Annotated in this window: 46 protein-coding genes; 24 read left to right on the forward strand and 22 right to left on the reverse strand. The window is 46.4% G+C overall.

Annotation, left to right across the window (positions count from 1 at the left end; genetic code table 11):
* Positions 1-187: 187 nt before the first annotated feature.
* A complete protein-coding gene (locus tag QUB61_RS15625) occupies positions 188-589 on the reverse strand; it encodes a fasciclin domain-containing protein (RefSeq protein ID WP_333132080.1) in 402 nt (133 codons plus the stop codon).
* 445 nt (positions 590-1,034) lie between these two features.
* On the opposite strand from QUB61_RS15625, the gene QUB61_RS15630 reads away from it, so the two are divergent.
* The 7 genes from QUB61_RS15630 to QUB61_RS15660 all read left to right on the forward strand — a co-directional run bounded on the left by QUB61_RS15630 (position 1,035) and on the right by QUB61_RS15660 (position 9,949).
* Positions 1,035-2,069: an aldo/keto reductase gene (locus tag QUB61_RS15630; RefSeq protein ID WP_333132011.1), complete on the forward strand. Its 1,035-nt coding sequence runs from the start codon at positions 1,035-1,037 to the stop codon at positions 2,067-2,069.
* 846 nt (positions 2,070-2,915) lie between these two features.
* A complete protein-coding gene (locus QUB61_RS15635; RefSeq protein ID WP_333132013.1) occupies positions 2,916-4,220 on the forward strand; it encodes a glycosyltransferase family 1 protein in 1,305 nt (434 codons plus the stop codon).
* A gap of 120 nt (positions 4,221-4,340) precedes the next feature.
* Positions 4,341-5,591, forward strand: coding sequence for a UDP-galactopyranose mutase (gene glf, locus QUB61_RS15640; protein WP_333132015.1), 1,251 nt, complete (start codon positions 4,341-4,343; stop codon positions 5,589-5,591).
* Between the two features lie 148 nt (positions 5,592-5,739).
* Complete coding sequence (locus QUB61_RS15645) at positions 5,740-6,096, forward strand: STAS domain-containing protein (RefSeq protein WP_333132017.1); 357 nt, start codon at positions 5,740-5,742, stop codon at positions 6,094-6,096.
* Positions 6,097-6,439: 343 nt separating this feature from the next.
* A complete protein-coding gene (locus QUB61_RS15650) occupies positions 6,440-8,323 on the forward strand; it encodes a glycoside hydrolase family 2 TIM barrel-domain containing protein (RefSeq protein WP_333132019.1) in 1,884 nt (627 codons plus the stop codon).
* Between the two features lie 181 nt (positions 8,324-8,504).
* On the forward strand, positions 8,505-9,230 hold the full coding sequence (locus QUB61_RS15655; RefSeq protein ID WP_333132021.1) for a hypothetical protein: 726 nt from the start codon (positions 8,505-8,507) through the stop codon (positions 9,228-9,230).
* A gap of 227 nt (positions 9,231-9,457) precedes the next feature.
* Positions 9,458-9,949: a hypothetical protein gene (locus tag QUB61_RS15660; protein WP_333131427.1), complete on the forward strand. Its 492-nt coding sequence runs from the start codon at positions 9,458-9,460 to the stop codon at positions 9,947-9,949.
* Positions 9,950-10,103: 154 nt separating this feature from the next.
* Here the strand turns inward: QUB61_RS15660 and QUB61_RS15665 are convergent, their stop codons facing one another.
* A complete protein-coding gene (locus QUB61_RS15665) occupies positions 10,104-10,541 on the reverse strand; it encodes a hypothetical protein (RefSeq protein ID WP_333131429.1) in 438 nt (145 codons plus the stop codon).
* A 387-nt stretch (positions 10,542-10,928) separates the two neighbouring features.
* On the opposite strand from QUB61_RS15665, the gene galT reads away from it, so the two are divergent.
* The 4 genes from galT (at position 10,929) to QUB61_RS15685 (ending at position 16,449) form a co-directional block, all read left to right on the forward strand.
* Positions 10,929-12,014, forward strand: a complete 1,086-nt coding sequence (galT, locus tag QUB61_RS15670; protein WP_333131431.1) for a galactose-1-phosphate uridylyltransferase — start codon at positions 10,929-10,931, stop codon at positions 12,012-12,014.
* 126 nt (positions 12,015-12,140) lie between these two features.
* Positions 12,141-13,256: a M24 family metallopeptidase gene (locus QUB61_RS15675; protein ID WP_333131433.1), complete on the forward strand. Its 1,116-nt coding sequence runs from the start codon at positions 12,141-12,143 to the stop codon at positions 13,254-13,256.
* 535 nt (positions 13,257-13,791) lie between these two features.
* Positions 13,792-16,044 (forward strand): family 1 glycosylhydrolase, encoded by a 2,253-nt coding sequence (locus QUB61_RS15680; RefSeq protein WP_333131435.1) that lies wholly within the window; start codon positions 13,792-13,794, stop codon positions 16,042-16,044.
* Positions 16,045-16,290: 246 nt separating this feature from the next.
* Positions 16,291-16,449, forward strand: coding sequence for a hypothetical protein (locus QUB61_RS15685; protein WP_333131436.1), 159 nt, complete (start codon positions 16,291-16,293; stop codon positions 16,447-16,449).
* A gap of 386 nt (positions 16,450-16,835) precedes the next feature.
* Here the strand turns inward: QUB61_RS15685 and QUB61_RS15690 are convergent, their stop codons facing one another.
* Positions 16,836-17,000 (reverse strand): transposase family protein, encoded by a 165-nt coding sequence (locus tag QUB61_RS15690; protein ID WP_333131438.1) that lies wholly within the window; start codon positions 16,998-17,000, stop codon positions 16,836-16,838.
* Positions 17,001-17,223: 223 nt separating this feature from the next.
* Entirely contained in the window at positions 17,224-18,261 is a 1,038-nt protein-coding gene (gene pdhA / locus QUB61_RS15695; protein ID WP_333131441.1) for a pyruvate dehydrogenase (acetyl-transferring) E1 component subunit alpha, read from the reverse strand.
* Positions 18,262-18,840: 579 nt separating this feature from the next.
* On the opposite strand from pdhA, the gene QUB61_RS15700 reads away from it, so the two are divergent.
* Positions 18,841-21,150, forward strand: a complete 2,310-nt coding sequence (locus tag QUB61_RS15700; protein ID WP_333131443.1) for an IMS domain-containing protein — start codon at positions 18,841-18,843, stop codon at positions 21,148-21,150.
* An 11-nt stretch (positions 21,151-21,161) separates the two neighbouring features.
* Here the strand turns inward: QUB61_RS15700 and QUB61_RS15705 are convergent, their stop codons facing one another.
* Positions 21,162-21,380 carry a hypothetical protein gene (locus QUB61_RS15705; protein ID WP_333190018.1) on the reverse strand — a complete coding sequence of 73 codons (219 nt, stop codon included), beginning with the start codon at positions 21,378-21,380 and terminating at the stop codon, positions 21,162-21,164.
* 571 nt (positions 21,381-21,951) lie between these two features.
* On the opposite strand from QUB61_RS15705, the gene QUB61_RS15710 reads away from it, so the two are divergent.
* Positions 21,952-22,872, forward strand: a complete 921-nt coding sequence (locus QUB61_RS15710; RefSeq protein WP_333131447.1) for a glycosyltransferase — start codon at positions 21,952-21,954, stop codon at positions 22,870-22,872.
* Between the two features lie 551 nt (positions 22,873-23,423).
* A complete protein-coding gene (locus QUB61_RS15715; protein WP_333131449.1) occupies positions 23,424-23,606 on the forward strand; it encodes a hypothetical protein in 183 nt (60 codons plus the stop codon).
* Positions 23,607-24,053: 447 nt separating this feature from the next.
* Here QUB61_RS15715 and cas2 read toward each other — a convergent pair whose 3' ends face one another.
* The 9 genes from cas2 to cas3 form a co-directional block, all read right to left on the reverse strand.
* Positions 24,054-24,326, reverse strand: coding sequence for a CRISPR-associated endonuclease Cas2 (gene cas2 / locus QUB61_RS15720; protein WP_333131451.1), 273 nt, complete (start codon positions 24,324-24,326; stop codon positions 24,054-24,056).
* Positions 24,327-24,342: 16 nt separating this feature from the next.
* Positions 24,343-25,347, reverse strand: a complete 1,005-nt coding sequence (cas1d, locus tag QUB61_RS15725) for a type I-D CRISPR-associated endonuclease Cas1d (protein WP_333131453.1) — start codon at positions 25,345-25,347, stop codon at positions 24,343-24,345.
* Positions 25,348-25,369: 22 nt separating this feature from the next.
* Positions 25,370-25,963 carry a CRISPR-associated protein Cas4 gene (gene cas4, locus QUB61_RS15730; RefSeq protein WP_333131455.1) on the reverse strand — a complete coding sequence of 198 codons (594 nt, stop codon included), beginning with the start codon at positions 25,961-25,963 and terminating at the stop codon, positions 25,370-25,372.
* A gap of 170 nt (positions 25,964-26,133) precedes the next feature.
* Positions 26,134-26,970 carry a CRISPR-associated endoribonuclease Cas6 gene (gene cas6 / locus QUB61_RS15735; RefSeq protein WP_333131457.1) on the reverse strand — a complete coding sequence of 279 codons (837 nt, stop codon included), beginning with the start codon at positions 26,968-26,970 and terminating at the stop codon, positions 26,134-26,136.
* A 91-nt stretch (positions 26,971-27,061) separates the two neighbouring features.
* A complete protein-coding gene (cas5d, locus tag QUB61_RS15740; RefSeq protein ID WP_333131459.1) occupies positions 27,062-27,769 on the reverse strand; it encodes a type I-D CRISPR-associated protein Cas5/Csc1 in 708 nt (235 codons plus the stop codon).
* A gap of 5 nt (positions 27,770-27,774) precedes the next feature.
* Positions 27,775-28,788, reverse strand: a complete 1,014-nt coding sequence (gene cas7d / locus QUB61_RS15745; RefSeq protein WP_333131461.1) for a type I-D CRISPR-associated protein Cas7/Csc2 — start codon at positions 28,786-28,788, stop codon at positions 27,775-27,777.
* An 81-nt stretch (positions 28,789-28,869) separates the two neighbouring features.
* On the reverse strand, positions 28,870-32,232 hold the full coding sequence (gene cas10d / locus QUB61_RS15750; RefSeq protein WP_333131463.1) for a type I-D CRISPR-associated protein Cas10d/Csc3: 3,363 nt from the start codon (positions 32,230-32,232) through the stop codon (positions 28,870-28,872).
* A gap of 128 nt (positions 32,233-32,360) precedes the next feature.
* Positions 32,361-32,612: a hypothetical protein gene (locus tag QUB61_RS15755; protein WP_333121054.1), complete on the reverse strand. Its 252-nt coding sequence runs from the start codon at positions 32,610-32,612 to the stop codon at positions 32,361-32,363.
* Positions 32,613-33,016: 404 nt separating this feature from the next.
* The gene (gene cas3, locus QUB61_RS15760; protein WP_333131466.1) at positions 33,017-35,197 is read right to left on the reverse strand and encodes a type I-D CRISPR-associated helicase Cas3'; all 2,181 of its coding nucleotides are present in this window, start codon (positions 35,195-35,197) and stop codon (positions 33,017-33,019) included.
* A 97-nt stretch (positions 35,198-35,294) separates the two neighbouring features.
* On the opposite strand from cas3, the gene QUB61_RS15765 reads away from it, so the two are divergent.
* A complete protein-coding gene (locus QUB61_RS15765) occupies positions 35,295-36,161 on the forward strand; it encodes a WYL domain-containing protein (protein WP_333131468.1) in 867 nt (288 codons plus the stop codon).
* A gap of 58 nt (positions 36,162-36,219) precedes the next feature.
* Here the strand turns inward: QUB61_RS15765 and QUB61_RS15770 are convergent, their stop codons facing one another.
* The gene (locus QUB61_RS15770) at positions 36,220-36,408 is read right to left on the reverse strand and encodes a hypothetical protein (RefSeq protein WP_333131470.1); all 189 of its coding nucleotides are present in this window, start codon (positions 36,406-36,408) and stop codon (positions 36,220-36,222) included.
* Between the two features lie 39 nt (positions 36,409-36,447).
* Positions 36,448-36,663, reverse strand: a complete 216-nt coding sequence (locus tag QUB61_RS15775; protein ID WP_333131472.1) for a hypothetical protein — start codon at positions 36,661-36,663, stop codon at positions 36,448-36,450.
* A gap of 263 nt (positions 36,664-36,926) precedes the next feature.
* Between QUB61_RS15775 and grxC the strand changes: the two genes are divergently transcribed.
* Both grxC and QUB61_RS15785 read left to right on the forward strand, forming a co-directional pair.
* Positions 36,927-37,241 (forward strand): glutaredoxin 3, encoded by a 315-nt coding sequence (gene grxC, locus QUB61_RS15780; protein WP_333131474.1) that lies wholly within the window; start codon positions 36,927-36,929, stop codon positions 37,239-37,241.
* Between the two features lie 402 nt (positions 37,242-37,643).
* On the forward strand, positions 37,644-38,834 hold the full coding sequence (locus QUB61_RS15785; RefSeq protein WP_333131475.1) for a transposase: 1,191 nt from the start codon (positions 37,644-37,646) through the stop codon (positions 38,832-38,834).
* Between the two features lie 24 nt (positions 38,835-38,858).
* Here the strand turns inward: QUB61_RS15785 and menD are convergent, their stop codons facing one another.
* Positions 38,859-40,745 carry a 2-succinyl-5-enolpyruvyl-6-hydroxy-3-cyclohexene-1-carboxylic-acid synthase gene (gene menD / locus QUB61_RS15790; RefSeq protein ID WP_333190021.1) on the reverse strand — a complete coding sequence of 629 codons (1,887 nt, stop codon included), beginning with the start codon at positions 40,743-40,745 and terminating at the stop codon, positions 38,859-38,861.
* Between the two features lie 73 nt (positions 40,746-40,818).
* Here menD and QUB61_RS15795 point away from each other — a divergent pair, with 73 nt between their 5' ends.
* Positions 40,819-41,118 (forward strand): antibiotic biosynthesis monooxygenase, encoded by a 300-nt coding sequence (locus QUB61_RS15795; protein WP_333131480.1) that lies wholly within the window; start codon positions 40,819-40,821, stop codon positions 41,116-41,118.
* Between the two features lie 52 nt (positions 41,119-41,170).
* Here the strand turns inward: QUB61_RS15795 and QUB61_RS15800 are convergent, their stop codons facing one another.
* Positions 41,171-42,604, reverse strand: coding sequence for an isochorismate synthase (locus QUB61_RS15800; RefSeq protein ID WP_333131482.1), 1,434 nt, complete (start codon positions 42,602-42,604; stop codon positions 41,171-41,173).
* Positions 42,605-42,989: 385 nt separating this feature from the next.
* On the opposite strand from QUB61_RS15800, the gene menA reads away from it, so the two are divergent.
* The 5 genes from menA to QUB61_RS15825 all read left to right on the forward strand — a co-directional run bounded on the left by menA (position 42,990) and on the right by QUB61_RS15825 (position 48,018).
* Positions 42,990-43,886 carry a 2-carboxy-1,4-naphthoquinone phytyltransferase gene (gene menA / locus QUB61_RS15805; protein ID WP_333131484.1) on the forward strand — a complete coding sequence of 299 codons (897 nt, stop codon included), beginning with the start codon at positions 42,990-42,992 and terminating at the stop codon, positions 43,884-43,886.
* A 151-nt stretch (positions 43,887-44,037) separates the two neighbouring features.
* Entirely contained in the window at positions 44,038-44,202 is a 165-nt protein-coding gene (locus QUB61_RS15810; RefSeq protein ID WP_333131486.1) for a hypothetical protein, read from the forward strand.
* 83 nt (positions 44,203-44,285) lie between these two features.
* Positions 44,286-45,086 carry a 2-succinyl-6-hydroxy-2,4-cyclohexadiene-1-carboxylate synthase gene (gene menH / locus QUB61_RS15815; protein ID WP_333131488.1) on the forward strand — a complete coding sequence of 267 codons (801 nt, stop codon included), beginning with the start codon at positions 44,286-44,288 and terminating at the stop codon, positions 45,084-45,086.
* 11 nt (positions 45,087-45,097) lie between these two features.
* Positions 45,098-46,168: an o-succinylbenzoate synthase gene (locus QUB61_RS15820; protein WP_333131490.1), complete on the forward strand. Its 1,071-nt coding sequence runs from the start codon at positions 45,098-45,100 to the stop codon at positions 46,166-46,168.
* A 404-nt stretch (positions 46,169-46,572) separates the two neighbouring features.
* Positions 46,573-48,018, forward strand: a complete 1,446-nt coding sequence (locus tag QUB61_RS15825) for a 2-succinylbenzoate--CoA ligase (protein ID WP_333131492.1) — start codon at positions 46,573-46,575, stop codon at positions 48,016-48,018.
* Between the two features lie 195 nt (positions 48,019-48,213).
* On the opposite strand, the gene QUB61_RS15830 is transcribed toward QUB61_RS15825, so the two are convergent.
* The 4 genes from QUB61_RS15830 to QUB61_RS15845 form a co-directional block, all read right to left on the reverse strand.
* Entirely contained in the window at positions 48,214-49,185 is a 972-nt protein-coding gene (locus tag QUB61_RS15830; protein WP_333131494.1) for a putative 2-dehydropantoate 2-reductase, read from the reverse strand.
* 97 nt (positions 49,186-49,282) lie between these two features.
* Entirely contained in the window at positions 49,283-49,699 is a 417-nt protein-coding gene (locus tag QUB61_RS15835; RefSeq protein WP_333131496.1) for a thioesterase family protein, read from the reverse strand.
* Positions 49,700-49,865: 166 nt separating this feature from the next.
* Complete coding sequence (locus QUB61_RS15840) at positions 49,866-50,312, reverse strand: tellurite resistance TerB family protein (RefSeq protein WP_333131497.1); 447 nt, start codon at positions 50,310-50,312, stop codon at positions 49,866-49,868.
* 236 nt (positions 50,313-50,548) lie between these two features.
* Positions 50,549-51,853, reverse strand: coding sequence for an ATP-binding protein (locus QUB61_RS15845; RefSeq protein WP_333131499.1), 1,305 nt, complete (start codon positions 51,851-51,853; stop codon positions 50,549-50,551).
* 126 nt (positions 51,854-51,979) lie between these two features.
* On the opposite strand from QUB61_RS15845, the gene QUB61_RS15850 reads away from it, so the two are divergent.
* Positions 51,980-52,297 (forward strand): TMEM14 family protein, encoded by a 318-nt coding sequence (locus tag QUB61_RS15850; protein ID WP_333131501.1) that lies wholly within the window; start codon positions 51,980-51,982, stop codon positions 52,295-52,297.
* The last annotated feature ends 294 nt before the right edge of the window (positions 52,298-52,591 follow it).

Here is a 52,591-nt window from a genome sequence, read left to right on the forward strand (position 1 = left end):
CGCCCGTCCAAAAAGGACGGGCGGGACGCCCATCCCACAATAACAATTAAAATTGTAAGTTATTTAATTCGCGATCCATAGTTTTAATTATCGAGCCGCGTAAAATATTTAAACCTCAGCGAAAACAGGGCGGCGGCTAACTATAGCCACCGCCCTCAAGATAGTATTGCCCTATCTAAGTCTGTGCTTACGCAGGAAGCAAGACGGAATCAATAATGTGGATGACGCCATTATCAGCAACAACATCGGCTGTTGTAACGGTAGAATCATTGATTTTTACGCCATTGGAAGCATCAATTTTCACTTCTGAACCTTCAACTGTCTTGGCAGATGTCAGCTTTACTACATCAGCAGCCAAAACTTTGCCGGAAACGACATGATAAGTCAGGATTTTTGTCAGCTTAGGAATGTCATTAAGCAGTGATTCTACAGTACCTGCGGGAAGCTTAGCAAAAGCTTCGTCAGTAGGCGCGAAAACTGTGAAGGGGCCAGCGCCTTTGAGAGTATCTACTAAACCAGCCGCTTGCACGGCAGCAACTAGGGTAGTAAAAGATCCAGCCGAAACGGCGGTATCAACGATGTCAGCCAAGTGAGTCACCTAGTTTTTGTAATCTATAAATCACCATAACGCTAAAAAGCTAATTTAGCTACATTAATTTTTTCTCTGGTTCTGTCTGATTTTGTGATATTCAAGATAGCAATTTTTTTTATTTAACTCATTTCATAAAAATACCTATCTAAAGGTAGATAAAAGTCTTTTGACTTTACTGTATTTTACTTTAGCCATGTAATCCTAAATACATTGCTAAGAGGATCGCCCCTGCGCGGTGTTGAAAGCGCGGTGTTGAAAGTAAATGCAGGGGCGATGATCCCTCGCCCTCGCCCGTGCTGCGACATTTTGATTGACTTGGCAAAACATTCAATATCCAGCACAGTCCTAAGGCGGCGTAAAAGCCCGCCACCCCGACTGATGGCAACAGTTTCAAAAATGCCGATCTAAACTGTTAACAACCATTAACTAGCGCAACGGTGACATGAGATATAAACTACTAGGTCACAGCGGACTTCGCGTTTCCGAAATCTGCCTCGGAACCATGACTTTTGGGGAAGAGTGGGGTTGGGGGAGCTCCTACGAGGAAAGCCGTAAAATGTTCGACGCCTTTGCAGAAGCGGGCGGCAATTTCATTGATACCGCCAATCTCTACACCAACGGTACTAGCGAAAAATATGTCGGCGAGTTCATCGCAGCCGATCGCGAAAAATGGGTAGTTGCCACTAAGTATAGCCTCAACATGAAAAACGGCGAAATCAATGGTTTCGGCAACCACCGCAAAAATATGGTGCAAGCAGTAGAAGCAAGTTTGAAGCGGCTGCAAGTCGAATACATAGATTTGCTGTGGCTGCACGCTTGGGATTTTACGACACCCGTTGAAGAAGTGATGCGCGCTTTTGACGATTTGGTGCGCGCCGGCAAAATTCTTTATATCGGCATTTCCGATACGCCGGCTTGGATTATTTCTCAAGCAAATACGATCGCCCACCTGCGCGGTTGGACACCATTTATCGGCTTGCAAATCGAGTATTCTTTAAAAGAGCGAACTCCCGAACGAGACTTGATCCCTATGGCAAAAGCCTTTGATATTGGCGTCACAGCTTGGAGCCCCTTAGCATCGGGCTTGCTGACAGGAAAATACAACACTTCAGAAACCGCCAGCGAAGCTAAACGGCTTAATTCACCTGAATCGGGAAAAATTAACGAACGAGACCTCAAAATTGCTGACGAAGTTAGCAAAATAGCAGCCGAAATAGGGAAACCTGCTTCTCAAGTAGCCCTAAATTGGCTGCGACAACAGCCAGTCGAAGTTATTCCGATTGTGGGTTCGCGCAAACTCTCGCAACTTCAGGAAAATCTCGCTTGTTTGGAGTTTCAATTAACCCCGGAACAAATGCAGCAGTTAGACAAAGTAAGTGCAATTGAATTGGGTTTTCCCCACGATTTCTTAAAGAGTTCGACGGTGCAAGATTTTGCCTTTGGAGGAGGACTGGCAAAAATTGACCGCAGACTTTAAAATTGCTACTATCTTCTAGTCTGGGCGGGTTTACGTGGATATTTGGCGCTCGATCGCAGATATCGGCCCACCCGCCCTTAAAGAGATGATTGAGATTGGTGCTCTGGGCGTCAGTTTAACCTCACCCCCACATCGCCAATCTCATCACCTTGGTTTCTGGCCACCGACTCGCGTACAATTTTAGGTCGATCGTCGCCCTTCCCCGGTTTCTTGAGGATTTTTGAGCAAGGTGCAAGATGCAAGTTTAACCCCACTCCATAAACTCTCAATTGTTAATCTATCGGAAGTCAGAAATATCTTTCAATTTCTGTATAGTAGGATACAAATTTTTAAAACAAGCGATCGGAGGAGTGTAAAAAAGCAAGGTTTGTCCAATCAAAAAGCAACATAAACCCCCGCGAGCGAAGCTATCCCGAAGGGAATCGCAAATTTTCTTTCCTCTCCAAATAAAGCAATAAAACTCGCTCTTTTTTCAGCCCGTACCTGCCTGTTAAAAGTCATTTTACAAGGTCGATCGGCACTTTAACCGCCTTTGAACCAGCGTGTAAGCTAAAGGCCTCCTGAGAGAGAACTCATCCTTCAGATAGAAGTAAAGGCAGAAAAAATGGGTTACAGTTAACAGCAATAGCAAGTCAAACAATATTAACTTATCTCCAAGTTTCAATTTGGAAAACAGCAGATAAGCGTTTTTCTCCGCAACTAAACAGTTTCTTTGTTTGGTTCAATGAATGCGGCGCTTGCTCGTCAATAAAATTTCTCAGATTGAGGCTTTCAACTTTCAGTAAGAAACTGCTGAGAAAGAAATCCTATTGACAAATTTTCAGTGACAAATTCCAGAGGCTAATTATGTCCCCCCCAGAAAACTCAGTAAACAATAATTATAGCAATAAAGGTCGAGCATGGGAGATCCGATTTACCTCTATAGATTCAGCCAAATCGCCCTCTCAATTCGCTGCCTCGCCGGCATTGCGCGCCAACTTATCAAAAAAAGCTGATGCTTTAGATGCACCGGATTTAGTTTGCCTGTCTCATCTGCGGTGGAATTTTGTCTATCAGCGTCCGCAACATCTCTTGAGTCGCTGTGCCAAAAATCGTCGCGTATTCTTTGTAGAAGAACCTATTTTGAGCGCGGGTACAGATTGGTGGCTTGATGTCAGCATCCACGAAAGCGGAGTCTGGGTAATAGTACCGCACCTCAGCGAAGGAACCAGCGAAGCAACAGCACAAACTGCTCAGCAAGCCATGCTAGATGATTTGTTTCGAGCGGCAGACATCAGTCAGTACATACTCTGGTATTACACACCAATGGCTGTCAGTTTCACAAACCACTTAAAGCCGCTAGCTGTAGTCTACGACTGCATGGATGAACTGTCAGCATTCAAAGGCGCACACCCCGAGTTAAAAGCCAATGAAAACCAACTATTAAACCGCGCCAGCGTAGTATTTACAGGCGGACACAGCCTTTACGAAGCTAAACAGCACCAGCACGAAAACATTCACCCCTTCCCCAGCAGCATCGAAAAAGAACACTTTGCGACAGCCAGGAATCTTTCAGAAGAACCGGCAGATCAAAAAGACATTCCTCACCCGCGTTTGGGATTTTATGGCGTCATAGACGAACGCATGGATATCGAACTGCTGGCGGGCATGGCCCAAGCAAGACCGGACTGGCATTTAGTCATCATTGGCCCGGTGGTAAAAATCGATCCGGAAACTCTGCCAACTCACCCAAATATCCACTATCTCGGCGGCAAATCTTATCAAGAACTGCCAGCGTATCTTGCCGGGTGGGATATAGCCATGCTGCCTTTTGCGATTAACGAATCGACTAAGTTTATTAGTCCGACGAAAACTCCAGAATACCTCGCAGCAGGCAAACCTGTGATTTCTACTCCTATCCGCGACGTGGTGCGGCCCTACGGAGAAAACGGCTTGGTTCGGATTGCTAGCAATTCAGAAGAATTCGTTGCTTGTGCCGAAGAAATATTCAGCGAAAGTTCTGACGTTCGCACCAAGTGGCTCAGCGAAGTAGACGCCTTTTTAGCAGACAATTCTTGGGACAATACCTTGGGCGAAATGCTGGCGTTGATCGAACGTGCGATCGACGGCAAAAGGCAGAACGCTACAGACCGGATGAAAGTTTTAAGCTAAGAAGGTTGAGGTTTAAGTTAAAGATTTACCAATTTACACATTCAAAACTTAACACTCAACACTTCTCGCTTGTGGATTACAAATTACCACTTACCTTACTACAAATCAGAGGTTTTTTTAATGTTTGACTATTTAATTGTCGGTGCAGGATTTGCAGGTAGCGTCATTGCCGAAAGACTAGCAAATGAAGCCGGAAAAACAGTCCTGATAATTGATACCCGCAACCACATCGGTGGGAACGCATACGATCACTACGACAACCACGGTATCCTCGTACACAAATACGGCCCCCACATTTTTCACACGAATTCGCGCCCAGTTTTCGAGTATCTTTCGCGCTTCACCGAGTGGCGGCCCTACGAACACCGCGTCCTCGCCAGCGTTGACGGTCAACTGCTGCCAATTCCCATCAATCTCAACACCGTCAACCAACTTTACGGACTGAATCTCACCTCATTTGAAGTAGAAGATTTCTTCGCGAAAGTAGCAGAACCAAAGGATTACATTCGCACTTCCGAAGATGTCGTTGTCAGCAAAGTCGGCCGCGAACTTTACGAGAAATTCTTCCGCAACTACACCCGCAAACAGTGGGGAATGGATCCGTCGGAACTAGACAACTCAGTGATTGCGCGCGTACCCACTCGCATTAACCGGGACGATCGCTATTTCACCGATACCTATCAAGCAATGCCGCTGCACGGCTACACTCGGATGTTTGAAAAGATGCTTTCTCACCCAAACATCAAGGTGATGCTGAATACCGACTACCGCGAGATTGAGGGTTTTATCCCTTACGGGGAAATGATTTACACCGGGCCGGTCGATTCCTATTTCAATTATTGCTACGGCAAACTTCCTTACCGTTCCTTGGAATTCAAGCACGAAACGCTGAACGTACCCGTACACCAAGTAGCACCGGTGGTAAATTACCCCAACGAGCATTTATATACTCGCTGCACGGAGTTTAAATACCTCACCGGACAAGAGCATCAAAAAACTAGCATTGTCTACGAATATCCTCAAGCTGAGGGAGACCCTTACTACCCGGTTCCTCGTCCAGAAAATGCCGAAATTTACAAGAAATATAAGGCTTTGGCTGATGAAACTCCGGGAGTTTCTTTCGTGGGAAGGCTGGCGACTTACAGGTATTACAACATGGATCAAGTGGTCGCTCAAGCTCTGACAACTTACAATCAACTTACTACCAAGCCGGTGATTGAATTGGTGGCGAATGTTAACGGTTCTGCCTCTAATGTAAGCTCCTCAAATGCAGCGGTCGAGAGCCCAGCCGCAGCTTCTCTAGAAGTCGCTGCTGTCAACGGCAACGGTAACGGGAAGGGCAACGGCAACGGCAAATCTGCTAGCAATTAGCTGGAAGCTGTGAATTTGTAAGGGCCAAAATGTCTGGTGAGCCGCGTACACCCTACAGCGATAGCTAAAAAGGTAAGGTATGCACGGCTCACCATACTCGGTTGGGAGCAAAATTTATTTAACAATTCAAACAAGGGTTGAGGTGATAATGAGAGTGATAGTTAAAATTCTTTTGTCTCATGAGATTTTGCAAACTTCTCAATTTCCGTATTTTTATAAAGAAATAGAGCGCCTAATTAAAAGTGGTGGCAAAATTCTTATGCTCGATTTCTCAAAAATTAATTTCTTGAAAAATTCGGAGTTAATGGCTGTAGTGGCGATCGTGAAATTAGTTAGAGACAGCGCTTGTATACTTTTGATATCGGCTATGAGCGAAGAAGTTAGAATCCTATTTGAACTCACGGGACTCGAACAAATATTTCAGTGTTTGCCGCCTTTAGAAGACGTTCCCCTCAAAAGTGAGCTAACTGAACCGTTAGGTGGTTTGCAAAGTGTTGCCAGCTAAACTAGAGTTATGATCTCGGGAGAGTGCCAGACTCAGAGTGGCGAGCGAGGGGGAGAGGCGGACACTGGGAAAGGCGAGCGAGTGTCCGAGTGTCCGAGTCGGGGATCGGAAAAATCTTCCTTCTGAGTAATGACTAATGACTAATGACTAATGACTAATGACTAATGACTAATGACTAATGACTTCTGCCTTCAGCACGAGACAGCCTTTAGATGAGGCTGTTTTAATTTGCTAAACTTTTACAAATCTTTTACAAATCTTTTACAAATTAATCAGCAAAAAACTTGTCAAAGTCGGGCTAATTGTCGCTAACCTATATATATAACTTCGGGTAGATGTGCCGATGAGCTGGTTAGGTAGAGAGCTAGAAAATTGTGATATTGAAGAGTCTGCCACTATAGACAGCAAGGTAACTGTTCAAGGGCGGAAAACTGGTTATCCGCGCCCCCAATTGCGCCGGAGCAACTGGATTTGTCTCAACGGTCAGTGGAAGTTTGCTTACGACGACGCGGGACGCTGCGTGCAGCCGATCGATATTTCTGAGTGGACTCACACTATAGAAGTGCCGTTTGCACCAGAATCGGCAAAAAGCGGGATCGGGGACACGAATTTTCACGCCAACTGCTGGTACGAACGCGAATTTGACTTACCCCACACAGAAAGCAGAGTGCTGCTGCACTTCGGGGCCGTAGACTACCGCGCCCGCGTCTGGGTGAACGGTCAGTTTGTCATCCAACACGAAGGCGGACACACTCCTTTCACTGCAGACATTACAGCAGTTTTGAACCTCAGCGGGCCGCAGCGGGTGACAGTCTGGGCCCAGGACGACCCGCAAGATTTGGAGAAACCGCGGGGCAAGCAAGACTGGCAAATAGAGCCGCACAGTATTTGGTATCCGCGCACGACGGGTATTTGGCAGACAGTCTGGGTAGAAATGGTGCCTCACACTTATATCGAGCGCATCCGCTGGACTCCGCAGTTTGAACGCTGGGAAATCGGTTTTGAAGCGTTTGTCGCGGGCGATCGCCAGTCGGGAACTCAGATTAAAGTTAAACTGTCGATCGGCTGTATGCTGCTCGTCAACGACACCTACGAAGTCATCAACGGCGAAATCCACCGCCGCATCGCCCTCTCAGACCCGGGTATCGACGACTACCGCAACGAATTGCTGTGGAGTCCCGAAAAACCGACATTAATCAACGCTCAAGTGCAGTTGTGGGCCGACGGCAAACTACTCGACGAGGTTAAATCTTATACCGCCATGCGGACGGTCAGCATCCAGCGCGATCGCTTCATGCTCAACGGCCGCCCCTACTACCTGAGGCTGGTGCTCGACCAAGGTTACTGGCCCGACACCATGATGACTGCGCCTTCGGACGAAGCTTTGCGCCACGATGTCGAATTAGTCAAAGCAATGGGTTTCAACGGCGTCCGCAAGCACCAAAAAATCGAAGACCCCCGATTTTTGTACTGGGCCGACGTGCTCGGGCTCCTAGTTTGGGAAGAAATGCCCAGCGCCTACCGCTTCACTCCCAAAGCCGTTGACCGGCTGACGCGGGAGTGGACCGAAGTCATCGACCGCGACGCCAGCCACCCCTGTATCGTAGTCTGGGTGCCGTTCAACGAATCCTGGGGAGTTCCGAATTTAGTGGAAGCTGCGGCCCACCGCAACTACGTGCAAGCGCTGTATTTCTTGACAAAAACCCTCGATCCGACTCGCCCCGTCATCGGTAACGACGGCTGGGAAAGCATCGATACCGACATCCTGGCGATTCACGACTACGACAACAACCCGCAAACCCTAGCCAAGCGCTACGGGCCCGAAGTCCAGCTATCCGATTTATTAGATCGCGGGCGTCCGGGAGGGCGCATCCTCACCCTGGACGGCCACCCGCACCAAGGACAGCCGGTGATGCTGACAGAATTCGGCGGCATCGCCTGCGCCGGCCACGAAAACCCGGATTATTACAGAGTTTGGGGCTACATCCGCGCGTGGGACACGAAGGAACTGCAAAGGCGCTACACCGCGCTGCTGAAGGTGGTAAACAAAGTGGAAATGTTCAGTGGATTTTGTTACACGCAGTTGACTGATACTTACCAAGAAGCTAACGGTTTGCTGTATGCCGATCGCACTCCGAAGTTTCCCCTAGAGGCGATGGCCGCGGCAACTCTCGGCAGGGATATTCCCGAAGAAAGTGTACAGTCGCAAGTTATTACTCAGTGCTAAGGGGTAATTGGGCAAGGAAAAAGTAAAAATCTCAGATTTTTTTCTGATTTCATTTTCACTTTTTACCGATATACTTCTTACAAAAATAGGGTTTGTAGTAAGGACTTTAGTTTTTTATACTTAAGATTTAAGGGTTCAAGCCCTGACTACAAACCTTAATGCCCCATTAGCCATTGGATTGATGTTTCAAAGCTTTTTCATGGGAGGTTTTGAATGTTCCACCCACAGATTGCGATCGGGAAAACGCCTTAATGTAACAGCCGCCACCTGTCACGATAAATTTGCAGCGGCCGACTACCAACGTTTGCAACAGCAAGGCATTTACACAGTCCGCGAAGGCATCTGCTGGCACTTAATCGAACAGTCGCCCGAAAAATACGATTTTTCCAGCGCAGGGCCAATAATCCGCGCCGCCCGCGACACCAAAATGCAGGTAATTTGGGATTTGTTTCACTACGGCTGGCCCGACGATATTGATATTTTCAGTCCTGAATTCGTGTCCAGGTTTGCCAAGATGGTGTGCGCTTTTATGGAAGTGCTGACGGAGGAAACCGACCAAACACCTTTTGTGACACCTGTCAATGAAATTTCATTTATTGCCTGGGCCGGCGGCGATTTCGCCTACATCAATCCCTTTGCCAAAGGCAGGGGAGAGGATCTCAAAATCCAGTTAGTCAAAGCAGCGATCGCAGCGATAGAATCAGTTTGGGAAGTGAATCCCCGCAGTCGCATCGTTCAAACCGACCCCGTAATTAACGTTATTGGCGATCCAGACAAACCCGAGGATCGAGACGAGGCGATCGCTTATCGAGAATCTGGGTCTAAAACCCCGTCCTTTAAGGACGGCTTTGCTAAAATATACATGGTCACAGACCCGCCCGGATTTAAGATACTCCGAAATAAATAGCAAGGTTGAAAGTCCTGTCAGAGTTGCGATCAGAAATAGGGGAAGCGAAAGGGCAATAGGAAAATCCGGCCCTGAAGGCAAACAAGTATTTTACTTGCGTACAAAACAAAAAAGTCGCCATAGGGCATTGGGAGACTCTAAACGGACATGGAGCGATGGTAAGACTACTCCGGTAGCACGTTGCTGTGAAGTGTCAAGGAATCCTCGCACTTATAGGGCGAGGAGGTATGTCAACTCAATATCAAGCTTGGGATATGTTGGCCGGACGTTTTCGCCCCGAACTCGGCGGTCAGGAAAAATATCTCGATATTATTGGGGTGAATTATTACGATCGCAATCAGTGCATTCACAAGGAAGAGCCGATGAAGTACACCGATCCGCTGTACCGGCCTTTTCGCGAACAACTGCAAGAAGTGTTCGATCGCTACGGCCGCCCGTTATTCGTAGCAGAAACAGGCGCTGAAGACGATTTTAGACCGATTTGGTTTAATTATGTGTGCACTGAGGTAGTGGCGGCGATGAAAGCAGGAGTTCCGATAGAGGGAATCTGCTTGTATCCGATTGTCAACCATCCGGGTTGGGACGACGACAGGCACTGTTACAATGGTTTGTGGGATTATTGCAATGAATCGGGCGATCGGGAAATTTACCAGCCTTTGGCGGATGAATTGCAGTTTCAAAGGCAGCAGATTGAACCGCTGCTGAAGTTGCACGAGTAAAAACTTCGATCTAATAATACTGTAGGGTGCGCCGAAGCAGACCTTATACTAAATCTGCGTTAAAAATTTCCGAGTTCTATCGCTTACCCTCAGATGATATGATGTTTGGCGAATTAACTATAATTAAGCCTGGATGATGTTACGGAACAAGTGCTTAATCTTTCTGGATCTCAGTCAGCACCAGGGCTGAATTAAATAAATCCTCACTCGATAACTTCATTTCCTTACTAATTAATTGCATTGCTTTACCAATTCCACAAACAACAATGCAAAAAAGACGAATTTTTCGCTCTACTTCTTCCCGATCGTTAATGATAAGGATAGTTGATTTATACCAATCTTCAAAGACTTTTGTTGAGAGAGCAGAAGCCATGTCACCTGGAAAATCAGAAAGTAAAAAATCCTGAGCAACCGTTGGTGTAAAATTTAGTTGTGCGAAGATATAACTGCTCCAGTTAAAGTCATGGATGCTCCAGTATTCTAAGCAGGCTTGGCGAATGAGAGCCTCATCAAATTCTGAGTAAAAAACTTTTGGTATTGAAGGAATCAATTCTGGATATTTTCTCCGAAGTCGTTTCAAATCCTTGTTCATAACTTTTAGCCTCTGCTGACCACCTAAATAATACTTGCCTTACCGATCGCCTCAACATCATAGTTTATCTCAATCTGCCAATAGTAGCATCCTCACCTTCAGAAATTCCCATCATAGAAAACTTCGATATCAATGGCAATGGTGCCAACTAACGAAAGTGCGATCGAAGGCATCCAACCAAATCATGCTTAAATACCCCCTTTATTGTTTAGTCCGCGTGGGCGAAGCCAGCGCTTAGAGCGCTTAGGCGGACGAAAGTTTGACAAGACGCGGTTTCAACCGCCGAGTATCTTTTTAACATAATTTGCGACTTTAGGTAGGGGCGGGTTTTCCACACAGGAAGTTATACTTCTAAAATATATTAAAGCCGATCGCGCGCCCAAAAAAATGCACTCCCAAACATTGCTAAAACCAGACGGCCGCCCACTCACACTCTACAGCCGCTACCCAATCCCAGAAGGTATTGCGGCCGTAAGTCCCAGCAATGAACCGGTACAGGCAAACCCGCACTTTCGCTGGCATCCTTTGCGCGGGGAATGGGTAGCATACGCCAGCCACCGCCAGGGAAGAACTTTCATGCCGCCGCCGGAATACAACCCCCTGGCTGCTACAATTAATCCCAAATTTCCCACAGAATTGCCGCCGGGAGATTACGACGTAGCAGTTTTTGACAACCGCTTTCCCTCGATGACTTTGCAGGCAAAAAACGCACCTCCAAATATTGTGGAAACTTTGCCCGCTCACGGCATTTGCGAAGTGGTAGTGTTTACTCAAGATCCGCTGGCTTCCCTCGGTTCTTTAGAGTTATCTCACTTAGAATTGCTGTTAGAAGTATGGGCAGATCGCACTTCAGTTATTGGCAGCCATCCCGAAATTCAATACGTCTTGCCATTTGAAAATCGCGGCGTCGAAGTAGGAGTAACTTTGCACCATCCCCACGGTCAGATTTACGCTTATCCCTTCGTGCCCCCAGTGCCGGCGCGGATGTTAGAATGTCAGTCGGTTTACTATGAAAAAAACAGTAGCGGTTTGCTGCAAGATATGATTCAAAAAGAGATTGCTGACAAACAGCGAATTCTTTATTTAGACTCCGAGGCGATCGCCTTTGTCCCCGCTTGCGCCCGCTACCCTTACGAAGTTTGGATTGCGCCGATCGCACCGACGGCCACATTTATCGATCTTACTGAAAAACAGCGTCAAGGACTCGCTAAAGCCTTAAAAACAGTCGCCCTTAAATACGACGGTTTGTGGCACCGCCAATTCCCTTATTTGATGGCTTGGTTTCAAGGCCCCACAGACGGGAAACCCCATCCAGAAGCGCATTTGCACGCCGAATTTTATCCGCCCTACCGATCGAGCGATCGACTAAAATACCTAGCAGGAACCGAACTCGCAGCCGGAATGTTTGCTAACGACGCTTTACCCGAAGAAAAAGCGAAAGAATTGCAAGCCGTATCCGTCCATCTATTTTAGATTTTAGATTTTAGATTTTAGATTTTAGATTGAGGAAACGCTAACTAAAATCATTGATTTTCTTCCTTCTTCCTCAGATGCATTATATCCGTTACATCCGTTACATCCGTTACCGAACTTTCATCTATGATACACTCATTAAATCCAGAAGTTGACAGCAAACTCGAATTCATCCGCCAAGCCTTAAGCGAAACAGGAGCGATCGCCCTGCGCTTGCGAGGCACAGACTGGTTTGCTTGGGCCACAGCCGGCGGTTCCCATACAGTATTGCTTACCGCAGAAACCGGAGTTGCAGAACTTTTAATCACCGCCGAAACAGCTTGGGTTCTCACCGATGAAATCGAAGCCCAGCGCTTGCAAGACGAAGAAATTCCTGGCAACTTTCAAATGCACATCTATCCTTGGGCAGATGTTGCACAGCGCGAAGCTTTTGTCAAAGAAATTACTGGTGGCGGTAACGTCATGAGCGATCGGCCAATTTATCCCAAAGAAACGCCAATAATCGCATCTTTACAGTCTCGCAAACAAACAATGATGCCAAGCGAATTAGAGCGATACCGACGAGTCGGGCGTTTAGCCAGTGAAGCCATGACAGAGGTACTTTCTGCTGCAAAACCGACATGGACAGAATATCAGCTAGCGGGAGCCGGTGCACAGGCATTGTGGGTCAGAGGTTTGCATCCAGCCCTGACATTAGTTGCTGGAGAAAGGCGTTTGCCGCTGTACCGCCACGCCACCGCAACCGCCGAAGAAATTGGGCGACAAGCAATGTTAGTATTTTGCGCGAGGGGATGGGGTTTGTATGCAAATTTAACCCGATTTGTCAGTTTTGACTTTCTTGGGGAAAATCATTCAGAGTTGCACCGACAAGTCAGAGAAATTGAAGCAGCAGGCTTGAATTCGTGCCGGCCGGGAGTATCGCTGAATGCGGTTTATGATACGCTGAAAGCTGCTTACGAAGAGGAGGGATATCCTCAAGCAATTAGGCAACACCATCAAGGCGGAACTACCGGATATTTGGCGCGAGAAGTTGTGGCAAATCCGGCTACTTCAGATATGTTAGCCGAAAATATGGCTGTGGCTTGGAATCCGAGTTTGTCGGGAGCCAAAATTGAGGATACCTTTGTAATTCACAGCGATGGAACGTTGGAGAATTTGACTTTCGATCCGAATTGGCCGAGTGTAGAAGTAGCGGGAAGGTTGCGGCCGGTGCCAATGGAAAGATGGGGCGATCGGCTTTAACTTATATGTTGGGGGCGGGTTCTCCTGCCCACCCCACAAAAACTAATTTATTTATCTATATATATCTATCTAATAGATGTCGTCACCGATCGACAAAACAAATATCTTAAATATGCAACCCCTGTAGTAAAACACTAATCTAGTCACCAACCCCAGCCTAAAGGCATGGGGCAAAGAAGAGAAAGGCTCACCACCTTTTAAATCTGAGACTAAAACAGTGTCTAGCTTGCGGGTCAAGAACCCAAACTGAACTATCTGGTGGTGGTACACCGAACGACGTTACTGGATGCTTCCCTAGTCTGTAACCTCTCGAATAGTCAGTAGCGAAGGGATATATACACACGGGCTTACCGCCACTTGCTATGCGTACAGGACAAACAGTGTCAGCCGGCAATTGTCCCGACGAAAGTACAGCACAAAAGTACACGGCATTTAGTAGTTCCAAGGCGGTAGCAAGCTTAACGGGGGACTAATCCTCCCCCCCATTCAATTGTAAAGCCGTCCTAAAAGGACGGGGTTTCTACCCATTTTTCTAATGAACACAGAGGCAATCGCAATCGGACCCCTAGAGGTATGGGGTGGAGTAGAATGCACTGTTAACCGCGTGGGCGACGAGTATTTCGACCAGTTGGAGCGCAGCGGTCACGCCACACGCCTAGAGGACCTCGACCTGTTTGCAGAACTGGGCGTGCGTGCCATGCGCTACCCCGTGCTGTGGGAACGGACTGCACCCGATGGTTTAGAGAGTGCTGACTGGTCGTGGGCGGATGAGCGACTGGGTCGTTTGCGCGAACTCGGCATTCATCCAATCGTTGGTCTAGTTCACCACGGCAGCGGTCCCCGCCATACCAGCCTCATCGATCCCAGCTTCCCTGAGAAACTAGCCGAGTTCGCCCGTGCGGTTGCACAGCGCTATCCGTGGGTAGACCGTTACACACCTGTAAATGAGCCACTGACCACGGCGCGATTTAGCGGACTCTACGGTCACTGGTATCCTCACGGACTCGATGGAATAACCTTCGCCCGTGCCTTGTTGATAGAGTGCCGTGCCACTGTACTCTCGATGCGGGCAATTCGTGAGGTAAACCCTGCGGCACAACTGGTGCAGACTGAGGACATGGGTAAAACTTACAGCACGCCCCTACTCGCGTATCAGGCAGAATTTGAGAACGAGCGCCGCTGGTTGAGCTTCGATTTGCTGTGCGGTCGCTTGAATCGGTCTCGCCCGATGTGGGGTTACCTATGCTACTTGGGCATTGAGGAAGCCGAACTCGATTGGTTCCTGGAGAATCCCTGCCCGCCAGACGTGTTGGGGCTTAATTATTACGTAACCAGCGAACGCTTTCTGGATGAACGCATAGAAAACTACCCAGACTCCTCGGTTTGCGGAAACGAGAAAGACAAGTACGTCGACATAGAGGCAGTGCGCGTCTGTGCTGAGGGTACAGCCGGTGTGCGCGGGCTGATGAAAGAGACATGGGAACGCTACGGGCTACCAATCGCCGTGACAGAGGCACACCTCGGTTGCACTCGCGAGGAGCAACTGCGCTGGCTTTATGAAGTATGGCAGGCAGCGCTTTCTATGTGTCGCGAGGGCGTGGACGTGCGTGGGGTGACTGTTTGGTCTCTCTTGGGTACGTTTGACTGGAATGTTTTGCTGACCCGCGCCGATGGCTACTATGAGTCGGGAGTATTTGATTTGCGCGGTTCCCATCCGCGCCCGACTGCCCTGGCCCGGCTGGTACGGGATTTAGCAGAGGGACGCCAGCCGGATCACCCCGTCCTCGACGTGCCTGGATGGTGGCGCCGACCTGTGAGGCTGCTTTATCCACCTTATAGTTGTTGCGCAGATGGGCAGCAGGATAACTGGGCTATGGGGCCTGAAGACTGGCGGCTGGAAAAGAACATGACTAATTCCCAATTAGCAATTAGCAAGCCCCAGCCTGTGCGTCCGCTGGCAATTGTTGGAGCCACAGGAACGCTGGGCAAGGCTTTTGCCCGCCTGTGCGAGCTCCGGGGCATCCCATACCACCTCCTGACACGCCAAGAGATGGACATTACCGACCTCGCGTCTGTCCGTGCCGCTCTTACTGAGTTGAATCCGTGGGCGGTTGTGAACGCTGCTGGGTACGTTCGCGTGGATGATGCGGAACGCGAACCTGACATCTGTCTGCGGGTGAATGCTGAGGGCCCAGCCATCCTCGCTGCTGCTTGCGTTGATGTGGGAGTGGCGCTGCTTACGTTCTCATCAGACCTTGTATTCGATGGGGCTGGTGCTACCCCTTATGTAGAAAGCAACGCTGTTGCACCCCTCAACGTTTATGGGCGCAGCAAAGCTCTAGCGGAGGCGCGGGTCTTACAGGCTAATCCCTCGGCGCTAGTAATCCGCACGAGTGCATTCTTCGGGCCGTGGGATGAGTATAACTTCGTGACGATCGCACTGCGTCAGTTGGCTGCTGGGCAGAGGTTCGTAACCGCAGAGGATTCGGTTGTTTCGCCTACCTATGTCCCGGATTTGGTGCATGCCAGCCTCGATTTGTTAATTGACGGCGAGTACGGCTTGTGGCATTTAGCTAATAAGAGTGCGATCAGTTGGACCGAGTTGGCGCGACTGGCGGCTTCTATAGCGGGTGTTGATGCGTCTGGTGTCGAAGCTCGTCCTACGCGAGAACTTGGTTTTGCCGCTGCGCGTCCCACTTACAGCGTTCTCGGCAGCGAGCGTGGCTTGCTACTCCCCGACCTTGACCATGCCATGTCCTGCTACTTCGCCGATCGGCAACGAGCTTAGATTTTCGAGTAGGAAGGAGTTAATATGTCTCAGGCTGGATCTACCCTCTCAGTAACAGGGGGAGCGCGATATATTATACATCTCCAAAAACTCTCAAGCTTTTTCCCCCGTTAGTTTATGGCGGCCTGCCCTCCAAGAGCAGGCCGCCATAAACTAACGGTCAAATAATTGTTTAAAGATTTATAGCAGAAGGAAGTTCGGCAACGGATTCTGTAACGGATGTAACGGATGTAACGGATGTAACGGATGTCAGTCCGATGGAAGTTCGGCAACGGATTCGCAAGGGCGGATGTAACGGATGTAACGGATGTCAGTCCGATGTCCGTCGGAAGAAGGAAGAAGGAAGAAGCAGTAAGCTGTGTTGCATCTAGATTGCCTATGGTATTAGAGAGGGAGAGGGGGTGAAGGGGAGAGGGGGAGAGGATTTGACGATTTTTGATCGGGACTCGAAATATACAATTTAAATGCACAACAGCTTAATAGCAATGGTTTCAGCGATTAAGAATGTCCTAACCGTCTTGGCGGTTGCTATATCACTAAAAATTTCCCTTGTTTTATTGACTGCCTGTAACTATTTTTTTGCTGTTTATACTAATCTTAGTTACACATAAGTGTTGCCCCTATTCGCCATGTGATATCAATTCCGGTTGCATTGGAATGATTAAACCGCAGAGTACGCTCTTAACGCAGAGTCAGAGAACACAGAGATGAATACAGGACTATGCTAACGGATTTGATATGATTAATCTACATACTACCCATATTACTGGTTCATAATTATTTTCCCGTTTTCAGCGAAATCTCTCGGCTGCTACTCTAAAATTTTTCACTAATCTAATTAGACGTTCTACCACTATTCTTTTTCTAGCCTTTTTTTGATTTTCTTGTTTGTGTTCCGAAGTAATGTCTTGAATTCTAGTTTTTTTGTCAGGACTATCAATGACTAATTCCCCCAAATATGCTTAATTTGCTTGGAACTTTTGTCCCTCACTTTATTCTTCACGTCGGGAGCGGCAAATTTTTATGTTCGCCGTTGCCACAGTTTCTCCCACTACTACATCTACGATTTCTTGGCCCGACGGCCTCACAATTTTTTGACCGCCCGTGCGATCGCGAACTCGAATTGTAAGGTGCTGATGGGCGCACCCTACAATTCGAGTTTGTGCGCTCGCGGACTAACTACTCATCTTCAGCATAGATAAACCGATACAATTCGCTAGGATCGGGTTCGGGGCTTTTCTCAGCAAAATCTACCGCATCATCAATTACTGCTTGAATCTTATTATCGATCTCTTTTAATTCTTCAGCAGTTGCCAAAGTTCGATCGATCAAATCAGCAGCCAACTTCTTAATCGGATCGCGGGGGAACCAATATTCCTTCTCTTCCTTAGAACGCAACTCATCAGGATCGGCCAAAGAATGGCCGCGAAAGCGATAAGTCAAAGCCTCGATCAAAGTCGGTCCCTCGCCGGCTCGCGCCCGCGCTACAGCTTCTTTCGCGACTTCCCGCACCGCCAAAACATCCATCCCGTCAACCTCAAAACCAGCCATGCCAAAAGCATGAGCCTTCTTGTAAATCAGCGGATCGGAAGTAGCTCGCTCGTGGGCCATCCCGATCGCCCATTTGTTGTTTTCCACGACATAAATAATCGGCAACTTCCACAAAGCCGCCATATTCAAACACTCAAAAAACTGCCCGTTATTTGCAGCACCATCGCCAAAAAAACAAGCAGTCACCCCATCAGAACTCTCATCCCCCAAAGCTTCGCGCCGGTACTTCGATTGAAAAGCCGCCCCGGTAGCTACAGGAATCCCCTCAGCCACAAAAGCATAGCCCCCCAACAGTCGGTGTTCGGCCGAAAACATATGCATCGAACCGCCGCGGCCCTTCGAGCAACCAGTTTCCTTCCCGAACAACTCCGCCATTACCTCCCGCGCCGGGACGCCCGCGCTCAAAGCGTGAACGTGATCGCGGTAGGTGCTGCTAACGTAATCGGTGTCATCCCGGCGCATCGATCGAATCACGCCTGTAGACACAGCTTCCTGACCGTTGTACAAGTGGACAAAACCAAACATTTTGCCCCGGTAGTACATCTCAGCACACTTGTCCTCAAAGTAGCGCCCCAAGACCATATCCTCGTAGAGCATCAAGCCCTCATCCCGAGAAAGGTTTACGCTTTGCGCGTCAAAAACTGGTAAAGTCCGTTCCTGAACCATAAATAATTAATACCCGACGATCGGCTTCCTAGACATCTAAATTTAAACTCACATCTTGCACCATTCTCCAGAACAGGCTTCCGTAGCCTGTTCCACAAAAAAGAATAGATTTTCTTGTGGAACGGATCCCAGAGCCCGTTCATAAAAGGCTTATTGAGAATGGTGCAACATCTCAGTTTAAACCCAGATGGGACACAACCGCAGCAGAAAAAGATCGCACCTTTTCTGTGCAGGAGTTCACCAATTGTTAAAATGAGTAGGGCAGGGCGGATGGCCCGGGATCGGAGAACCAACTCCCATCTAAACCCGATGCCAACGAATGATATAATTCCATTACTCTCAAACCCGAAAATGCTCTGCAAGTCAAACCACTCATGTAGCTGACGGGCAGTGGGGTTTGGCATTTTCCTCACTGTAAAACGCTGTAGAGGGAAAAAAATCAGATTATCTCTACGGCAAGTCCAAGATACCGTGAATTGGGCGGTTGGAAGCCAACACCAGAATTTTTGATTTGGTTTGCGGGAGTATCTCACTTAAGATAGGCTAATTCAGTTGCTAGCGCTTTGGGGAAGTGGACGAGTGTTAATTCCACTAGATTACTACCGGATTTTGGGTCTACCGATTCAAGCTACTGCCGAACAGTTGCAGCAGGCTCACCGCGATCGAACTTTACAGCTTCCGCGCAGGGAGTATTCCGAAGTTGCGATCGTCGCCCGCAAACAACTGCTCGATGAAGCCTGCGCCGTTCTGTCAGACTCAGACGGGCGCAAAGCTTATGATGCGAGTTTTTTAGCCAAAACTTACGATCGAGAGTCGGAAGCCGCACTCGAAGCCAAGCACCAGAGGTCGAAAACCTCAGCAGGCACGGCCACAGTTTTGCAAGACGCAGGAGAAACCGCTGCTGCAGAGTCCAAGGCTTTAGAGGCGGCTCCCGACCCCCACACTCCAAGTATTGAAATCGATGACAACCAATTCGTAGGAGCCCTGCTCGTACTGCAAGAACTGGGGGAATACGAACTCGTACAGAAGCTGGGTCGCCCGTATCTCAACAATGGCAGCATCGCGATCGCCGAAGGTCGTTTCGGCGACAAAGAGCTCGTGCGGCCAGATATAGTTTTAACCGTCAGCCTTGCCTGTCTAGAACTCGGCCGCGAACAGTGGCAGCAAGGTCAGTACGAAAATGCTGCAAAATCATTAGAAGCAGGTCAAGAACTGCTGCTGCGCGAAAGCCTATTTCCAAGCGTGAGGGGTGAAATGCAAGCCGACCTATACAAACTGCGTCCGTACAACATTTTAGAGTTACTATCCCTCCCCGAAGAAAAAGTCGCCGAGCGTCGCAAGGGACTGCAAATCCTGCGAGAAATGCTTCAAGAACGCGGCGGCATCGACGGTTCGGGAGACGATCGATCGGGTTTAGGAATAGAAGACTTCCTGCGCTTCGTGCAGCAAATGCGCAAACACCTAACCAGCAGCGAGCAGCAGGCTTTATTTGAAGCAGAAGCCGGCCGCCCCTCTGCAGTCGCCACTTACCTCTCGGTCTACACCCTGTTAGCCCAAGGATTTGCCGCCAGACAGCCATCAATGATCCGTCGCGCCAAGCTGATGCTGATGCAGCTCGGTCGCCGCCAAGACGTTCACCTGGAAAAAGCCGTTTGTTCCCTGCTGCTGGGCCAGACAGAAGAAGCCAGCAGGGCCCTGGAACTCAGTTCGGAAAAAGAGCCTCTCGCCTTCATTCGCGAACATTCCCAAGATTCTCCCGATTTGTTGCCCGGACTGTGCTTGTACGCCGAACACTGGCTACAAGAAGAAGTGTTTCCCCACTTCCGCGACTTGGCCAACCAGTCAGTATCCCTGAAAGATTACTTTGCCGACCCGAAAGTACAAGCTTACCTAGAAGCTTTGCCGCTTGAGGCAGAAACCGCCAACGAATGGGTGGTGGTGCAGCCCCGCTCCGGCAAACCCCCAGGGCGACTGCAACCGACAGCAGGCCGATCGCCCGCAGCAGTACCCCCACCATCGGGCAAGCAGGGAGCCAGTACCGTCACCTTGACCCCCGTACCAACCGGCGCCTCCACCGCAGCCTCAGGGCCGAAATCCCCGGCAACGGCGACCGTGCCGAGCTCGGCTGCCGCCGTCTCTCTCCCGACAGGTACGGCCCGACAGCCTGCAGACTCGACTTCCAAACCGCGCAGACGCAAAAATTCAGGGCGCAGCGGAGCAAGCGGCAAGGGCCTAACAGGCGATTTGGTCGATCGAAGCCGCAGCAAGGCAGCACAAATTTCCGCCAAAGTCAAGTCCATGCCTCGAAACAGGCTGGCTCTGTTTCTAGTTGCAGGTGTTGTGAGCCTGTTATTTCTGTGGTTAATACTCAGTCTGTTGGCGAGCGCGATACAAGCCCTCTCGGGCCCATCCCTGGAAGGTGAGCACGCCCGAGTCGGGCTGGAAGAACCGCCTATAGAAATCCCCCCTGTTTCCCAGGCTCCAGAGCCCAGCGCCGCGGCGTCGGGAGCAATGACTGAGACAGCAGCAAGAGACTTAGTTCAAAGCTGGCTGTCGGCGAAAGCAGCGGCTTTGGGCCCTAACCACGCTGTCGAAGAATTAAAGCAAGTTCTCACAGAACCGGCTTTGTCTCGCTGGCAATTAATGGCAGAAGCTCAACAGCGAAACAACGCTCACCAGCGTTATGTACACAAGCTGCAAGTTAATGGAGTTACCACAAATCCGACTAATCCCGATCGCGTCCAAGTAGATACCCAAGTATCAGAAAAAGCCGAAGTGTTCGATCGCGATCAGCCGGTTTCTTCGCGCAACGAAAACCTGCGGGTGCGCTACGATTTGATCCGCCAAGAGGGAGAGTGGCGGATTATGGATTGGCAAGTGATAAAGTAAGGAATTGGTAATTAGTAATTGGGAATTAGTAATGGGGAATTAGTAATTAGGAATTGGCAGCCGCCAGCTAGTAACCAATAACAAATAATATCAATTCCGGTTGCACTCCTCGAGATGATAGCAACTCTGGAAACGGCACGGTGCCGTTTCCCTACCCGAAAATAATCGTAGCACGGGCGAGGGGTCAGGGCGATCGCGATCGCACCAGATGTAACTATCGCCCGATTCATTTTCGGGAAACTGTACTGCCCATTGGTGTCAACAATCGCCTGAAAGCGTTGATAAATCTCGTTTTTACCTGAGTCTAGATCCGCCTAAATCCCCCTGATAGTCGGGGGACGAAAGAGAAGACTTTTGTCCCACCCTGATTAAGGGGGAGTAGGGGTTGACTTCGATCGGACTCTTCTCCCTCCGGCGGGGGGCTAGGGGGGCTTTAAGTTTAACAGTCAAACCGAGTTATTTATACTAATTTGGTAGGTGACTGGTTGAAGGGCTAGGCGGGCTCTAAGTTTAATAGTCAAACCGGAATTGATATGACTGGGTTAGAAGTTAAGTTGACACTAAGAAGGGCCAGGCGTCGCGTGCTGACTTTGGGTAATATTAATTCCGATGCCGCGGGATTTGAGATAACCAATCACAAATAACCAATAACTTGTTCCTTGTTCCTTGTTCCTTGTTCCTTATTTATTCGGCTATGACTTTAAATTTTGGGACTGGAGTTTTGAATTGCAGATTATTGTTGAAGGCTGGCGTTTTATTTATCATTCCTATTGCGTATAAAATCAATTTCAACTGCTGGAAATGCTCGATCGCCCGCGAGGACAAATTGAGCTTTTCCACCGCGATATGCCCTATATAGACGCAGCTTGGGAGACGAAATTTAGTTTGTTCGATCGCCTAAATGAAACTTTACTCCGCAGCATTAACAGCCCTGCGGTAAATCAGTCAGCGGATGTTACGCTGCGAATGTACTGCCCGCAGGACTTCTCGGCATCCAGCAGCGCGGCAACTTGGGTATTTGCAGCGACAGAATGGGGGATTGTTACGAGTACAGTATTGCAGGCGATGGGGGTTAAGTCGATCGCAGAAACTGCGGTTAATTCAGAAACGAAAATTATTACACTGTCGGCGCGATCAAAAGCCGGGTTAATTCGCAGCGGTGTTGAGGCCGATCGCATTGCGGTGGTACCTTTGGGAATCGATCCTAAAATTTATTATCCTGTCTCGGGCGATCGGCGTCAATCGCTGCGCGAAAGCTTGGGCTGGTCAAACTATTTTATATTTTTAAACATCGGAGGGCAAACGGACCGCAAAGGTATTCGCCCTTTATTAAAAGCCTTCGCTGCGGTAGTTGACAAATATCCCCATGCCAGATTAGTTTTAAAAGGTTCAGAACTGCTTTATCCGTCGAGAGACGAGATTGCCGAAGCCTGCCGAGTTGTGCTCGACGATGCGGAAAGAGCGAGAGTTTTACCGAGATTAATTTATACTGGCGGGCAGCTATCTTTTGCTCGAATAGCTGAGTTTTACCAAGCTGCAGATGCTTATGTTTCTCCGTATTTAGCAGAAGGTTTTAATCTGCCGGTGTTGGAAGCTGCAGCTTGCGGTTTGCCGGTTATTTGCACCGAGGGCGGCCCTACGGATGATTTTACGCGCTCGGACTTTGCACTGCAAATTGAAAGTAAATTTATGGCTGTGGCGAGGGAGGGGGAAACTTTATAAGGAATACCCTGAAAACCCCGTGACTTCAGTCCGGGGATGAAAGGGCGTTGCAGGATTTATCCTGCCTGTTCTCTTTACCTCAGTCATGAACCCAAAATCCAATCTTTTTAATTCAAAAAACTTCCTTAAAAAGCTTTGGACAAAACGGGACAGTATAGTAAACTGAAACAGTCAGGGTTAAACTCCCTTGCCATCGTGAAACAGGACATGAGACACACTTTTAGGCATAAACTGGGGGACAAAGTGCGGCGAAAACACTATAAACAGTCGAAACCGAAAATGTAGGTTTCAATCCAGCAAATAAACTTTTTCACGCTCGAATTGTTAAGTAGGGTAGGGCATACCCAAACTCTAGGGAAATATCCTAGTACGCTTTTGGAGATAGACCCGCTGGGATGCTTCTGAATTAGGCTCGTCAATTGGTGGTATCCCCACGGTTGAAAGGTTTAAGTATTGCCGTAAGGACAGAACATTTTAAGGTCAGTCGCTGAATTAAGAATCCCCTCGGCTTCAGCCAGGGGAGTGTCAACTTAGCTCCTGAGTGGGAACATTTGACTGATTTGATGCGAAGGGCGATCGAACAGCCTGGAATCGCTGCGAAAGCTAGGGTTGCGGGTCCGGGTTTTGTGGCCCAAAATTTTACTTGGAGGCGGGTTGTCGATCGATTGCTTGAGGTTATGGGAGGAGATAGAAAGAGAGAGGAGAAGTCTATTTTTGAGCCGATAATTTTGTAGTTTGGGCGTTTCAAGCCCTAGATCGGGAAATAGGTTTTTTCCGGCTTTAACCTTGTATTTATAATATATAGGGCTATCTGTGTTTCAATCCCTGATAGGGTTTTAGGTTTTTTCCGGCAGCTGATGCAGCGCAAAGCAGAACGTGAAGAGATGCTTGTTTCAATCCCTGATAGGGTTTTAGGTTTTTTCCGGCCGCCGGGGTCTGGGAGGCTTGAAATATAAGGTTTTCAAGGTTCAGTTGCGTCTGAATGCAATCAATATACCATTTGAGCGATCGCCCTGTCAAGGGAGCAAAATTCAAATAGACCTCAAACTCTCTCCCAGTAAACCTTACAGCATTTGCGTCTGACCCCCATGACGTACAAACCACTGCAAACCCAGTCCTAGTAAAGCTTTGGGCCATTAAAATTCACCCCCTCCCTTCAACACCTACAGCCAGACGCAAAATCACACCATAAAGATCGTAGTATCCAGCGGTGCGCGGCCACCAATCCGCTCTATCTTCCCCTGACAGCAAGCACACAAAAAGTGAAACAGAATACTATCTTCTTCCGACTTAATCACCCTACTCAGACGTTGGCGCATCCGAGCATACTGGGTATCCGTCACCTCGCAATGAAACACCGAATACTGCTTCCATTCCCCATAAGACTTGAGAATTTTGTGAATCTTAGTGCGGCGCTTGTCCTCAGAAATATCATAGCAAACCAAAACAAACATAACTCGATCGCCCTCCCTATTTCAAAATCAAAGGTGGATACTTATCAACTTCACCCATCAAATACTTAGCCATCAGCCGCCCTTGAATTTCAAACGCTTCTTGATAAGTACACGACTTTCCCATGACTGGATGCTTGAACTTTGACTGTTTCTTTTGCTCGTAAAGTCGCAAAAAATTGTGCAGCCCTTCTTTTGTTAATGAAACCGCCCCGCTCAACGGTTCTGCCGTAAAATCCTGAGGGGAAACTTTCTGCAAATTTATCGCCGTCAACACTACAGCATCAACTACCAAAGGTCGAAACTCTTCCATCAAATCCAGGGCTAACGAAGGACGGCCATAGCGCTCAAAATGCAAATATCCCAAATACGGATCGAACCCCACAATATTCACCGCACTTTGAACATCGTGCCGCAGCAGAGAATATCCCAAACTTAACAGAGAATTTACCGCGTCAGTAGGCGGACGGCGGCGCCGAACTTCAAAGCTAAATTCCCGCACCCGAATCAGCCGATTGAAGCAGCCAAAATAAGTCGCACTACCCGCCCCCTCCAATCCTCGCAGAGAATTAATACTCGAACTTTTCTCAATAGAGGCGATGACTTGTTTCAATTGTGCGATCGACTTTTCCAAATCCTGTGGAGAATATTTGCGCTGACACTCTAACAAAGTATTGCGGTAATTCTTGAGCTTTCCCCGTACAAACCCTCTCACTAAATGTACCGATTTTTCCGATTCCCCAGCCGCTTGCCACTGAGCTTTTCGCACAAAAATATTTTTCGTCATTTCCGGTTCCAACCTCCCCAAATAACGTCCGTTTACTGTCAAAAAACTCAAAGGAATGTGACGTTCCAAAAGTTCCACAACCACAGCCGGCGAAACAGTAGCCCGTCCCAAAGCAACAACCCCATCAATTTTGATTAATGGCACGTCCAACAGATTTTTTTTGTCAGCTTTAACCGTAAGACGTTCGTCAAGTTTGCCGATAAAAGCATCTTCTTGAGTAATATAAACTGTTCCCATTGTCAATTCTCCTATTTGCAGGTTAACTTGCTTCTTGATACCGCAGGACTTTCTGTGCAGCTTGCGGCAAACATTGCTGATAAAGGCTGCAACCTAGACAGCGTTTGCTATAATAGGCAGGAGGCATTTTGCCAGTTTGCAGCAAAAATTGGATAGCGTTGATAGTGGCGATCGTCTCTTGTCTCAATTGCTCAGAAATCTCCACTAATTGCCGCTGGTGCGATCGCGCGTAATACACATATCCAGCCGCAATATTTTTCCCCGCCATTTCTTCCAAACAAAGCGCTTGAGCGCAAACTTGCAACTCGTCGTTATCCCATTCCCCCTTCCGCCCCCGCTTATATTCCACCGGATAAAACTCACCCTCAGCCGACTCAATTAAATCCGATTTACCAATCAGTTTATAGCGCTCGGATTTCAGCCAAATCGCCCGCACCTGCCAAGTTTCATCCTGGTTAATCTCGCCCATCCTGTGAACGCGATCGTGCAAACTTGTCCCATCAATGGTATACTGATTGTCCGCAAATTCCCCCGCACAAAACATCCGCCAGCAGCGGTGAGCGCAATAGGAATACTGGTTAAGCGACGCAATAGAAATGTAATCAAAATCATTCATAATTCCAAGGGTTTATAACAGATTCTCCTCGTTCCCAGGCTCTGCCTGGTAACACAGATCCGGAGGCTGTGCCTCCAATTTTCCTCCGCGAGCAAGCGAGGCAGAGCCTCTGGATATCGGTTCCCAGGCAGAGCCTAGGAACCAGTTAACTATGGGTTTTACGTTAAGTTTCAAGAACTTTTTTTAACAACTATTCGCCTAGTCATTCCCATCCCCATCGGAGTTTTCCTCCCCACCCCGCAGTAAACAGCAAAATCAGCCAAAGCATTAACTTGCTTAATCGCTAAAGGCTCCACCTCTCCCAAAATCCGATAACTAACCTCCCCAACCATGCCGACAAAATTGCTTTCATAGTTAGTCAACTTTTCACTTCGGATATTGACAAATGTCGAAAAAAGTGCATCGAAGGAAAGATCGGGAAGTGCGATCGGGCTGTACTTATTCCAGCGACTGAGGAGACTATTAAAAACGCAATCTCTAGTAGGAATCACCGAATCGAATTTCCCTTGCCTAAAAGTAGTAGGAGTCGCAAAACTGAAGGCAATTAAGCGGTTAGTTTCTGAAGCTTGTTCGTAAAGTTGAGAGTAACTACAAGCATTAGCCCAAGGTTGATCTAATTGAGGAGTACCGAGGATATTCGCAATCAGCAAATCCGCCGGGCCAAGGTGCCACGGCTTCGAGGGATTGAGATTCAGCCAAAGATTCGTTAACTTGCCAAATAAAGTGTCATCAAGGAGAGTAATCCGCCACCAACAGAGAGAGTGTGCTGGAATCGATTGTGTGTGTTCCCATTCCAGGAAATGGTGTTTTTTGAAAGGGCATTTTTTAGTTTGCAAAGGGCTCAGAGTAAAAGCTTTATCAGCGGCAGCATCGTGGAGGTAATCGCCGAGTTGTTTGTCAACGGAACTCACGAGGGTGAGAAAGAGGGCGTGCAGGTGTCTTCCCGTGAGGTATCCGGGGGGAATTGGGGCCAGGGGAAGGATGTTGAGGACTAGACTGTGTGGCATAATTGGTTAATAGTTAATGCTTAAAATTGGTTCAATTTTTATCGTTCCCAGGTAGAACCTGGGAACGCATTTCTAGAGGCTCTGCCTCCTATTAATCTGCCCGAAAGCGGTATTCCATACACGCCGGAATTTTGAGTTTTTCAAACTCGTAATATCGCCCTAGCATTTTGACATTTTGGATGAGGCTAACAGGGGGCATATTAACCACATCGTAGCTAATCACTTGATGGGTAAACATCACATCTAAAGGGTTGAGAAGATAGGGAAAGATGAAGTCTGTTTCTGAGGGCGATCGCTTCACTTCCTTCTGTTCAACAATTTCGACTGCTGCTTTGCTCATCCACTTTCCCAACCGTATCCATTTCGCCAGTTTCAGAGGCTTCTCTGAGATTATGAAAAACTCAAATTTGCTTTCCGGCGCAATTTCTTTTGTTCTGCCAAAACTAGGGATATTTTTCTGAGTTTTCTCCATCTCGACGTGATAGTTATTATTGGCATATTTCCAAGTGTTGAGAGTAGAGGAGTGAGAAATAGATCGCCCCGGAGTAACATAAATCCCCTGTTGGTTGAGCGCCGTTAAATGCGGCTCGTATTTAGGAACTTGTTCGGGACAGAAATAGCGATAGGAATGTTCTTCAGAAACGGTGGTGGAATAGATTTCGCTATCCACCAAACCCAGCGCGTAACAAAGCGCGTAATTGTGAATTACAGGCTCAGTTTCGTAAAGTCTCCCTATCTCCCGAGTTGCAAAATAAAGGCTATCGTGCAACTCGATTAGACAGCGGTAAATAAAAGTCATGGTTGTTACTCCGCTGCTGCTGTAGCTCCTGCCTTACCCTTGATATGCTTCTTCGCGTAAGCTTTAGCCTCGTCATCGGCTTTCTTCAACATTTTTTTGAGTTCATCTTCATTGCCAATAACAGCTTTAACCTCTGTCACTAATGGTGTAAACTTATCCCCAATAAAGTCTTCATGCACGATAAATTCCTCAGACAGTAACGTTTGGATAGCAGTCCTAGCAGCCATAATCACATCATCTTCATTGAGAGGGTTGTTGGAATTAAGTTTATCCTCAACCTGCAATTTGTCGTAAATTGCTTGCGTCCAGCGGAGGTTACTGGTAATTTCGCCGTCGGCAAATACCACGCCAATTAACTCATTTCTGACTCGACCTGTGCGGGTGGTTTGAGCGCCATAGTGCCGCGTTCTGAGGATGTTGTTGAAAACATACAAAAAACTAGCTTCTGTAGGGTCTTTCAGGGTGACAATGCTAGGAAAGAAAATCTGGGGTTTGATGTGGTCTTGCTGATTGATGCGACTGGTAACTTCGCCTGGTTTGGAACCTGCTTCACCCTTAGATGCCATTGTGCCATTCTCAAAGGGAGCATTGAGGGTAAAAGTCTCGTGAGATTCATCAAAAGCGGTAATTGAAAATGCTGTGTCAACTACTACTTTTGATTTCTCTGAACCAGAGTCACCGATCGCAAATCCGTAGATAATGCAATCAGGATTATTCATTGCAAACTTGACATTGTATTCGCAATCTTCAGCGGTCATAAAACCATAGTTACGCAGCAACTCGCGACCGACTAAACGTTCTGGTGTAGATTGCTTGCGCTTAAACATGGTAAGGCGGCTGATAGGTTTTTGGTCTTCAATTCCTGCCCTGACTCGCGCTTTATTCAGTTCTCCATCTGTCTGAAAGAGAGGATAAGATTCTGTCACTCGTACAGTCAGGAAGTGGGCATATTTCCCCATTGGTTTGTAAGGGATGCTGGCATGAAATAATTTAGCATCAAGGGTTTTTAAGAAAGGCATGATTTGTCTCCTAAGTGAAATTTGGAGTTAAAATGTTACTGGTGCAAAATGCGTGTAGCTTGTCAAACACTAGCTTCAGCTTTAATTGTCAGCTTCGTCCTCAGATTCGTCACCTGATTTTTCCTCTTTAGCGCGATTTTCTTTGTCATTCTCTAAACGATAAAGGAATTCGCAGGTATCTCGGATTAGGTTGATTTGGCGGCCGGCTAAACGAGCCCGATCGCCCGCGAAAGACTGCTCAAATACCTCCTCAACAAAGTATCGACTAAACTCTAAAATTGCCTCTCGTTCTTCCTCCCGCTTGCTGAAAATCCAGCGCCCTTCAGCAGTAGAAGCGTGAACGCGATCCATGAGCTTTGAAACTTCAGCAGCAACAACAAACACTAAAGAAAAACTATGATCGGCTTCAAGGATAGTTTTAGAAGCAATATCAATCGGTTTCAGCACAGCATTTGCCTTGGGATTGTATCGCTTACTTGCACGGTAAAATCTGCGATACAATTCCGTCAATTTTTGGGGGTGGTTTAAACTTGATGCGGTTGTCACAGTCAATCGTTCCTCTTCATGATTATAGTGGGCATTGGAGTCAAAGCAAGGGTAAAAATGATAAGCATAAAGCTTAATTTTTTGAATTGATGCCGTTTCATTTTTCTGTTTGCGAACCCATTGATTTAGGTAGCTAAATACATAAAGCGGGCTGGTTTCAAAATCCTTGGCGAGTTCAGTTAATTTACCCCAGTTGGAGTCATAGCCGGACTTCCCCTGTTTCGCATTAACATCAAGGTGAATGGCATAAGCCGCAGTTAAGACATTTAAAGGTGCAGGATAAGATTTGCCGTTTTCCTCCCAACCTTCTAGGATATAGTCGAGGCGGAAGCGATCGCGCTTCGTCAATACCCTAAAAGCTTGGGGTACACTGTCAAGAAATACGGTTTCTTCAAATTCTGCACCGTCGTTAAAAGGCGGAATTGGCGACTCTGAAACTACGGTTTTAACATCTAGAATCATGGGGAAAGCAAAAGCTAGCCAAGCTGGCATTACCCAAGATTCGGTATCAGTTGCATCTCGACCGGGGGGAAGCGCCATGAAGTAAAATGTTAGGGGCTGGTCTTCGGGATAGGAAAGTTTGAAGGTGCGGTCTTTTCCTGGTTCGAGGTTTTCATCTATTAGGAAAGCATCGACACTTTGGTAGCGATCGCGTCCAAAATCTGCTTGCAAATCCTTGTTGATAAAATGATTGCGAATGCTGGTATCAAAGCGGCTTTGGGCAATGCTAGTGTAGGCTTTTTGCAGAAACTTATTTGTTTCTGGGGTAAAGTAATATGTGGGATAAAAATAGAGATAGCGATATTTGCCATCTTCAAATTTTTTGCCCACAGCTTGAGTTTGATTCATTAAAATTTGCCTCAGCATCATTTCCAAACCTGCAATACTAGAAATATTGCGTTTGGCGTTAGAACCTCCCAACATTTGTTTGTTAGTGTAAACTTGAGGGGTGAACAAAACGGCTGATTCCATTTGTTCTGTTACCGTATAAGCTGAATGGGAAATCGAACAGATTAACTGTCTTCCTCTACCCTGTTTCTTAGCGAGTTGGTAGCGTTCCAATTCATCTAAAAATATCTTACTGGATGCTGTGTCCAATGGTGTATTTCCGGGTAACATGACAACCCGCGTTACCCACAGTCGCAAATCGTCCCAACCGTCGGGCAATTTGTACTGTGAAAGAATGGGTTTAATCATTTGGGAAATGTGGGCGATCGCCTGTTCGCAAACCTCCCGCACATCCTCAATGCCTGGGTGATGTTCTAGGTACTTTGCTGCTAAATAGTACCATTCGTAAGGAACGCCACCTGTATTACCTTTTAGCTTAAGTTCTTTTAGGCGTTCATTAATCCGTTGAATTTCTCTCAGGGCTGGCAGATACTCGGACAGGTTCCAAAACTTAGCAATTTCCTCGACAATATCTAGATGAGGCAGTGCGGGTAGTTTTTTGTCTTTTTTACGTGCAGCTTCGATGGTATTAACCTGTTCTCCCCAAATCTTGCGACTCACTAAGTCGCCAAGTTCAGCAATCTGGTCAATCCGAATATCGTCGTCAAAATTGAAGCTGTAATCAGCAGACAAAACATTTTGTCTTTGAAATTTTATCAGATTATCGCTGCGACTTTTTGCAACAGAATTTTTACCTATTTTGAGAATGCGTAACGTAGCAGCGATGGCAACTAGCATCAAATCTGACGCATCAAAAAACAGGTTATAATACTCGGCATATTTCATGCCTTTACCATCTCTGCCAAAGCCAGTTTGTCGCCGTTGCAGTTGTCCGGCGCAGAGTTGTTTGATCTTGCTAACTACTCGTTCGGGTAAGTCTGCAATTGAAATAGCAGGAGCATCCCGCCGTGCTAGGTAAATTACACCTGTTGGTAGGTAAAGCAATGGTTCATAGTACGTGCAAGGGTCGGTATTTAGTGCCGTATGCGCTTCCATTAAAGCGTTATTGACGACGTTGGTAAGTACGCCTCTGTTTTCAGCGATGCTGTGATAAGTGAATTTTAATTGCCCGCCGCTGAGGCTGTGGATTAACTCGTTTAGCCGGGTATTTTCTGCATCTTGGGGATGTTTGATAATAGATGCTAGGGAATCTGCTAAACAGGTTAAGTCTGAGAGGCTGCGGAGTGTGCGATCGCGCAAAACTGGACTTAACCCAAATTCAGAAAAATTCCAGTTAGTATCCCAACGCCGCTGAGCGTTGTAAGCAAGGCAGAGCAAGTCGTCAATGTATTCTCGATAAGCATCTGGATCGTCGGGATTGATGAAGCTATCTATTCCTAACTGACGCACTTTTTCATCTATAATTTGACGGTGCTGTTCTAGCGGTAACTTGCGACAATCGTTGGGGACATCGGGAAATTTTTCAAAGTCGTGGAGAATAAAGCCAGCAATTACTAACCGCCGTTCTGGTTCTCCCACCGATCGCCGCACGGTGGTGTCGAGTTTTTCTAACCGCTGTTCAATTAAATTAGCAGGAAATAATCCATTTAGCAGGTGAGTATTTAGGGACTGATCGGCTGCATTATGCCGTCTCACATTCTCTTTTCCTTGTTTGCGATCGAGTTCGTCAAAAAATTTGCCGCCTTTGGCTGTGACGCCAATGGCAACTCTCAGCAGATTTGGCAAGACATATTCTGCGAAGTCTCCCATGACGCGATCGCCTGGATTTTGACTCTGAATGGCTTCTCGCAAGAGTTTGAGAGTTAGTAAGTCGCGAGTTTGAGGTTCGATTGTGCGATCGGAGGTTTGAAAGTTTGCCCCTAATTCTTCATCTTGCAACCAGTCATCATCTGGATCATCTAATTGTTCAGAGTTCAAATTAACTGGGATATCAAAATTTAATGAGAGTTGTTGGTACTCTTCGTCTGGTTTTTGACGTTTTTTAGCCATTTTATGCCTCTAGGGAGTCTATGAAAGAACTCACTTATCTTTTTTTGACAAAAAAGCTCTACAGGCTCTGATGTAGTTACACTAATCCTGTAGAGCCTAACTATTGAAAATTCGCAACTTGCTACTATCTAGCGCCTTTGAGATACCTTTTTAGAGCCTCGGAGGATTACTAAAAAGTCATAGACTTCTGCTTTGACCTCCTCTGACTCAAACTCATTTCTGTCCAATGCAGTTTCTAATAAGTTCTGAACTTTTTCCAGCAACTCAAAGGGGTGGCGATTTCTCCCTCGAACTTTCTTTTTGTTTTCCAAAAAAGGTTTCCGCGAATAGGGAATAAATAGCAAAGGCCCTCCCTCACCAGAGCGTTTTGGCTTTGGCATTGTTAATGTCTCCTGTTTAGTTTTTACAGACTGGAAAGACTCACGGCTGCTGACTGCTAACAGCAGCAGAAGGGGGGTGTTATACCCCCACCCAAATAAAGTGACGCTAAAAACCGTTCTGTCTAGAGAACAAGAAGGGCTGCGATTACATATCTGTGTTCCTACTCGCGATCGTTGCTCACAGAGCCGCGAAGCTTTCCATGGTCTAAGTGTAAGCGATCTAAACATAGTTGTCATCCTTGCTATATTTATGTACTATGGTGTGGACAGGTAGAAAAAGCTTATTAATTTTTATTGATAGCTTAACACCCTATTAGGGATTGAAAAAATTCGCTGCGCTCCTAATGGCGTTCGTTCCTCTATCTTTCTACCTGACTTAACCCCCCCTATTAGGGCTTGAACTTCTACGCAATCCATATTTCATCCCCCCTGCTTTTGAGCCAGTGGGCCAGGGTATCTACCAACAGGGCCGACTGGCCAAAAGCTATAGAATAAGGTGCAGTCGTATCGTGGACACTGTAGCGATCGCAAATCGGATAAATCTGAAAGTGCACCGGCAGTCGCAGGCGCGATCGCACTTCAGCCACCGGATAACGCAGCACATAACAAACCAATGCTTGCTTCTTCAAACGCTTGTTAATTTCCCCGATCCAATAATTCTCAGGTTGCACAACCTCAATCCCCGTCAAAACCTGAACTTTCCAAACAGAAGCATTTTCCTCTAATTTTCCCGAATAAGTAAATTTCCAATTCAGTCTTTCCTCCCGATAACTGCGCAACTTCAAAAAAGCCAGACAGTGTTTAAATCGACCTTTGGCAATTGGTTGCCCAAGGCGTTCCGATGTCTCGTTCAACATTCGCATAAATGCAGATTCCGTCATCGGTTCGATTTCCAAGTTGCTCAAAATTCCTGGTAAATCGTAAGTTTTAAATTTGTCTGCCTCGTGGGAATCGGTTAAATCGCAAATGCCACATTGCAGGGGACTAGAACCTCGAAAACTGCTAGCATCCTCAACTATCGGATTTCCTGTCTTATTTCCCGATCGCTCTTGCCAGTCTTTACCCCACTGTTTAATATCACCTGCCACTTTCCCCAAGTTAGTTTTAAATACTTTTTGAGCAGCTTCCTGAAAAGCTTTCTGACTTGATGCGTACTGCTGTTTAATTGTCCTGTGCCCTAATTCCCAGCAAATTTGAACTGACTGCACCGCACCCCAACGGGAGTAATATCCCTCAAAATTGTTTATTTGGCGGTACTTTTCGCGAATTTGTTGATAGAAAAAAGGACGATCGTAAATTCCGCTAGACTCTAAAGTGGCAGTATCACCGACAAACAAGCGTTCAGCTAAGAAATTAGGGATGAGTGCTATGGCTGTGAAATTTTTAAACTGAATAAATTCTCCATTGCGATCGCAGCCATCGTGTCGCCCCAACCTTCCCAATCTTTGGATGAAGTTGCCCGCATCGGCGGATTCAAAAATCAGCAAATTGATTTTGAAGTCTACCCCAACATCAATTGTGCTGGTACCGAGAACTAAGTCTGAGGAGAGCGATCGCTCTTTTTCCATTTTTCCCGACAACCCGGTATTTTCGCCGACAACTAAACCGTGAGGCTCGAACAATTCCCGAAAAAATGGTGTCAGCCGCTTGACAGCAGCAATCGAATTCAGGATAATCGCTCCTTTACTCCCCGGATTGTTTTTAATGTGAGTCAGGATGAGATTTGCGCTTTCTTTCAGCCAAGTTTCAGAAGCTTTTGAAGTTGGTTCTAGGGAAATAAAAGTCAGCGTACTTTCCCTTAATATCTGCCGCCAGCAGTCTGCTTTCAACTGTTCAATTTCATTAAGGCGATCGGGAAACTGATATTTGCCTGCTTTTAAAGGGTCGATAGTTTGACAGCGAAAACCTGCTGTTTCTAGTCTCTTAATTAATTGCTCGTCAGGAGTTGCTGACAGAAATACAAACTTTTTCCGGCGGTTTGTATTGCGAATTAATAACAGGGTATTGATGACGCTGGCAATCTGAGGAGCTGCAAAAACATGAAATTCATCAAAAATGAATAGGTCAAAATCTTTGTCGATGCGACCCCACAGTTTATCGGGGCTATCTTCAGAGCTTAAATACGCTCCTCGGTGGAGATGGTGCAAGATATCAGGGTTAGTTAATAAAATCTCTGATTGACCTGTGCGAGATGCGATCGCGGCTGCTTTTCTCAGCTTTTCATTTTCTGCATAGATTTCTAATTCCGAGCCGCTGAGTCGGACAACACGGGGTTGATGTTCGGGTTTGAATTGTTCGATATAGCGCTTAATTTGAGTCTCCTGATCTCGCGCCAGTTCATTCGTAGGATATAGCCCCACTGCACAACAATCTGTCTGCAATGTTTCTAAAAAAGCGGCTAAACTTTTGCCATCGCTAGTGATAGCTGAGTTGAAAATGACATCAATATTGGGGTTGCGAATTGCTTTTAAAGTTTCGGCTTGATGCCAAGAAAGAGTCCAACCTTCCGGTAATTTGACTTTCTTGGGAATTTCCGCAGCGGGACAGGAGTAAACGGATTTGAGGGTAATCTGGTAATCGGACATACGCTGAATTTGTGTCCGTAAAAAGTGGATATTCCCCATATTGACACCGACAATAGAGATAATCAAGCCTGTACAATGAGAAAGTGTCCGTATATTTATGAGTCGCAAAGGTCAATCGATCACCCTATCGGTTTCTGAACGAGATAAAGCTGAGTTGGAAGCCTTGGCCCAAGAATTCGGGAAGACGTGGGGCGATCGCCCGAACATATCCAAACTGATAGAAGCGATCGCCCGCCGCCAACTGACGATCGCCCCCAACCACGACTGGCCGGAAACCCGCATCCAAGCCCTAGACATCGCCCGACAGCAATTGCTTGACTTGGGCAAAATTGATGAAGCGCTGGCAATTGCCCAATTGTTGAGCTCGCGCAGCGAACTAACTCTCCCTTTCCGGGCCCAAATCGATCGGTTTTTGAGCAACCCATTACCTGCTTGGCGGCAAAAAATCGATAATTTTATCCACAGAAAACAACCCTTCCGCCTGTCTTACCGGGATGCAATCGATCGCCTTTGGAGTTACACAGTCTTGCACGCTCGCATTGTCCCCATAGAAAAGCGACAGTATTTAATGTGTCGCTGCGAAGAATCTGAGGGTAATCAAGACGTACCGGGACTCGAACACAACTGGACGCTGCTGCTCGATCGCATTGAAGATGCTGCGGTGATTTCGGTCGATCGACCTTGGCTGCCAGATTTAGCCAGGATTCCCGTAGAATTTCATTTATCCGGCAGACTTGCCTTTAACTACAGGCGCAAGCAAGGTGATGTGGAAGTCAGCGACTTAGAAGGCGATCCGCCAATTAGACGAGTGATTCGGAATATCTCAAATACCTTCTGGTTTTTTCGCGAAATCTCTCCTTACTGGGAAGATTGCGCGATAGTTGCCCCAGAGTCAGTGCGCGATCGATTCCAACAAAAACTGATCGCCCTCTGCAGCCAATACAACCTGGAAATCCGCGATTAGAGGACACCGCACCGTGCCGTTTCCCTAGGGATATCGAGGAGACGGCAATGCCGCTTCCCTACGGAAATAACAGATTAGCCGTCCAACAAAAAGCAGCCCGTAACAGGCTGCCCATCGAAAAAACCGTTGTTGAGTTAGAGGAGAAAACTTTAAATTGAATTGAAATTGCCGCTGTTTCAAGTCTCTGCGACTCCCGCCGGGCGATCGACTGCCAGTCACTTTCGCCATCTTTATCTTTATCTACCACTGAGTGACTTTGCCTTCAGAACAAAACTTCAAATTCCGACTAGAATGCTGCTGAAAGTTCGTTGACCATTTTCACTCGGCCTTTGAGCACCGCCCGCAGCAAGCGGTTGACACAGCCTCTATCTTCGTCATTCAGAGAGTCGTCGAAGGTGGCGGCCATCAAGCCGTAGCGATCGGCCAGAGTCAAAACGCCTGTGTCGGTTACAGAAGCGAGGATTTCAGATATAGCGCCGGGGAGGAGTTGTAGTGGAATCATGGCAGTTCTGTTGAGTTCGATATCTAGATCATTCCTTGTTTTCCCGAAAAAATCAGTGATATTAATGAGGTTCCTAATGTGATTGTGATGCGTGTATGTAAGTGATCCGAGTCGAGTCAATGTGTGACGCGAATCACAGCGCCACAGGTGGCGGCGGGCAATTCCATGCCGGGCGGATGTTTGGGTAGGAGGCGGGACTGACGGCGTTTAGCTAAAATGACGTTAATCTCTCAACCAGTTCAATTTTTACCCCAGTACCGAAAATGCTTGATTTTCTCAATCCCATCTTGGGCCGCAAGCCCGATCGCATCAAAGCCAATGTTGAAATCTATACTTGGCAAACCTGTCCCTACTGCATCCGGGCAAAAACTTTGCTGTGGTGGAAAGGCGTAAATTTCACAGAATACAAAATTGATGGCGACGAAACCGCTAGAAATGCAATGGCCCAACGCGCTAACGGACGCCGCAGCGTGCCCCAAATTTTTATTAACGGTGGTCACGTCGGCGGCTGCGATGACATTCACAAACTTGATGCAGATGGAGAGTTAGATTCGCTGCTAGCTCAACCTGCAGTTTAAATTAATCTAGGTTGGGTTTCGTTCCATTTAGCGATACCTACACTCATTAGTTGGCGATCGCACGGGTGGTCAGAAACCGGGTTTTTTCGCGGGTCTACTTCGCCCGAGCCCGCACGCGGGCGTAAAAAACCCGGTTTCTGAGAGTCCAAGTGCGTCCTCGACTGAAAATTACCAACTTTTAGCAATTTTACCTCGATCGGCGGGAATGCCCCCGCTATAATCTTTGATTTAGCGGCGGGATGAAAGCCAGGTTTATTTTGTCAGATATCTGACCAATGCTGAAAGCCAGGGAAGATATACTGGCAAAATAAACAATCTCCTACATAACTTCACGACAATTTTATACACACCATCCAAACGTGTCTTACCATGAATCTATAAACACGGTAGAAATCGCCCCCAGTGTATCACGCAGTCAAAGTCAGAATCTATCCCACTCCCGAACAAGAGCAATACCTAGCTCAATGTTTTGGTAATTGTCGTTGGTTATACAACCGAATGTTGAACCTAACCACAACGACTTACAAGGAAACTGGGAAAGGTATGAGTAAAGGTGCAATGGATAAATTGCTACCGGGGTTGAAAACGGAATTTGACTGGTTGGGAATTGCTTATTCTCAATCATTGCAACGGGTAACATTCAATCTCAGTTCAGCATTCGTGAATTTCTTTGAAGGTCGTACTAAATATCCGACTTTCAAAAAGAAAGGAGCGAAACAATCGGTTTCATATCCTCAGAATGTCAAGCTGATGGTTTCAGAGAAATCGATTAAATTTCCTGGTACATTGGGATATGTCAAAACTAAGTTTCATCGGAGCTTACCTGATGGTAAGCAAGGTTGCGTCACCATCTCACAAAACACAGATGGCACGTACTTTGCATCAATACTGTTTGAAGTGTCCAAACAAACATTAGAACCAGTCAACGATGCAATCGGTGTAGATCTGGGATTGAAAGATTTTGCGATCGCCTCTAACGGAGTGAAGCATAATCAGCCTAAAAAAGCTCAGAAAAAGCTACAAAAACTAGAACGCAACAAAAAACGCAAACAACGTAAATTAGCCCGGAAAAAGGGCTATACGAACCGTAAAAAAGCGAAATTGCTGGTGGCAAAAGTGTGTAGCAAGATTGCCAGAATCCGCGAAGACTTTCTTCACAAGCTATCCCGCAAGATAGTCAACGAAAACCAAGTAATTGTGACAGAAAATCTCTCAGTCAAGAACATGGTCAAGAATCCCAACTTAGCCAGAGCTATTTCTGAGCGAGGATGGGGAACGTTTTGTACGATGCTCAAATACAAAGCTGAACAGTTGGATCGAAATTATGTCGAAATCAATCGATTTTTTCCATCATCACAGCTTTGTTCAGAAACGCTGCTACCGATTCCTCAACTTCAGAAAGGTTGGGATAGTCTGAAGGTACGTTATGTAGACTGCCCAAACTGCGGAAAACAACACGATCGTGATATCAACGCCGCGATCAATATCAGAAATGAAGGCTTGCGGATTTTGGCGTTAGGAACTAGCGCTTCTGCTTTCGGAGGGGGTGTAAGCCCAAAACGATCTGGACGTAAAAAATCTACCATCGTCTAGGCAATCCCCCGTGAAGAAAGAAGCTTACACCATACTGCTGCGTGCAGTTGGTGTAGGTAGTTCACTGAGATTGTCTTGCCGCCATTTAGCATCCGATCGCCTGTCTGTTTGCACTTCTAAGACGCGAATGCCACTATTGGGCAGCGAAATTAATTTTTGTTTGAACTGTTCCCAATCCTCAATTACCTCGTGTTCCACGCCATAAGTTGCACACAACTGAGCAAAGTTGATATGCTGCGGCGTGGCAAAAAACTCTTCAAAGGGCGGGTCAAATTTGGCAACGGGCAACATTTCAAAAATTCCGCCGCCGTTGTTATTAATTAATATGATTGTCAAATGACCAACAAATTTATTTTTAATTAAAAAGCCGTTCGTATCGTGCAAAAGTGCTAAATCGCCTGTTAGCATGATGCTGCTTTGATTGCGGTGAGCAACTCCCAAAGCTGTTGATAATGTGCCGTCTATACCGTTAGCTCCGCGATTGAAAAACGGTTTTATTTCTAAGTTGTTCGGCTTCCAGAAAAACTCTACATCTCTGACGGGCATACTGTTGGCAATAAATATCGGTGTTGCTGGCGGCAAAATCTGGGAAAGCAGCCAGGAAACTTTGGGTTCGATTATTTTGTTAATTGCTGATATTTTTTGGTCTATTGTTTCTCTGACTTGGATTTCGGTGTTGCGCCAAAGCTGGAGGTATTCGTTTGATGGAGAGGTTAGAACCCCCCCTAACCCCCCCTTGTTAAGGGGGGGGACAAGAGTTGACTCGCCCTGATTCAGGGGGGGGACAAGAGTTGACTCGCCCTTGTTAAGGGGGGGGACAAGAGTTAATATAGTTGCGAGATTCTCTACGGAGGTTCGCAGGTGAATTGTTTTGCCATGTAGCGGATCGAAGTTGTGGTGGCTGGGGTCGATTATATATCGTTTGGGTTGGGTTTTATCTAACCAGTTTCGCAGTTCTTTGCTTGTGGGTAAGTCTCCGATTTGAATGGCGATTTCTGGGGTTAATTTATCTGCTAGTTCGCGGTTTCGCAGGATTAAATCGTAGGTGGAAATTAGATGGGGGTTTAGTTGGGCGTAGTTTCTGACTGGGGATAGTCCTTCTGCTAAAACTGGCCAGTTTAATAATTGGGAAATTTGGGCGATCGCACTACAGTATTTTTCGGCAAATTGAGGCTGGGAAACGCCTGCAATAATTATCCCTTTGCTGCACTTGTGCCATTGTTGCATTGTACTTTCTTCTCCCCCCCTTAACAAGGGGGGGCTGGGGGGGGTAGAGCTTTCTCCTGCACAAATTGGTTCTAATCCTGCAAAGAAATGTTCGGGATTGAATTGTGTTTCTAACGCTTCTACAGCTATGTCTGGAACGGGTACAAGCGGGTCGCGAAAGGGGATGTTGAGGTGGACGGGACCCTTGGTGGGAAAGATCGATCGCTCAATAGCATACACGATCGTCTGCCGCAGATAGTCTAGCATTCCTATGGACGCAGAAGGTATCGCTAATTCGGCTTGCCAGTTCGGATAATTGCCGTATATTTTAACTTGGTCTATCGCTTGTCCGGCGTGACAGTCCCGCAGTTCTGGAGGTCGATCGGCGGTAAATATTAGCAGGGGAATCCGACTTTCTCTGGCTTCTATTATGGCAGGATAAAAGTTGGCTGCGGCGGTTCCTGATGTGCAAATTAGTGCGGTTGGTAAACCGGATTTTTGGGCAATTCCTAATGCAAAAAAGCTGGCTGAACGTTCGTCGAGTATGGGAATAGTTTCTATTTTGTTGTTCTGGGCAAAGGCTATTGTTAGCGGTGCCGATCGCGAACCGGGACAAATCACGGCTGTAGTTAATCCCACTCGTTGCAATGTCTCTGCTAATACGGAAGCCCAGACGGTGTTTGTATTGCGAAAATATATTGGCATTGCTAAATCTGAGTAGCTCAACTCTGTATTGTGCTACGATATTATACCCAAATAATTGTCAGGATACATTTTTATGATTCTTGAGGCGGTTGTGCTGAATGTCAAATCGGGCTGTGAGGGTGATTTTGAGATAGCTTTTAGAGAAGCTTCCAGTCTGATAGGGTCTATAGATGGATATTTATCTCACGAACTTCATCGCTGCACAGAAGTTCAAGGAAAATATCTATTATTGGTGAGATGGGAAAATTTAGAAGCTCATACAATTAGATTTAGGAGTTCCGCTGAATATCAAGAGTGGAAAAGAATGCTTCACCATTTTTACGATCCTTTTCCCATAGTAGAACATTTTGAAGAGGTGAAAATTAAACATTAACACAGACTCAATCAATGAGCCAGACAACTCTACATTCGGCAAAGTAGCTGAATTAGACTAAAGCATTTAAAAGTGCCTGCAATTTGAGCTGAATTTCTGCTAGTTCTTTCTCGGGTTCCGAACCCGCCACAATACCAGCACCAGCATACAGTATAGCCCGATCGCCGTCGATTAAAGCCGATCGAATGCCCACGGCAAATTCGCCGTTGCCGGTGCGATCGATCCAGCCGATGGGTGCTGCGTACAAAGAGCGATCGCAGCTTTCGCAGCCGCGAATTTGCTGTAGGGCAATATCTCTCGGCACGCCCGCTACCGCTGGGGTTGGATGCAGTTGAGCTAAAATCTTTAATAAATGAATCTCAGGGGAAATTCTAGCCCTTATGGGTGTCCACAAATGCTGAATATTTGACAGTTGCAACAGCCGGGGAACCGGGGAAAAGTCGGGATTGATACCCAGTTTAGACAGGCGATCGACAATAAAATCAATCACAACTTGATGTTCTCGAAGATCCTTTTCGCTGTTGAGCAAACCTTTGCCTAAATTCGCATCTTCTACTTCACTTTTCCCCCTCGGTGCGGAACCTGCTAAAGCATCTGTTACTAACTGATTGTTGTGAATGCTGATTAAGCGTTCTGGACTGGCCCCGATAAAATTTTGACCTTTGCCGTTACTGGTCGAAAAGACGTAGCAGCCTGGATAAGTGAGTCGCAAGTTATTTAAGGAATCTATTAAACTAAAAGGGGTTGGGGAAATGACGTTTATTGCTTGCGACAAAACAATTTTACTGAAATATTGAGACTCAATCAATTTTAAAGCAGACTTTACTGATGTTTTAAAGTGAGCGGAATCCTTCACAGGGATTTGTTTTAAAGCTATCAAACTGTTGCTATTTGTCGTAATTTTTTGGTATTTCTTAGACTCTAATTTATCAAAGCTTTGCCAAATTTTCTCGGTAATTTTTTTAACATTTATATCTTTGTTTATAATGGCATTAGCGACAATTGTACAGCTATCTTTGAGGCGAGTAATCTGCCATTTGGGTAAAAATACGGTTCCTGGTGGAAAGTAAGAATTGGTGGCGACATTCTCATCAAAAAAAGCAAAGCTACAAAAAAAGTGCGGCCCGCTGAAGGGCAAGCGTTCCGTACCGATGGTAATTGTTCGGGCTAGACAAGATTGAATAAAATTTTGAGCTAGGGCAAATCGCTCGGTTCCTGCTACTGTTAGATGGATGGCTGAATCTAGGGCGGCGATCGCAAAACTTTTGCCTGAAATAGGGTCTCTTTTTTCAAAGTAAAAGTGCCGCTGACAAGGTTCGGCAATCTCTTGCAGTACAGCTAGCGGATCGAGGGGGGAAATTTCCTGAGAAATACTAACTATTTTTGTGCGATCTTTTTCGGTTAAAGACTGCTGGCAATTTAACAGAAACTGATGCAGTTGATTGCGGTCTTGCAAGAGATTAGCGCGGTGCGGTATTACTGTCATGAAAGCGAGAATAGCAGATTTGTCAGATCGAGTGTGGGTTTGTCCGGCTAAAACCCCTATTTCGATCTAAGCACGGGAGGGCGATCGCAAAACATGACCTTTCGAGTTTCCCGGAAAGTTTGGGCTCAGCAGCGGGGCGAAAACAGACTATCGCGCGATCGAGCGAAACATTTATACATAAAACTTTAAGATTGAGCAACTAAATCTCGACTCTCATGCGATCGCCCCTACAAAGGTTTGCAGACGGGCTACTTCAGGCTTTTGAGCACCTTCACAGCCTCTCAACGGATGCCCCGCACGCACTCAACCTTATACAGAGTAAACATTATTCACCAATAACATTGTAAAATCACTAAGCTGCTATCAATTGCATCAAGTTTGTGTAATGACAACAAAGTTAATTGAACATCCAAATAGTAAATTGTGGCTGGCGGCAATCAAGCCGCCCATGTACAGCGTTGCCGTGATTCCTATTTCAGTAGGAACTGCGGTTGCTTTTGCCGAAACTAAAACGATTAATCCGTCAATTTTTTCGACATTTTTAATGTCAGCCATTTTGATTATAGCATGGCTGAATCTCAGCAATGATGTATTTGACTCGGAAACAGGCATCGATAAAAACAAAGCGCATTCCCTAGTTAACTTAACCGGAAATAAAGCTTTAATTTTCTGGCTGGCTAACCTGTTTTTAGCAGTCGGGGTGTCGGGAATCTGCGCCATAAGCTGGTGGCAAAAAGACCCAACTGTAATTTTGCTAGTAGTTTTATGCTGTGCTCTCGGCTACACTTATCAAGGGCCTCCGTTTCGTCTTGGCTATCAGGGTTTGGGCGAAATCATCTGCTTTTTCACCTTTGGGCCGCTAGCCTTCGCCGCTGCTTATTACAGCCAGACTCAAACTTGGTCTGCAACTAATTTTGCGGCTTCGGTAATCGTGGGAATTACTACGAGTATCATCTTATTTTGTTCCCATTTTCATCAAATTGCGGACGATTTGGCGGCGGGTAAAAAATCGCCGATTGTTCGACTGGGTACGAAAAAAGGTGCCGAGTTGTTGCAGTGGTTGTGCGGCAGCGTTTATGCTTTGACTGTGCTATTTGTGGCTTTGGGAATGTTCCCAATTTGGACGCTGTTGATTTTTGGGAGTTTGCCGTTTGCGATCGACCTTTGCCGCCATGTCACAGACTATCACGACGAACCTGCTCGTGTCAGCAACTCTAAGTTTATCGCAGTTACGCTGCATTTTTCGAGCGGATTGCTGCTGGCGTTGGGCTTTGCTTTGTAGATCGGGCGATCGAGAATCCCGGTAAACTGGAGGTATGGTTTGCTAAGCTGAGGGAGTTGGGCGAGTTGGCAGAGTTGGACGACTTCTCAAAATCTTCTTTAATTCAGCAATCCGTACCTCACATTGAATCGTAAAAAAGGAGAATCAAAGCATGAGTACGCAAGTAGAAATTGACAAAATCCTCAGCCTCGAAGAAATCCTCCACTTATATCCTAGCGAGTGGGTGCTAATTGCTTACACTGAACTGGATGAGGATTTGAATGGAATTCGAGGTGAAGTTTTAGCACACTCACCGGATCGATTTGCTTTACAATAATCCTTTGTCAAGGAAGGAAAAATCGGTAGCAAGAGAATATACCGGCCCTATCCCTGAAGACTTAGCAGCTATGTTGTGACGAAATGGCAAACTTTAATAATTATCAGTTTCACTATTCTTTAAGTGGCAACAAGAATCAGCAGACAATTTTATTTTTGCATGGATTCACTGGCAACATTCAAGACTTTAGTAGCGTCATTCCCTTACTTTCTAAAAGTTATTGCTGTCTCGCAGTTGACCTTCCCGGCCACGGAAAAACCCAAGTTAACGGCGATGAAACTTGCTACAAAATGTCAAATACTGCCCAAGCATTGATCGAGTTATTAGATGATTTACAAATAGATAAATGTTTGTTGTTGGGCTATTCAATGGGCGGGCGATTGGCACTTTACATGACATTACATTTTCCTGAAAGATTCGAGAAAGTAGTGTTAGAGTCAGCTTCGCCAGGATTGAAGACAGAAAAAGAGCGATCGCACCGCCTGCAAGCCGATTCACAGATAGCACAAAAGCTGGAAAATAGCAACATTAAAGATTTTTTATTAAACTGGTACGAGATCCCTTTATTCAAATCCTTAAAAAACTCTCCCAACTTCGACAAACTCATAGAAACCCGCTTAGCAAACAATCCCTTAGAGTTAGCCAAATCGCTCCGCAACATGGGAACCGGCAACCAGCCCTCTCTCTGGGAAAAACTGGCACAAAATCAAATCCCTCTCCTCTTGCTAGCGGGAGAATATGATGATAAATTTACAACTATAAATACCGAAATTGCCAGCTTGTGTCCGACCGCTAGTCTGGAAATTGTACCAAAAGCTGGTCATAATATCCATTTTGAAAATATTGATAAGTTTGGATCAGTTGTGAGACAATTTTATAATTAACTAAAAAATTAATGTTTTATCAATTCGAGTTTCGCACTTATCAGCGAAAATTTAAGCGTCCATTGCGAACAAGTCACGGCATCTGGGATACTCGCTCAGGAATTATCCTGCGACTTGTGGGAGAAAATAATCGAATTGGTTGGGGAGAAATTGCCCCTTTGAGTTGGTTTGGTTCCGAAAGTTTTGAGCAAGCTTTAGATTTTTGTCACCAGTTGCCAGCTAATCTTTCATCAGAGATGATTTTCGCTATTTCCCCTGAATTGCCGGCTTGTCAATTTGGCTTTGAGTCAGCACTATCAAACTTGTCAAACTCTTTCCTAGGCTCTGCCGGGGAACGCATATTAGGAGGAAGATCCTCTATTTTACACGCGGCAGAGCCGCTAGAAAAGCATTCCCAGGCAGAGCCTGGGAACGAGGACAAGAGGCTGAGTCAGTACAGCGGTTTATTGCCAGCAGGTGAAACAGCTTTTCAGGCTTTGCAAGTGCTTTGGTTAGAGGGATATCGGACGTTTAAATGGAAAATTGGTGTTGCTGCAATTGAACAAGAATTAAAGATTTTTCAGCAGCTAATCCAAGTAATGCACAATTTGTGCGATCGAGAATCGGCATTTTTGCGGTTAGATCCCAACGGGGGACTCAGTTACTCGCAGGCTAAAACATGGCTGGAAGCTTGCGACAAGGTAAAAGCAACTCCCGACTTTTCCGCAGACATTGAATTTTTGGAACAGCCGCTGCCCGTAACACAGTTTCAAGAAATGGTAGAATTGAATGCTATTTATGCAACTGCGATCGCCCTAGACGAATCCGCAGCCAACCTCGATCGCATCCAAGAATGCTACAGCCAAGGCTGGCGGGGAATTTTCGTCATTAAACCTGCCATCTGCGGTTCTCCATCCCAACTGCGAAAATTTTGTCAAACTCACAATATAGACGCAGTTTTTTCATCAGTATTTGAAACCAAAATCGGCCGACAAGCAGCATTAAATTTAGCAAGAGAATTGTCTCCCAATAAAAGAGCATTAGGCTTCGGCACCGATTGCTGGTTCGACGACAATGATTCGATTTTAGATTTTAGATTTTAGATTTTAGATTTTAGATTACTCCTGGGGGATCAGAAACCGGGTTGATGGGTGAAAATACAAAGGTTGCAGCGGACACCCAAGGTAAAAAACCCGGTTTCTGAGTCGGAGTGCGTCCACGACTGTAATTGTTTTGGATCGACCAACTAGGTGAAAGCATCTATGGCAACAAATCTAACAGTAAATATTCGGGATCTCGCGGATCGGTTGCCCGATAATTGGCTCATTCGATTTTAGATTTTAGATTTTAGATTTTAGATTACTCCTGGGGGATCAGAAATCGGGTTGATGGGTGAAAATACACAGGTTGCAGCAAGCACCCAAGGTAAAAAACCCGGTTGGTTTATGAGTCAAAGTGCGTCCACGACTGTAATTGTTTTAGATCGAGAAACTTGGTGAAAGCATCTATGGCAACAAATCTAACAGTAAATATTCGGGATCTCGCGGATCGGTTGCCCGATAATTGGATCATCGGTTGTGACAGTCGCGAATTTTCCCGAATTGTCGATCGGCTATTGCAAGAAATCACCCAAAATCAAGCACGAGAAACACCCCCAAAAATTTGCCTCGCAGAACCCGAACCCGTGCAATTTCTGGCCTGTTTCACCGCCGCCCGCGCCGCCAAATGCCCGATTTTTCTCTGCAATCCCAACTGGGTAAAAGCAGAATGGCAACAAGTCTTTGATTTAGTCCAACCAGACCTAATTTTGGGACAAGTTGCTGAGTTAGAACAAAGATTCCCCTTTCTTACATTCCGCACAGCCGGACTTCGTTCGTGCGATCGCGTTGCTAGCGAATTCCCTTCGCCGGAATCCCGGGAAATTGACGAATTAACTGCGATCGTGATTCCCACCGGCGGTTCTTCAGGAAAAATCCGTTTTGCCATCCACACTTGGGACACACTAACCGCATCAGTACAAGGTTTTCAACAATATTTTCAAGTTGACCAAATCAACTCGTTCTGCGTTTTGCCACTATACCACGTCAGCGGTTTAATGCAATTCATGCGTTCGTTTACGACGGCGGGAAAACTGGCAATTGGGTCTTTCAAAGCACTGGAAGCAGGCGAAAAATGCGATATCGAACCAGAAGAATTTTTCATTTCTTTAGTTCCAACTCAACTGCAACGGCTGCTGCACAACCCAGATACAGCTAATTGGCTTCGACGGTTTCGGGCTGTACTTTTGGGCGGTGCTCCCGCTTGGCCGGAACTTTTAGAAACCGCTAGAAACTATCAAATCAAATTAGCGCCAAGTTACGGCATGACAGAAACCGCCTCGCAAATTGCTACACTAAAACCCGAAGATTTTCTCGCGGGAAATAACAGTTCCGGTCACACTTTACCCCATGCTCAAATAACTATTCGCAGTGCAGAAGGCGAGATTTTGTGCTATAATAAAATAGGAAATATTGCGATTAATGCTAAATCTTTGGCGTTGGGTTATTATCCTGAAAAATTTGGCGATGGGCAATATTTGCAATTAGATGATTTGGGATTTTTTGATAAAAATAACTGCTTAAATATCGTCGGACGCAGCAGCGACAAAATTATAACAGGCGGAGAAAATGTATTTCCGGCGGAAGTCGAAGCCGTTGTGCGATCGACTAATTTAGTTGCGGATATTGCTGTAATTGGCTTGCCAGACAAAGATTGGGGTCAAGTCGTTACGGCTATTTACGTTCCCGCTAATCCCGAAGTTACTGTCAAAAATCTGCAAGCGGCAATAGAAGATAAGTTGAGCAAGTTTAAGCGGCCGAAATCTTGGGTTATCGTCGAATACTTGCCCCGCAATTCTCAAGGCAAAGTCAATCGAGAACAATTGCAAGAAATTGCGATGTCTCATCACCGGTGAATCGATAGTATTAACCGGATTTGACAGTAATTCCTGTAGGGGCGGGTTCACCAATATCTACAACACCAGTGAGAAATCTCAGAAACCCGCCCCGCCTAATGCCCAATGCCCAATTCCCAATTCCCTGTTTGGCCAATTCCCAATGCCAATTCCCTGTTTGGCCAATTCCCTGTTTGGCCAATTCCCAATTCCCAATTAGTGCAAAGCTAACAGCCTTCTCGTCCTCTCAGCTTCTTGTCTGTGAACGTCCACAAACTTCAACATTCGGTAAAGTACCTCTATTTGCGGCAACTTAATACCTGCTTGCTGCGCCATCCGTATCGGATTACCAAAAATCGCCTCAACTTCCAGGGGCCGCGATTCATCATAATCGATTTTCATGCTCGTGCGGTAAGGCTTCATTTTCTGAGTATGTTCCAGCATCTGTGGGATAAAGTCATCGGGAATAAGGCGATCGCAACTTTTGGCTCCCGCTATCACTTCCCCCATGATTTCCTGGACTAAAATCAGAGTATGCGGATTAGCCATCAGTTGGTCAGTTCTCGCATCCAACACTACAGACAGCCCATTATAAGGAATATTCCATACCAACTTTTTCCACCTGGATAATAGCAAATCTTCGCTCATTTTAATAGGAATATGAGCACGTTTAAAATCTTCAGCGATTAGCTGCAATCTGTTAGTAATACCGATGGGTTTGTAGTCTTGGGCATATTCTCCCAGCGTGATAGTGCCGTAATCTAGGTGGCAGATGTGACCGGGCCCAACTTTATAAGAACAGAGAAAACACAGCCCGCTAACCACTCGTTCTGCACCGACTATTTTAGCTACTTCCGGTTCCGTATCCAATCCGTTTTGCAATATTAAAACCGCGCCGTTATCCTTTAATAAAGGAGGCAAAATTTTGGGCAACAAGTGATTTTGAGTTGTTTTCAGCGCTACAATTACTACATCGCACTGAGGCATTTTGTGCGCGTCGTGGTAGGCGCGGACGTGGGGGAGGGTGAAGTCGCCTTCGGGAGACTCGATAATCAAACCGTGTTTTCTGACGCGATCGTAATCGCTGCGCAGCAAAAAATTGACTTCTAAACCTGCTTGTTGCAGTCTAGCACCGTAGAATCCGCCTAAAGCTCCCGTGCCGACAATGGCATAATTGCGATTTGACATAATATCAAAAAGTCAGAAATAATTATCAACAAAACTGAAATTTGATTGTCATTCCCTGCTATTATTTAAAGATAGAAATAATCTGAAATCTCAAATTTCAAATTTCAAATTTACTCATCCACTGCATCGAGTCTTCAGATAGCTGTTTTCTAGTTCGGCTAACTGCATCGATGCAGACGTGCTTAGTCAGAGCTTTAGCAGCACTTCTTCCTGCAACTTCCCCCGCCAAAAATACTTGATAGGCAATTTCAAATTCATCGCCAGTAACTTGTTTCGGCGTCAATTGAATCATCAGCCGATCGCCCGCAAACATGGGGCGATAAAAATCTACACTAGCATGAATTATGGGAAACGCAACCTCGGGATTGCTGAAAAATGCTTTGAGATTGATTCCCGATGCTGCTAGAGATGCCTCGTAAGCTTCGTGGCACATCGCTAAAACGTTAGCAAAGTAAACGACTCCAGCAGCATCAGTATCTTGAAAGCGAACAGTGCGGGTGTAAGTGAAAGGCATTTGAGGTAGTAGCGGGCGATCGCAAATTAGATCTGAATTTTACCAACCATTTTATCGGTAAAGCCGCACTTTTGGGGAAGCGATCGGCTAAGTAAGTAGGCGCTAATTTTTTATATTGTAAAACTTGCCCTCCTCACTGCTTCCCCTTCTGTCTTAACCTTCTTTCTTAACCTTTGTTCTTAATCAACATCACGTCTATAATATTGAGCGCCACTTCTTCGGAAATCCCCAATGCACTGTAAAGATCGTTCAAAAGTTGTTCTTCTTCTTCTGAAACCTCGCCATCTGCTAAAGCGATATCAGTTGTCACAGCAAAAACTGTTTCTTTAAGTTCGTCGGGAAGCGTTTCCAAAGCCGCCTTAAACAGTACCTCAACTCCTTGCCGTTGGAGAATCATCAGCAGGCGATCGAGCATTTTTCTCATTACGTCATCCGGATAGCTGCGGAACAGTTGCATCCGAGATAGCGTCATGCTAATCGCTTTACTTTCGCTCTCATTGATGTAACCGTCGGCTGCTACGGCAATTAGCGCGATCGCCGCAAATGCTTCGGCAGGCCCTAACGTTACGTCCGTTTCTTGGCGAGTCTGCGATACTTTATCAAATAAACCCATGATATTTTCCTCATTTAGTGGTGGATTTATGGAGTCAGGATGGGTTCTGGCTCTGGAGGTTTCTTTGGGGATGCGTGATAATTATATCAAATCTTGTTAGTTATTTATACTCAATAAAATTATGAAAAAATTAAGAATTTTTATTTCGCCCTTTGGCGCTGCAATGGCGGGTTTATTGAGATCCTGAATTGCCTTTCCAGATGGAAAGTAAAACCCGCCCTCCCAGCGCCGACGATCTACTTGTCAAAAATTGCTAAATCTGCTTTCAGGAAATCAACAAACTGCCGCGCAGTCCTGCCAGATCTACCGTTGTGGCGAGTTGCCCATTCTTTAGCGCGGTGCTCCAAATCCTCAGGAGCGAGTTTGATTTCAGCAAGTTCTGCCAGATGTCGGACAATTGTTAAATAAGTCTTTTGATCGGCAGGTTCAAAAGTTAAAGTCAAGCCAAATCGATCGCTAAATGAAAGTTTTTCCTGCACAGTATCCCAAGCGTGAACTTCATCCCCGTCGCGGGGGCGAGGCCTGTCGTCAAAAAACTCTCGAATTAAATGTCGCCTGTTGGATGTGGCGTAAACCGCTACATTTTGAGACCTTGCCGTTACATTCCCCTCTAAGACAACTTTCAGAGCTTTAAAAGCATCGTCATCTTCCTCAAAGGAAAGGTCGTCCACAAAAATAATAAACTTTTGAGGAACTCCCCGCAACTGCTCGACAATTAGCGGCAAATCTTGCAAGTCGGATTTAGATACTTCAATCAAGCGCAGATTGCGAGAGCCAAATTCATTTAACAGCGACTTCACCAAAGAAGACTTGCCCGAACCGCGGCTCCCGTACAGCAAAACGTGCAAAGCCGGATAACCTGCCAGCAAAAACTCGGTATTTTTCACAAGAGCATCCCGCTGCCAATCGCAGCAAACCAACTCTTTTAAAGTTATGCGATCGGGATGGGAAATACTCGCAAACTGCCCTTCGCGCCACGCAAAAGCGCGATATTCGGCAAACAAACCCGTGCCAAACTGTCGGTAATAAGCTGCCAAAGATTCCGTAGCGCTCGACCATTTTTCCAGTTTCCCGTGGAGCGGCAAATCGCCATTTTCTTGGACACTTTCTGAATGCCAAATCGGAGGCACAGCGTCCAGTTGACCCGCTACCCGCACCCACTTGCTCAATTGATCGCTGCTGCAGTCGTAAATATTTTGCAGCAGTTGTAAATCATGTCCGGCTGCTTCCACCAAAGCGTTCGGCAAACTCGCAAAATCTGTTTGCTGTGCTCGGCGAGAAAAGGGGTTTTCGTTTTTGAGTATTTCCCAAATCAGAGAATCTTTCCAGTTCTGATTTAAAGCCGCCTGAACTTTGAACCAGTTGCCGTAAGCTGTCAGACAGTCTAAACCGCTGACTTCGCTGTGGTGGAGGGCTTGCAGCAAGTCGAGAAAGGCTTGACCGGCAGGGCTGTTGAAAACCGATTGATACAGCAGCAGAGATGCTGCTTGGCGCTGCAGGTAACGGATTTGGGCGATCGCACCAGAAGTTAGGGCTGACATAATGGCAATTGTATAACAGTTAGATATCCTGACTGGGTTTAATAAATTTTCTAACAATTCGTGACAATAATTGCCACCCGCGCTGTATAAATTTAGATGCAAAGAGTGAAATCAGGAGGATTAAAAATGAATTTAGGTACAGCAGCGGCGATCGGCTACGGCATTTTAACACTCGTTGGCGGCATCATGGGTTATATCAAGGCCAAAAGCCAAGCCTCGCTAATTTCTGGCCTGATTAGCGGTTCGCTGCTAATTTTTGCCGGCATCGCACAACTCATGGGACAAACTTGGGGTTTAACATTAGCAGCAGCCATCTCCGCTGTTTTGGTAATAGTCTTTATTTTACGGCTTGTAAAAACTCGCAAATTCATGCCGGCCGGGATGCTCATTCTAGCTAGTTTGGCATCTTTGGGCGCGATCGTTTACGAAATCAGCGGTCAATAGATTTGATATTTGAGATGTGAGAGTTTAGATTTTAGATTTTAGATTGACTTCACAGCTTTTACTGGGATCTTGAACTAAAGTCTAAGCTTTTTTATCTCCACAACTTCTACCAATTCTAAAAAGTAGGGAGACATAAAGATTGTAGGCGAGCATCTGTAGGGACTTAGGCTTGGCAGTTTCCGGGGCTGGTCTCTGCGACTTTTAATAATTGGTATAATAGACCTCTTGCAAAAATCCTTTTCCTCAATTGATGGGACGGGCTCTTCGGCCCATCCCACAAGAAAAAATAACTCT

Origin of the sequence: Microcoleus sp. C2D2 (genome assembly GCF_036702495.1) — a bacterium.
Taxonomy (GTDB): Bacteria; Cyanobacteriota; Cyanobacteriia; order Cyanobacteriales; family Microcoleaceae; genus Microcoleus.

Bases quoted from the DNA above. Each gene is read 5' to 3' on its own strand.
- QUB61_RS15630 (WP_333132011.1), top strand. From the start codon at position 1,035: ATGAGATATAAACTACTAGGTCACAGCGGACTTCGCGTTTCCGAAATC.
- QUB61_RS15635 (WP_333132013.1), top strand. From the start codon at position 2,916: ATGTCCCCCCCAGAAAACTCAGTAAACAATAATTATAGCAATAAAGGT.
- glf (WP_333132015.1), top strand. From the start codon at position 4,341: ATGTTTGACTATTTAATTGTCGGTGCAGGATTTGCAGGTAGCGTCATT.
- QUB61_RS15645 (WP_333132017.1), top strand. From the start codon at position 5,740: ATGAGAGTGATAGTTAAAATTCTTTTGTCTCATGAGATTTTGCAAACT.
- QUB61_RS15650 (WP_333132019.1), top strand. From the start codon at position 6,440: ATGAGCTGGTTAGGTAGAGAGCTAGAAAATTGTGATATTGAAGAGTCT.
- QUB61_RS15655 (WP_333132021.1), top strand. From the start codon at position 8,505: ATGTTTCAAAGCTTTTTCATGGGAGGTTTTGAATGTTCCACCCACAGA.
- QUB61_RS15660 (WP_333131427.1), top strand. From the start codon at position 9,458: ATGTCAACTCAATATCAAGCTTGGGATATGTTGGCCGGACGTTTTCGC.
- QUB61_RS15665 (WP_333131429.1), bottom strand. From the start codon at position 10,541: ATGAACAAGGATTTGAAACGACTTCGGAGAAAATATCCAGAATTGATT.
- galT (WP_333131431.1), top strand. From the start codon at position 10,929: ATGCACTCCCAAACATTGCTAAAACCAGACGGCCGCCCACTCACACTC.
- QUB61_RS15675 (WP_333131433.1), top strand. From the start codon at position 12,141: ATGATACACTCATTAAATCCAGAAGTTGACAGCAAACTCGAATTCATC.
- QUB61_RS15680 (WP_333131435.1), top strand. From the start codon at position 13,792: ATGAACACAGAGGCAATCGCAATCGGACCCCTAGAGGTATGGGGTGGA.
- QUB61_RS15685 (WP_333131436.1), top strand. From the start codon at position 16,291: ATGTCAGTCCGATGGAAGTTCGGCAACGGATTCGCAAGGGCGGATGTA.
- pdhA (WP_333131441.1), bottom strand. From the start codon at position 18,261: ATGGTTCAGGAACGGACTTTACCAGTTTTTGACGCGCAAAGCGTAAAC.
- QUB61_RS15705 (WP_333190018.1), bottom strand. From the start codon at position 21,380: ATGAATCGGGCGATAGTTACATCTGGTGCGATCGCGATCGCCCTGACC.
- QUB61_RS15710 (WP_333131447.1), top strand. From the start codon at position 21,952: ATGCTCGATCGCCCGCGAGGACAAATTGAGCTTTTCCACCGCGATATG.
- cas2 (WP_333131451.1), bottom strand. From the start codon at position 24,326: ATGTTTGTTTTGGTTTGCTATGATATTTCTGAGGACAAGCGCCGCACT.
- cas1d (WP_333131453.1), bottom strand. From the start codon at position 25,347: ATGGGAACAGTTTATATTACTCAAGAAGATGCTTTTATCGGCAAACTT.
- cas4 (WP_333131455.1), bottom strand. From the start codon at position 25,963: ATGAATGATTTTGATTACATTTCTATTGCGTCGCTTAACCAGTATTCC.
- cas6 (WP_333131457.1), bottom strand. From the start codon at position 26,970: ATGCCACACAGTCTAGTCCTCAACATCCTTCCCCTGGCCCCAATTCCC.
- cas5d (WP_333131459.1), bottom strand. From the start codon at position 27,769: ATGACTTTTATTTACCGCTGTCTAATCGAGTTGCACGATAGCCTTTAT.
- cas7d (WP_333131461.1), bottom strand. From the start codon at position 28,788: ATGCCTTTCTTAAAAACCCTTGATGCTAAATTATTTCATGCCAGCATC.
- cas10d (WP_333131463.1), bottom strand. From the start codon at position 32,232: ATGGCTAAAAAACGTCAAAAACCAGACGAAGAGTACCAACAACTCTCA.
- QUB61_RS15755 (WP_333121054.1), bottom strand. From the start codon at position 32,612: ATGCCAAAGCCAAAACGCTCTGGTGAGGGAGGGCCTTTGCTATTTATT.
- cas3 (WP_333131466.1), bottom strand. From the start codon at position 35,197: ATGTCCGATTACCAGATTACCCTCAAATCCGTTTACTCCTGTCCCGCT.
- QUB61_RS15765 (WP_333131468.1), top strand. From the start codon at position 35,295: ATGAGTCGCAAAGGTCAATCGATCACCCTATCGGTTTCTGAACGAGAT.
- QUB61_RS15775 (WP_333131472.1), bottom strand. From the start codon at position 36,663: ATGATTCCACTACAACTCCTCCCCGGCGCTATATCTGAAATCCTCGCT.
- grxC (WP_333131474.1), top strand. From the start codon at position 36,927: ATGCTTGATTTTCTCAATCCCATCTTGGGCCGCAAGCCCGATCGCATC.
- menD (WP_333190021.1), bottom strand. From the start codon at position 40,745: ATGCCAATATATTTTCGCAATACAAACACCGTCTGGGCTTCCGTATTA.
- QUB61_RS15795 (WP_333131480.1), top strand. From the start codon at position 40,819: ATGATTCTTGAGGCGGTTGTGCTGAATGTCAAATCGGGCTGTGAGGGT.
- QUB61_RS15800 (WP_333131482.1), bottom strand. From the start codon at position 42,604: ATGACAGTAATACCGCACCGCGCTAATCTCTTGCAAGACCGCAATCAA.
- menA (WP_333131484.1), top strand. From the start codon at position 42,990: ATGACAACAAAGTTAATTGAACATCCAAATAGTAAATTGTGGCTGGCG.
- QUB61_RS15810 (WP_333131486.1), top strand. From the start codon at position 44,038: ATGAGTACGCAAGTAGAAATTGACAAAATCCTCAGCCTCGAAGAAATC.
- menH (WP_333131488.1), top strand. From the start codon at position 44,286: ATGGCAAACTTTAATAATTATCAGTTTCACTATTCTTTAAGTGGCAAC.
- QUB61_RS15820 (WP_333131490.1), top strand. From the start codon at position 45,098: ATGTTTTATCAATTCGAGTTTCGCACTTATCAGCGAAAATTTAAGCGT.
- QUB61_RS15825 (WP_333131492.1), top strand. From the start codon at position 46,573: ATGGCAACAAATCTAACAGTAAATATTCGGGATCTCGCGGATCGGTTG.
- QUB61_RS15830 (WP_333131494.1), bottom strand. From the start codon at position 49,185: ATGTCAAATCGCAATTATGCCATTGTCGGCACGGGAGCTTTAGGCGGA.
- QUB61_RS15835 (WP_333131496.1), bottom strand. From the start codon at position 49,699: ATGCCTTTCACTTACACCCGCACTGTTCGCTTTCAAGATACTGATGCT.
- QUB61_RS15840 (WP_333131497.1), bottom strand. From the start codon at position 50,312: ATGGGTTTATTTGATAAAGTATCGCAGACTCGCCAAGAAACGGACGTA.
- QUB61_RS15845 (WP_333131499.1), bottom strand. From the start codon at position 51,853: ATGTCAGCCCTAACTTCTGGTGCGATCGCCCAAATCCGTTACCTGCAG.
- QUB61_RS15850 (WP_333131501.1), top strand. From the start codon at position 51,980: ATGAATTTAGGTACAGCAGCGGCGATCGGCTACGGCATTTTAACACTC.